At 66.8% G+C, this 57,671-nt stretch carries 37 protein-coding genes and 1 tRNA gene (1 of these 38 running past the window's edge); 21 read left to right on the top strand and 17 right to left on the bottom strand.

Features of this window, described 5'->3' with window-relative positions; translation table 11 throughout:
• Positions 1-14,108, bottom strand: partial view of a right-handed parallel beta-helix repeat-containing protein gene (locus tag HNP52_RS08095; RefSeq protein WP_184165276.1) — the 5' portion only. Its footprint begins 2,740 nt before the window's first position; only the first 14,108 of its 16,848 coding nucleotides appear in the window; its start codon is at positions 14,106-14,108; the stop codon falls past the left edge of the window.
• A 239-nt stretch (positions 14,109-14,347) separates the two neighbouring features.
• On the opposite strand from HNP52_RS08095, the gene HNP52_RS08090 reads away from it, so the two are divergent.
• From HNP52_RS08090 to HNP52_RS08075, 4 genes are read left to right on the top strand one after another with little or no spacing between them, the layout of a single operon-like run.
• Positions 14,348-14,866 (top strand): phage tail protein, encoded by a 519-nt coding sequence (locus tag HNP52_RS08090; RefSeq protein WP_184165273.1) that lies wholly within the window; start codon positions 14,348-14,350, stop codon positions 14,864-14,866.
• 10 nt (positions 14,867-14,876) lie between these two features.
• Positions 14,877-15,395, top strand: a complete 519-nt coding sequence (locus HNP52_RS08085; RefSeq protein WP_184165270.1) for a phage tail protein — start codon at positions 14,877-14,879, stop codon at positions 15,393-15,395.
• Positions 15,396-15,407: 12 nt separating this feature from the next.
• Positions 15,408-15,935 (top strand): phage tail protein, encoded by a 528-nt coding sequence (locus tag HNP52_RS08080; protein ID WP_184165267.1) that lies wholly within the window; start codon positions 15,408-15,410, stop codon positions 15,933-15,935.
• 16 nt (positions 15,936-15,951) lie between these two features.
• On the top strand, positions 15,952-16,467 hold the full coding sequence (locus tag HNP52_RS08075; RefSeq protein ID WP_184165264.1) for a GNAT family N-acetyltransferase: 516 nt from the start codon (positions 15,952-15,954) through the stop codon (positions 16,465-16,467).
• Here HNP52_RS08075 and HNP52_RS08070 read toward each other — a convergent pair.
• Positions 16,464-16,778, bottom strand: a complete 315-nt coding sequence (locus HNP52_RS08070) for a DUF6916 family protein (RefSeq protein WP_184165262.1) — start codon at positions 16,776-16,778, stop codon at positions 16,464-16,466. The two genes, HNP52_RS08075 and HNP52_RS08070, sit on opposite strands and share 4 nt — an antisense overlap.
• A gap of 238 nt (positions 16,779-17,016) precedes the next feature.
• Here HNP52_RS08070 and HNP52_RS08065 point away from each other — a divergent pair, with 238 nt between their 5' ends.
• Positions 17,017-17,427, top strand: a complete 411-nt coding sequence (locus HNP52_RS08065) for a DUF6916 family protein (protein ID WP_184165259.1) — start codon at positions 17,017-17,019, stop codon at positions 17,425-17,427.
• A 106-nt stretch (positions 17,428-17,533) separates the two neighbouring features.
• Here the strand turns inward: HNP52_RS08065 and HNP52_RS08060 are convergent, their stop codons facing one another.
• The 5 genes from HNP52_RS08060 to HNP52_RS08040 form a co-directional block, all read right to left on the bottom strand.
• The gene (locus tag HNP52_RS08060) at positions 17,534-18,115 is read right to left on the bottom strand and encodes an outer membrane protein (protein ID WP_184165256.1); all 582 of its coding nucleotides are present in this window, start codon (positions 18,113-18,115) and stop codon (positions 17,534-17,536) included.
• 299 nt (positions 18,116-18,414) lie between these two features.
• Positions 18,415-18,918, bottom strand: a complete 504-nt coding sequence (locus tag HNP52_RS08055) for an OsmC family protein (protein ID WP_184165253.1) — start codon at positions 18,916-18,918, stop codon at positions 18,415-18,417.
• A gap of 54 nt (positions 18,919-18,972) precedes the next feature.
• Positions 18,973-19,713, bottom strand: coding sequence for a 2OG-Fe dioxygenase family protein (locus tag HNP52_RS08050; protein ID WP_184165250.1), 741 nt, complete (start codon positions 19,711-19,713; stop codon positions 18,973-18,975).
• 137 nt (positions 19,714-19,850) lie between these two features.
• On the bottom strand, positions 19,851-21,506 hold the full coding sequence (locus tag HNP52_RS08045) for a DUF885 family protein (RefSeq protein WP_184165247.1): 1,656 nt from the start codon (positions 21,504-21,506) through the stop codon (positions 19,851-19,853).
• A 121-nt stretch (positions 21,507-21,627) separates the two neighbouring features.
• Positions 21,628-22,797, bottom strand: coding sequence for a pyridoxal phosphate-dependent aminotransferase (locus HNP52_RS08040; protein ID WP_184165245.1), 1,170 nt, complete (start codon positions 22,795-22,797; stop codon positions 21,628-21,630).
• A gap of 141 nt (positions 22,798-22,938) precedes the next feature.
• Between HNP52_RS08040 and HNP52_RS08035 the strand changes: the two genes are divergently transcribed.
• Genes HNP52_RS08035 through HNP52_RS08000 form a run of 8 tightly spaced genes read left to right on the top strand, consistent with a single transcriptional unit; the run spans position 22,939 to position 30,468 of the window.
• Positions 22,939-25,242 carry a bifunctional salicylyl-CoA 5-hydroxylase/oxidoreductase gene (locus HNP52_RS08035; RefSeq protein WP_184165242.1) on the top strand — a complete coding sequence of 768 codons (2,304 nt, stop codon included), beginning with the start codon at positions 22,939-22,941 and terminating at the stop codon, positions 25,240-25,242.
• Positions 25,242-26,009 (top strand): SDR family NAD(P)-dependent oxidoreductase, encoded by a 768-nt coding sequence (locus tag HNP52_RS08030; RefSeq protein ID WP_260396014.1) that lies wholly within the window; start codon positions 25,242-25,244, stop codon positions 26,007-26,009. Before HNP52_RS08035 ends, HNP52_RS08030 begins: the two co-directional genes overlap by 1 nt.
• Positions 26,006-26,497: a MarR family transcriptional regulator gene (locus HNP52_RS08025; RefSeq protein WP_311768424.1), complete on the top strand. Its 492-nt coding sequence runs from the start codon at positions 26,006-26,008 to the stop codon at positions 26,495-26,497. Before HNP52_RS08030 ends, HNP52_RS08025 begins: the two co-directional genes overlap by 4 nt.
• Positions 26,494-27,309 carry an enoyl-CoA hydratase family protein gene (locus tag HNP52_RS08020; RefSeq protein WP_184165240.1) on the top strand — a complete coding sequence of 272 codons (816 nt, stop codon included), beginning with the start codon at positions 26,494-26,496 and terminating at the stop codon, positions 27,307-27,309. The genes HNP52_RS08025 and HNP52_RS08020 overlap by 4 nt, the downstream gene beginning before the upstream one ends.
• On the top strand, positions 27,309-28,475 hold the full coding sequence (locus HNP52_RS08015) for an acyl-CoA dehydrogenase family protein (RefSeq protein WP_184165238.1): 1,167 nt from the start codon (positions 27,309-27,311) through the stop codon (positions 28,473-28,475). The genes HNP52_RS08020 and HNP52_RS08015 overlap by 1 nt, the downstream gene beginning before the upstream one ends.
• Complete coding sequence (locus HNP52_RS08010) at positions 28,475-28,879, top strand: thioesterase family protein (RefSeq protein ID WP_184165236.1); 405 nt, start codon at positions 28,475-28,477, stop codon at positions 28,877-28,879. Before HNP52_RS08015 ends, HNP52_RS08010 begins: the two co-directional genes overlap by 1 nt.
• Entirely contained in the window at positions 28,876-29,280 is a 405-nt protein-coding gene (locus HNP52_RS08005) for a RidA family protein (protein WP_184165233.1), read from the top strand. The genes HNP52_RS08010 and HNP52_RS08005 overlap by 4 nt, the downstream gene beginning before the upstream one ends.
• 12 nt (positions 29,281-29,292) lie before the next feature.
• The gene (locus tag HNP52_RS08000) at positions 29,293-30,468 is read left to right on the top strand and encodes an acyl-CoA dehydrogenase (protein WP_184165230.1); all 1,176 of its coding nucleotides are present in this window, start codon (positions 29,293-29,295) and stop codon (positions 30,466-30,468) included.
• A 232-nt stretch (positions 30,469-30,700) separates the two neighbouring features.
• Here the strand turns inward: HNP52_RS08000 and HNP52_RS07995 are convergent, their stop codons facing one another.
• Entirely contained in the window at positions 30,701-32,029 is a 1,329-nt protein-coding gene (locus HNP52_RS07995; protein WP_221416216.1) for a Xaa-Pro peptidase family protein, read from the bottom strand.
• Between the two features lie 348 nt (positions 32,030-32,377).
• Between HNP52_RS07995 and HNP52_RS07990 the strand changes: the two genes are divergently transcribed.
• On the top strand, positions 32,378-32,851 hold the full coding sequence (locus tag HNP52_RS07990; protein WP_184165226.1) for a MarR family winged helix-turn-helix transcriptional regulator: 474 nt from the start codon (positions 32,378-32,380) through the stop codon (positions 32,849-32,851).
• A 259-nt stretch (positions 32,852-33,110) separates the two neighbouring features.
• Here HNP52_RS07990 and HNP52_RS07985 read toward each other — a convergent pair whose 3' ends face one another.
• Complete coding sequence (locus HNP52_RS07985; protein WP_184165223.1) at positions 33,111-34,511, bottom strand: amidohydrolase family protein; 1,401 nt, start codon at positions 34,509-34,511, stop codon at positions 33,111-33,113.
• Between the two features lie 127 nt (positions 34,512-34,638).
• Here HNP52_RS07985 and HNP52_RS07980 point away from each other — a divergent pair, with 127 nt between their 5' ends.
• The 4 genes from HNP52_RS07980 to HNP52_RS07965 all read left to right on the top strand — a co-directional run bounded on the left by HNP52_RS07980 (position 34,639) and on the right by HNP52_RS07965 (position 40,870).
• Positions 34,639-36,468 carry a tetratricopeptide repeat protein gene (locus tag HNP52_RS07980; protein WP_184165220.1) on the top strand — a complete coding sequence of 610 codons (1,830 nt, stop codon included), beginning with the start codon at positions 34,639-34,641 and terminating at the stop codon, positions 36,466-36,468.
• A gap of 61 nt (positions 36,469-36,529) precedes the next feature.
• A complete protein-coding gene (locus HNP52_RS07975) occupies positions 36,530-37,309 on the top strand; it encodes a cyclase family protein (RefSeq protein WP_184165218.1) in 780 nt (259 codons plus the stop codon).
• Between the two features lie 4 nt (positions 37,310-37,313).
• Positions 37,314-39,437, top strand: a complete 2,124-nt coding sequence (locus tag HNP52_RS07970) for an indolepyruvate ferredoxin oxidoreductase subunit alpha (RefSeq protein ID WP_184165217.1) — start codon at positions 37,314-37,316, stop codon at positions 39,435-39,437.
• Positions 39,437-40,870: an indolepyruvate oxidoreductase subunit beta family protein gene (locus HNP52_RS07965; protein ID WP_184165215.1), complete on the top strand. Its 1,434-nt coding sequence runs from the start codon at positions 39,437-39,439 to the stop codon at positions 40,868-40,870. The genes HNP52_RS07970 and HNP52_RS07965 overlap by 1 nt, the downstream gene beginning before the upstream one ends.
• Before the next feature lie 209 nt (positions 40,871-41,079).
• Here HNP52_RS07965 and HNP52_RS07960 read toward each other — a convergent pair whose 3' ends face one another.
• The 7 genes from HNP52_RS07960 to HNP52_RS07930 all read right to left on the bottom strand — a co-directional run bounded on the left by HNP52_RS07960 (position 41,080) and on the right by HNP52_RS07930 (position 52,695).
• The gene (locus tag HNP52_RS07960; protein WP_184165213.1) at positions 41,080-42,801 is read right to left on the bottom strand and encodes a DUF885 family protein; all 1,722 of its coding nucleotides are present in this window, start codon (positions 42,799-42,801) and stop codon (positions 41,080-41,082) included.
• A 188-nt stretch (positions 42,802-42,989) separates the two neighbouring features.
• Positions 42,990-44,291 carry an FAD-binding oxidoreductase gene (locus HNP52_RS07955; protein ID WP_184165211.1) on the bottom strand — a complete coding sequence of 434 codons (1,302 nt, stop codon included), beginning with the start codon at positions 44,289-44,291 and terminating at the stop codon, positions 42,990-42,992.
• A gap of 167 nt (positions 44,292-44,458) precedes the next feature.
• Positions 44,459-45,358 (bottom strand): bile acid:sodium symporter family protein, encoded by a 900-nt coding sequence (locus HNP52_RS07950; RefSeq protein ID WP_184165209.1) that lies wholly within the window; start codon positions 45,356-45,358, stop codon positions 44,459-44,461.
• A gap of 13 nt (positions 45,359-45,371) precedes the next feature.
• Positions 45,372-45,851 (bottom strand): DUF3830 family protein, encoded by a 480-nt coding sequence (locus HNP52_RS07945; protein ID WP_184165207.1) that lies wholly within the window; start codon positions 45,849-45,851, stop codon positions 45,372-45,374.
• Between the two features lie 14 nt (positions 45,852-45,865).
• The gene (locus HNP52_RS07940) at positions 45,866-47,539 is read right to left on the bottom strand and encodes a DUF885 family protein (RefSeq protein ID WP_184165205.1); all 1,674 of its coding nucleotides are present in this window, start codon (positions 47,537-47,539) and stop codon (positions 45,866-45,868) included.
• Position 47,540: 1 nt separating this feature from the next.
• Positions 47,541-49,757, bottom strand: a complete 2,217-nt coding sequence (locus tag HNP52_RS07935; RefSeq protein ID WP_184165203.1) for a prolyl oligopeptidase family serine peptidase — start codon at positions 49,755-49,757, stop codon at positions 47,541-47,543.
• Positions 49,758-49,848: 91 nt separating this feature from the next.
• Positions 49,849-52,695 (bottom strand): TonB-dependent siderophore receptor, encoded by a 2,847-nt coding sequence (locus HNP52_RS07930; RefSeq protein WP_184165199.1) that lies wholly within the window; start codon positions 52,693-52,695, stop codon positions 49,849-49,851.
• Between the two features lie 476 nt (positions 52,696-53,171).
• On the opposite strand from HNP52_RS07930, the gene HNP52_RS07925 reads away from it, so the two are divergent.
• From HNP52_RS07925 to HNP52_RS07915, 3 genes are all read left to right on the top strand, one after another.
• On the top strand, positions 53,172-54,866 hold the full coding sequence (locus tag HNP52_RS07925; protein ID WP_184165197.1) for a DUF885 family protein: 1,695 nt from the start codon (positions 53,172-53,174) through the stop codon (positions 54,864-54,866).
• 259 nt (positions 54,867-55,125) lie between these two features.
• Positions 55,126-56,688, top strand: a complete 1,563-nt coding sequence (locus HNP52_RS07920) for a benzoate-CoA ligase family protein (protein WP_184165194.1) — start codon at positions 55,126-55,128, stop codon at positions 56,686-56,688.
• On the top strand, positions 56,685-57,461 hold the full coding sequence (locus HNP52_RS07915) for a creatininase family protein (RefSeq protein ID WP_221416214.1): 777 nt from the start codon (positions 56,685-56,687) through the stop codon (positions 57,459-57,461). Before HNP52_RS07920 ends, HNP52_RS07915 begins: the two co-directional genes overlap by 4 nt.
• Positions 57,462-57,578: 117 nt before the next feature.
• Here the strand turns inward: HNP52_RS07915 and HNP52_RS07910 are convergent.
• Positions 57,579-57,655 (bottom strand) — tRNA-Met (locus HNP52_RS07910).
• Between the last annotated feature and the right edge of the window lie 16 nt (positions 57,656-57,671).

Raw genomic sequence — 57,671 nt, 5'->3', positions numbered from 1 at the left:
GCCGAAGCGTTGCTGATGTCGAAGATCGTACCCGAGCCGGTTGTGATCGTGCTGTTCGGTCCGGTCGCGTTGATCGTGCCACCGCCCGAGATCGTGAAGGCGGTGCCGCTGGTGGTGGTGATGCCCAGCGTCGAGCCGACCGAGCTGAACGCGATGGTGCTGCCCGCATTCGCGCTCAGCGTGACGGCGTTGTTGGCCTGGGTCGACAGCGTGGTGGTGCCGTTGAAGTTGACCGTTCCGCCATTGCTGTTGGTCAAGCTCAGGCCCAGCGCGTTGGCACCGCTCGAGGTGATCGCGCTGGTACCGCCGAACGTCACCGTGCCGGCATCGTGATTGTCGATGCGGACGGCATAGCCGTTGCTGTCGCTTACGCTGCCCGCATAGGTCAGGTTGCTGTTGCTGTCGGTGAGGACGAAGGCGTCGCCCGCTGCGGCATGGGTGATCGACGTACCCGCGCCGAAGCCATAGGTGCCATCCGAACCGTTGACGATGTCGATGCCGGCATCTCCGCCGTTCAGCGTCGTCGTGCCGGTGAAGTTGTAGGTGCCATCGGCGTTGTTGAACTGCAGGCCGGTACCGTTGGTGGCGCTCAGCGTGCCGGTCTGGAAGGTCAGCGTCCCGGCCGAATGGTTGAGGACGTTGACCAGCGCTGCGTTGTTCGCCTGGGTGATGTTGCCGCTATAGGTGACGGCGGCGGTGCTGCCCGAGACGTTGAACGCCGTGCCCGTCGGGCTGGTGATCGACGTACCGGTGCTGAAGTTGAAGGTGCCTCCCGAACCGTTGAGCACGTCGATACCGGCATCGCCACCGTTCAGCGTCGTCGTGCCGTTGAAGTTGTAGGTCGCGTCGGCATTGTCGAACTGCAGGCCGGTGCCGTTGGTGGCGCCCAGCGTGCCGGTCTGGAAGGTGACCGTACCGCCCGAATGGTTGAGGAACGAGACCAGCGCGGCGTTATTCGCCTGGGTGATGCTGCCGCTATAGGTGATCGCGGCGGTGCTGCCCGAGACGTTGAACGCAGTGCCCGTCGGGCTGGTGATCGTAGTGTTCGTGCCGAAGCTGAAGGTGCCGCCCGAGCCGTTTAGGATGTCGATGCCGGCATCGCCGCCGGCCAGCGTCGTGGTGCCGGTGAAGTTGTAGGTGCCGTCGGCATTGTCGAACTGCAGGCCGTTGCCGTTCGAAGCGGTGATCGTGCCGGCATAGGCCAGCGTGCCGGTGACATGGCCGCCGTTGACGCCGAGCGCCGCGCCGGCGCCTGCCTGGCTGATCGAGCTGGTGGAGTCGAAGTTGAACGACCCCGTGCCGCCGGCGATGGTCAGGCCCGCACCGTTGGTGACACCGATATCGACGTTGGTGGCGTTGATCGTGCCGCCCGAGGCACTGAACAGGATACCTGCCGAAGCGCTGTTGATGTTCACGTTGGTGAGCGTCGTCGTGCCGGTGGTGTTGACCAGCGTCATCGACGTGCCCGTGGCGCCATTGCTGGTGACGTTGGTGATCACCGTGCCAGCGGCGTTGAAGAACAGATCCGACGGGTTGTTCGCGAAGACGACATTGTCGACCGTCGTGTTCGTCGACGGGGTGATCTCGATGCCGCGCGTCACGAAGTTGCGGATCGTCATATAGTCGATCAGCGTGTTCGTCGCACCCGCGCCATTGTCCTTGATGCCGCGGTTCGCGGTCGACAGGCCGTCGAGGATGAAGCCGGACAGGTGGTTGTTCGACGCACCCAGCGTGATCACGTTGCTGCCCGCCGCACTGGTGAGCGTCGCCGCGCCATTGCCCGTCGGGTCCGCGATGTTGAACGAGGTGCCGCCCGACAGCAGGATCGTCGAAGGCACCGTGAGCGTGATGTTGATCGGCGCGCTGCCGGTGCCGGCACCACCACCCACGCCGTCGCCGAAGCCGCGAACCTGGACGTCGGATGCCAGCACCAGCGAGTCATTGCCGTTCGAACCGGCCGCGCTGATCGCGCTGCCATTGTTGATCAGGACGATCATGTCCTGCGCCGCCGCGGCCAGCTCGGCCGCTGCCAGCGTCATCGGGTTGGTACCGTCCGCACCGCTGCCATTGCCGCCGCCGGTCGCGCCGTCCGCATCGACGAAGTAGATCTTGTTGAGACCGAAGCCCGCACCCGGGCTGCCCGAGAAGGACACGTCGCGGAAGTCGTAGGTGCCGACGGTCGGCGCGTTGGTGGCGTCGATCGCCGTGGTCGCGGAGATGGTCGAGCCGGTATCGGTGCCAGATTCACCGTCACCATAGGTGAACAGCGCGTTGGTCGAGGCGTTGAGGTAGATGCCGGTGCCGACGCCGGCGATCGAGCTCGAAGCGCCCGACTGGCCGCCCAGCAGGATGCTGGCGCCGCCAAGCGTATTGCGCAGGTCGACACCGATGCTGGTGCCCGCGCCGCCCGAATTGGTGACGTCGAAGTCGCCGATGACGATCGGCGCGGAGAGCGTGGCGCCGTTGAGGTCGAATGCGACCGCGCTGTTGCTGTTCAGGCCGATGTCGAGATCGGTGATCGTCAGGCCGGCACCCAGGATGCCGGTGACGTCGATGCCGCGCGAGGTGATGCCCTGCAGGTTGACCGTACCAAGGCTCAGCGCCGGTGCCGACGTGCCGACACCGTTGAGCAGGATGCCGACCGTCGCGCCATTGGCGGTCACGCTGTCGAAGGTGAAGCCGTTGGCGCCGATGGTCACGTTCTGCAGGCTGAGCGCCGTACCGGTGCCGGTGGTGCTGATCGAGTTGCCGACGCCGCGCACGATGATCGTGCCGCCCGAGCCGGCGCTGAAGCCCGTACCGGTGCTGACGATGTCGAGGCCGTTTCCGCCCGCGCCCATGTTGAAGTCGATCGTGCCGCCGCTGTTCCCGGCCAGCGTGACGCCGGTGCCGGTGGCGTTCAGCGCCAGCGTCTGGCCGGTGAAGGTGATCAGGCCCGAATTGACGTTGGTGACCGAGATGCCACTCACGGTCGACGCCATGTTGCCGCTGAAGGTGACGGTGCCGGTCTCGTGATCGACGACCTGGACGAGGTTGGTGCCGTCAAGTGCCGAGCCGATGGTGACATCGCCCGTGCCGCCGGTGAGCGAGACCGCATAATTGGCCGCGCCGGTGGCGGTGATCGTGCCGGTGCCCAGCGTGACCGGGCCGGTCGAGCCGGCGATGACCACGGTGCTGCCGTTCGCGCCCGAAAGGTCCATCGTGCCGAAGGTCACCGCCGAACCGCTGTTGAGCAGCTCGATGGCGTTGCTGCCGGCAGTACCGATCGTGGTCGCGCCGAAGGTGATCGCGGCGGTGCCGGTGGCCACCTTGATGCCGTCATTGGCCGCACCGCTGGTACCGCCGATATTGACCGTGCCACCATTGAAGGCCGCGCCGGTGAGATTGCTCAGCAGGATGCCGTTATTGGCGACCGTGCCGGTGGCGGTGAGCGCATCGAAGGTGATGCCGCCCGAGCCGCTGGTCACGCCGGTCAGGCCGAGGATCTGGCCGGTGGCGGTGGTGATCGTGTTGCCCGTGCCTTGGACAGCAACCGTGCCGGCGGTCGCGCTGAGGCCGGTGCCGCTGGTGGTGGTGATACCGAGCCCGCCGCCGAGCAGCGACAGCGTGCCGCTGCCGGCCATGCTGAACGCGGTGTTGGTGCCCGTGCTGAAGGTCTTGCTCGCGTTGAGGAAGCTGACATTGCCGGTGCTGGCCGCGTCGACGACCACGCCCGCGCCGCCGGTATGGCTGACCGAACCGGACATGGTGTAGATACCGCCGGCATTGGTGAAGCTGAACGCGGTACCCGACGTGGCCGAGGTGATCGCACCGGCGAGGTTCGCCAGCATGCTGCTGCTGAACACGGACAGCGCCGAGCCGGCGGTCGCATTGATCGTGCCGCCATAGTTCAGCGTGACGCCGGAGCTGGCAGCGATACCGATCGCGGCGGTGGTCGAGCTGGTGGTGCCGCCGATCGAAGCAGCGCCACCGCTAGCGATGGTCGCGACATTGACCGTGCCGCTGGTGACGCCGTTGAGGCGGATGCCGGTCGAGGCACCGTCGATCGTCAGCGACGAGCCCGCCACATTGGCGATGTTGACGGTACCCACCGCGCCCGAAAGGTTGAAGCCGACACCGGTGGTGTCGAGATCGAGTGTGCCGGTGAAGTTGACGCCACCGGTGCCGCTCAGGCCGGACAGCGACACGGCGTTACCGATGCCATCAATGTCCAGGCCGCCGATGTTGAGCGCGCCGGTGAGCGTCACGCCGGTCGCGCTGACCGCAATGCCCGCCGTCGGTGCGGCGGTGATCTGGGCGAAATTCAGCCCCCCCGAACCGATCGTGCCGCCGCTCAGCGACAGAGCCGAGGCATCGCCGGTGTAGATGCCGTTGAAGGCGCCCGTTACGCTGAGCGTCCCGCCACCACTGGTCGTGAGGCCCGCGCCCGTCGCGGTGTAGATCCCCAGGCTGCCGGTGAATTCCACCGTCGCGCCGCTGTTGTTGGTCAGCGAGACGCCCGCACCGGTCGTGAGCGCGCTGTCGAGGATGGTCCCGCCCTGGAAATGGACGTCCAGCGGATCGGCCTGCGCGGTGTTGTTGCGGATAGCGATCGAGGTGTTGATCGCCCCGTTGATGCCGACCGAACCGGTAACCGTGAAGTCGCCCTCCACCTGGTCGAGCAGGATGCCATAGGCGCCGCCAGTCGAGCGAACCGAGCCGAGCACCATGTGAATCGTCAGCGGATCGAGGTTGATCGCGGTGCCGTTGGTGGTGTCGATCGCCCCGCCGGTGGTGCCGAGGAGGAAGTCGTTCGCCTTGGAATTGGCAACGGTCAGGCCGGTGCCGGCATTGTTGGCGATGTTGAGATCGGTGAAGTTCAGCGTGCCGGTGACGTTGGTCAGGCTGAGGCCATCGCCGGTGATGCGCGAAGCCGTGGTGCCGAGCGTCAAGGCGCCGGCGGACACGGCCTGGAGGCCGGCGGCAACCGTGTTGGAATCGAAGGTCAGGTCGTTGAAGATGAACCCGCCGGTCTCCGTCGTGTGCAAGACATTGAGATTGGCCAGCTCGGTAACCGTGAAGGTACCGGTGCCGCTGCCGTCGAGGTTCAGGATGTTGCCGCCGTTCGCGGCAAGCGTGAGGTTGCTCAGCGCCAGCGTGACGTTCGCGGTGTTGTCGTAGATGCGCAGCGCTCCCGCCGCGCCACCCGAGATGCTGCTGTTGCGGATGACGATGGGCGCCGCGGCACCGTTGCCGAGCACGCCCGCGCCAGTGCCCGAATTGGTGATGACGACGCCGTCGATCGTGTTGCCGCCACCCAGCGTGACGGTGGCGTTGGCGCCGCTCGCGGTGAGCGTGGGGGCGCCGGAGCCGGCGAAGGGATTCGAGATCAGGCCGGCCTGGACGTCGAACAGGAGCACATTGCCCGGTGCGCCGCCGTCAACCATGAAGCTGTCGGTGTCGCGGAAGCCGAGCAGCGACTGGCCGCCCGCGAGATCGAGCGAACCGCCTGCCCCCGCCGTGGCGTCGAGCGTATCGCTGCCCCCGGTCGGATCGTTGAGCAGCACGATATAGGTCGCGCCCGACGCCTCCGCACCCGCCAGCGAGCCCGGGTCGGTCAAGGTACCGATGCCGGTCGCGCCCTCGAGCACGAAATAGGCCGAGACGGACAGATTCGTGGTGTCGCCGGTCAGCTTGACGTCGGCGAAATTGTAGGTGCCGGTGCCGCCGTTGAGGCCGGCAATGACGAGCGGGGTGACCGCGGTGATCGCCGAAGCCGCGCCATTGGCGTCGGTGTTCGAGCCGTCGCCGTAGCGGAAGGTGCCGGTGATCGCCGCATTGGTGAGATCGACGCCGATGTTCACGCCGGTGATCGTGCTGCTGCCGCTGATGATGACGTTGCTGGCAGTCGTGCTGCCGGTCATGTCGATGCCGCGGGTGCCGGTGTTCGAGGCACCGGTGATGTCGAGCGTGGCGAAGGTGACGTTGCCGGTCGCGCCGGTCAGGTTCACCGCCGTGGTGTTCGCCGCGAGGCCGGTGATGTCGACATTGCCGAAGGTGAAGGTGCCGGCCGAGCCGCCCAGGATCGCCAGGCGCGCACCGCCGGAGAGGATCAGGTCGCCGAAGCTGTAGGTGCCGTCCGCATCGAAGAAGGAGATGCCGGTGCCGCCGGTGATGTTGAACGTCGCGCCAGTGAAGTCGATCGTCCCGCCGGAATGCGTCCCGATGTCGACTGCGGCAAGGGCGGCAAGCGACTGGCTGATCTGGCCCGAATAGGTGAGGTTGGCGGTCGAATTGCTGACGAACAGCCCCGCCCCCGCCGCGTTGGTGACGCTGGTGCCCGACCCGAAGGTGAAGGTACCCGCCGAGCCGTTGGTGATGCCGATCTGTGCGCCGCCGGTCAGCGTTGCGCTGCCGAAGGTATACGTGCCGTCGGCATTGTCGAACAGGATGCCGTCGCCGCCGCTGACATTGAGCGTGGCGCCGCTGAAGTTCAGCGTGCCGGTCGCATGTGCCGCAACGTTCAGCGCCGCGCCCACCGACTGGTTGACCGTGCCGAGATAGGTCACGCCCGCCGTCGAGCTGGCGACGTTGATCGCCGCGCCGCTCGGGTTGGTGATCGTGGTGCCCGCACCGAAGGTGAAGGTGCCGGCCGAGCCGCCCAGGATGTCGATGCCCGCATCGCCACCGTTCAGCGTGGTCGTGCCGTTGAAGGCATAGGTGCCGTCGGCATTGCTGAAGTTCAGCCCAGTGCCGTTGGTAGCACTGAGATTGCTGGTGCCGGTGAAGGTCACGGTACCCGCGGCATGGCCGCTCACGTCGAGCAGGGCAGACGCACCCGTGACGCTGACGCTGCCGGCATAGGTGAAGTTAAGCGGGCCGGTGGTGGTGCCGATCGTGATCGCCGCGCCAGTCGTGCCGCTGATGCTCGAAGCTGCACCGAAGGCGAAGCTGCCGGTCGTCGTTCCGCCGATGGATATGCCGTTGCCAGCGCCGGTGATGGTAAGGTTGGCCACGTCAAGCGCGCGGCCGCCGATGCCTGCGCCGGTCACATTGAGCGCGGTGATGCCATTGCCGGTGCCCGCATGCGTCACGCCGTCCAGCACCAGATCGATGCTCGTGTCGGTCAGCGAGAGCGCTGCGCCGTTGAGCGTATCGATCGTGCCGGCCGCACTGGTCAGCGTCAGGCCGGTGCCCGTGGCAAGAATGCCGGCGCCGCTCTGATTGTAGATCGCCAGATCGGTAAAGTTGAGTGCGCCCAGCGCGTTCGAGAGATTGACGGCATTGCCGGTGAGCCGCTGGCTGGCGCTTCCCAGGAACAGCGATGCGTCGACGGTCTGATAGCCCGCCGTGGCGAGATCCGCGTCGAACGTCGCGCCGTACAGGTAGGCACCCTGCGACCCGACACCCTGGGTGATCGTGATGTTCGTGAGCTGGGTAACGGTCATGCTGCCGCCGCCCAGGGCGTACAACGCCAGCGGAATCGAATTGCCGGTGGTGGTCAGCACGAGGTTGCTCAGCGCCGCGCTGGCAGCACTGACGCCGCTGGCCAGCTCGATCGCGCTGTCACCACCGGAGATGATGCTGTTGCGGATCGTGACGTTCGCCGCGCCGGTACCATAGATGCCGGTGCCCGCGCCGGTGATCCGCACCCCGTCGATCAGATTGTTGCCGGTGACGCGCACCGTATCGGCGCCGCCACCCTGGGTGGTGGTCAACGTCGGCGCGCCCGATCCCGCGAAGGGATTGGTCACAACGCCCTGGGCAATATTGTAGAGGACGACGTTCGCCGGCGCCCCACCCGGCAGCGAGATCGTGTCGCCGTTGAGGAAGCCGAGCAGCTGCTGGTTGGCGCTGAGGACGACGGTGCCCGTATACGCACCCTTGGTCACGCCTAGCGCGTCGATGGTGTCGTTGCCGCCCGTCGGGTTGTTGAGCAGGATGATGACGTCGCGGTTCGCGTCCAACGCACCCTGCAGGCTGCCCGGGTTGTTGCGCGAGCCGTCGCCGGTACCATTCTCCACAACCCAATAGACCGTAGCCGAGGTCGAGAGCGTGCTGGTGTCGCCCGTCAGGTTCACATCGGCGAAATTATAGGTGCCGATCGCCGCGTTCAGGCCGGTGATCGCGATCGGCACGCCGGTGCTGCTAAGGCTGATCGTCGAGCCCGCGCCGTTCGCGTCGGTGTTCGAGCCGTCGCCGAAGCGGAAGGTGCCGGTGATCGCAGCGTTGGTCAGGTTGACGCCGGTGCCGACGCCGGTGATCGCGCTGCTATCGGTGACGAGCAGGTTGCTGGCGAAGGTCGCGCCGGTCAGATCGATGCCGATCGATGCGGAGTCACCGGTGCCCGCGATGTCGAGCGTGGTGAAGCGGACATCGCCCAGAACATTGCGCGCGTCGAGGCCGGTGCCCGCGCCCAAGCCGGTGATATCGACATTGGCGAACTCGATCGTGCCGCTGCTGCCCGCACCGAGCAGGATGCCGGTACCGGTCGGGTTGGCGATCGTCGCGGTGTTCATGAAGATCACCTGACCGTCGATGTCGGTCAGTTCGATGCCCGTGGCGCTGTTGGCGATCGTGCCGCCGAGCGTCGCGAACCCGCCCGTCAGGCCATTGATGCGCAGGCCCGCACCGTTCGCGCCGGTGATGTTGAAGTTGGCGAGCAGGACGATGCCGGCATTGCCGAGGATCTCGATGCCGTCGCCTGCGGTGCTGGTCGTGGTGACCGAGCCCAGGCTGATCTGCGCGCTGTTGCCGCTCAGCGAGACGCCCGCCCCCCCGGCGGTGGTGCCGCCGATGTTGATGCTCGTGAAGCCCAGGTTGCCGGTGCCGCCGATATTGGCGAGCGAGACGCCCGAACCATCCGAATTCTGCACCGTGACGGTGCCGAAGCTGAGGTTGCTGCCCAGCGTGACGGTATCGATCGCCAGGGCGCGCGCATCGCCGGTCGCGGCAAGGTTCAGCCCGGAGCCGCCCAGCGTCAGCGATCCGCCGCCGACACCGGACAAGTTGAGCACCGCCGCGCCCGTCGTGGAGGTCGAGGAAAGCGTCAGGTTGCTCAGCGTTGCCGAGGCGGCAACACCACCCGAAAGCAGGCTGATCGCACCACCGTTGCCAGCGATGATCGAGTTGGTGATCGAGACATTGGACACGCCGATGCCCGACACGCCGATGCCCGAGCCGCCGATGCGCAGGCCATCAAGCGCCGAGCCGCTGGACAGCGTGACCGTCGCGCCCGCGCCCGTGTTGGTCAGCAGCGCGGCGCCCGAACCCAGATAGGGATTGGTGACGATGCCCGGCGTGATGCCGTAGAGGAACAAATTGGCCGGCGTGCCGCCGCCCACCGCCTGGGTGTCGCCGTTGAGGAAGCCGACCAGGTGCTGGTTGGCGCCAAGCGTCAGCGTGCCTAGGGCGGCGACATCGAGCACGTCCTGCCCGCCCGTCGGGTTGTTGAGCAGCACGATATAGTTCGCGCCCGAAGCCGCGGCCGCCGCCAGGCTGCCCGGATCGGTCTTGGTGCCCGCGCCGGTGGCGTCCTTCTCGACGAAGAAGACGGTGACCGGATTGATCGCCAGGTTGGTGATGTCACCGACCAGATTGACGTCGGAGAAATTGTAGCTGCCGACGGTCTGGTTGAGGCCGCCAATCGCGATCGGCGTGATCGCGTTGATCGTCGAAGCGGCGCCGTCCGCGTCGGTGTTCGAGCCGTCGCCATAGCGGAAGCTGCCGGTGATCGCGGCATTGGTGAGATCCACGCCGGTGCCGACGCCAGTGATCGTGCTGCTGTTGCTGACCGTCAGGCTGCCGGCGAAGGTCGCACCGGTCAGGTCGATGCCGCGCGTACCGGTGGTGGAAACGCCGGTGATATCGAGCGTGGCGAAGGTTACGGTGCCGCCGCTGCTGCGCGCATCGACGCCGGTCTGGTTCGCGCCCAGCCCGGTGATGTCGGTATCGCCGAAGCTGATCGTACCGGTGCTGCCCGCACCCAGCTCGATGCCCGTGCTGTTCGCGATCGTGGTGGCGCCGAAGTTCAGCGTGCCGCCCACGCCGTTGACGAGGATGCCGACGCCGGTGCTGTTCGCGATGCTCGTCGCGCCGACCGTCAGGCTGCCCGAAAGGTTGGAGACTTCAATGCCGTCGGCGGCACCGCTGATCGACGCGCTGCCGATGGTGGCGTTGCCGGTCGTGTTCGAGACACGGATGCCCGAGCCGCCCGCATTGTTCGAGGTCACCGCGCCCACGGTGACGTTGCCGCTGTTGCCGGTGAGGCGCAGGCCGTCCGAGCCGGTGTTCGATACGGTGACTGCACCGAGCGTGACATTGCCGGTGTTGCCCGACACGACGACGCCGACGCCGGCGGTGTTCGTCGCGGTCACCGCGCCGACGGTCACCGTCGCCGAGTTGTTCGCCACGCCCAGGCCGACACCCGCCGTGGCGCCGCCCACAGCGACGTTGCCGATGTTCACCGTACCGCCGGCGACCTGCGTCACCTGCACCGCGGCGATGCCGCCCGCCGCGCCGGTGCTCACCGAGCCGATGCTGAGCGTGCCGACCGTCACGTCATTGGCGACCAGGCCCTGCGCCGTGCCCGTGCCGACGATATTGATGCCGGTACCCGACACGTTGAGCGTCCCCGCCCCCGCGCCGCTCAGGTTCAGCACCGTGCCGCCGCTTGCCGACAGGTTGAGATTGGTGAGCGTGGCCGAAGCCGCGGTGCCGCCGTCGATCAGGCTGATCGCGCCGCCATTGCCCGAAACGGTCGAATTGCGGATGATGACGTTGGACACGCCCGAACCGACGATGCCCACGCCGAGCGCGTCATTATGGATGATCACGCCGTCGACGCGGCTGTCATTCGCCAGGTTGAGCGTCGAGGTGCCGGTGGTGCTCGTCAGGATCGCCGCGCCCGAGCCGGCATAGGTGTTGACGATGCCCGTCGGCCCGAGGTTCGAGACGATCAGGTTCGCCGGCACGGTCGCGCCGGTCACCGCGAAGAAATCAGTGTTGAGGAAGCTGACAATCGACTGGCCGGCCGTCAGGTTCAGCGCGCCGCCGACCAGGACCGAGGTGTCGATGACGTCCTGCCCGCCATTCGGGTTGTTGAGCAGCACGATATACTGCGCGCCCGAGGCTGCTGCCCCCGAGATGCTGCCCGGATCGCTCGCCGTGCCCGCGCCGGTCGCGCCGGCAAGGACGTAATAGGCAGTGAAGCTGCCGCCGGTGATGTTGTTGGTGTTGCCGTCGAGCTGGACGTCGGCGAAATTATAGGTGCCTTGCGTCGCGTTCATGCCCGCGACGACGATCACCGTGTTGGCGGTGATCCGGCTTTCCAGGCCGTCGGCCGCATTGGCGTCGCCGAAGCGGAAGCTGCCGGTGATGTTCGCGTTGGTCAGGTTCACGCCGATGTCGACGCCCTGGATCACGCTCGGATTGCTGATGGTGATCGCGCCCGTATTGGTCGCGCCGGTCAGGTCGATACCGGTCGAGCCGGCGGCGCCGGTACCGGTGATGTCGAGCGTGCCGAAGGTGACGTTGCCCTGCGTGCCGGTCAGGTTGAGGCCGGTGGCGGCGCCGAGGCCGGTGATGTCGACATCGCCGAAGGTCACCCCGCCCGGCACATTGCCGATGACGATGCCGGTACCCGCCGGGCTGGCGATGGTGAGCAGGCCCGAGAAGGTCGTGCTGCCCGCCAGGTTGTTGAGCGACAGCGCCGGCGAGGTCGAGCCGGTGATGGTGGTCGCGCCGGCGAAGGTCACGCTGGAGCCGGCGAGCGAGCCGTTGATCGTGATCGGCCCGGCGCCGCTGATCGCGCCGGTGAAGCGGATCGCGCCGCCGACGTTGAACAGCGAGACGAGCGGGCCTGCGCCCGCATCGGTGATGGTCGCACCGAAGTTGAGCCCGATCGTGCCGCCGCTGCCGGCCACGCCGGACTGGCCGACCTGCACCGAGGCGCCGCCGCTATTGGTGATCGCGCCGCCGCCGATCGTCACCAGGCCGGTCGAGCCGCCGGTGATGTAGAGGCCCTGCTGGCCGCTGTTGGTGATGGTCAGCGTGCCGATGGTCAGCGCGTTGCCGCCGGTGCCCGAGCCCTGGACGTTGCTCAGGATGATGCCCGCGCCCGCCGCGCCGATCGAGCGCACGGACGAGAAGGTCAGGTCGATGAACAGCGGGTCGAGGTTGAGCGCGGTGCCGGCGGTGGTGTCGACCGTGCCCGCGGCGTTGCTGAGCGTGAAGGTGCCGGACTTGGTGTTGGCGACCGTCAGGCCGGTGCCGCCGTTGTTGGCGATGTTGAGGCTGGTGAAGCTGAGCGCGCCATCGACTTCGGTCAGCGTGACGCCGGCGCCGCCGACGCGCGCGGTGGTGGTGCCCACCTGCATGGCACCGGCATTGACTGCCTGGACGCCCGCCGCGGTGCTGGAATCGAACGTGACATAGCGCGCCGCGAAGCCGCCGGTCTCGCCATTGCCGCCGGCGATGTTGATGCCGGAGAGCCCGGCCACGGTGACGGTACCCGCACCCGAGCCGTCGATGTCGAGCACCGTGCCGCCGGTCGCCGATAGGGTCAGGCTCGACAGGGTGGTGGTCAGGTTGCCGCCGGCATCGTTGATGTCGATCGCGCCCGCGCCGCCGCCGATGGTCGAGTTGCGCAGGGTGACGTTGCTGCCGCCGTTGACGACGACGCCCGCGCCGGCACCGCCCCGGATGGTGATGCCGTCGATCACCACCGCGCCGGTGGTGTTGTTGAGCGTGAGGCCGGCCGCGCCGGTATTCTCGATGGTCACGCGCTCGAGTGCGAAGCCGCCGACTCCGTTCGCGAGGATGCCCGAGCCGCTGCCGCGGACGGTGACGTCGCGCACCACCGAGCCCTGGCCGAGCGTCACCGCCGCGCCGCCGGCGTTGCTGCCGACGATCACGCCGTTGGTGCCGCCGAAGTTGAAGGCGCTGACCGAACCGTCCGAATGGCGCACGCTGACGCTGCTGGCGCCGCCGACGAGATACTGGTTGGTCGCGAGCGTGACGCCGGTGCTGGCGATGTTGCCGGCATTGCCGAGCGCGACGACGATGCCGTTCGCGCCCGCCCGCGTAACCGCGTCGCTCAGCGTTGTGGTGGCGGTGCTGGTGCCCGCTGCACCGGCCGTGCCCGAGCCGCTGGTGAAATAGACGCCGCCGAACGCCACGCCGGTGCGCGCATCGACTGCGAAGCTGGTGCTGGTGAGATCGGTGTAACGCGTGCCCGACGGCGTCACATAATCGCGACGCAGCCGTTCGCCCATCTGGCGATCGAGGCCGCTGTTACCGGCGCTGCGATCGCGCGAACCGCGCCCGAGCGGGATCGACAGCCGCACGGTACCGCGCGCCTGGGTGCCCCAGCGATTGTCGTTCTGCAGCTCCGCGCCCAGCGAGAAGCGCCCGCCGGTGCCCAGCGGATCCTCGATGCCGAGCTCGAGCCCGCCGCGGACGCCGCGATAGGCCTTGCTCGCCGCGTCGGCGCGATAGTCGAAACCGGCGCCGGACGCGCGCACGCTGAGCCGCTTGCCGAGCGGCAGCGTCGCGCCGATCTCGGCATTGGCGCCGGCAAGCGGCACTTCCTCGAGACGCCAGCCGCTCTTGCGCTCGATCAGCCGGTTGTTCTCGATCGAGAGCACGCCGGCCGGGCTGGCATTGGGATCGACATAGCCGATCGTGCGGCGACGATTGACCGGCAGGCGATAATTGACATGCAGGTCGAACACCGAGGTGAAGCCCTCGAGCCCGAACGACACCGCGGTCTGGTCACGCGAAGTGATGTCGGTCTTGTAGAAGTCGACGCCGGCATTGACGCCGATCGCCACATCCTCGCCGATCTTGCCGCGTCCGCCGATCGTTATCGATCCGTTGCGGTCATAGCGCTCGTCGGTGCCAATACGCCCGGCGACGAACAGCAGGTTCGAGTCGTTCTGCGCAACCGGCGTGAAAAGCTCGAAGGAGACCTGGCTGCTGCCGTCGGCCGCGCGGGCATCGACTTCCGCCCGCGGCTGCCAATTCGGGGTCTTGTCCTGCGCCTGCGCTTGCACGCCAGGTGCCCAGGCCAGCGCTACACCACTAAGGCAAGTGGACAGCAGCAGGCGGCCACGGTTCAGCTTCTGCACGGACAATCTCCCCCGATCGGCGTGCAAACCCTGACATCGGCGTTCGTGCCAATGACTCGACGAATGGATTGTGACGCCTGGTTAACGGCTACCATTCCAGGCTTCAGGTCTCAAGCTATCTAATACGTAGTGTTCCGGAAGACATCGCGTCATTGCGGGGCAGTGCCGCACCAAGCCCTATGGTCAGGCTCTTTCGTTTCGGTTAGGTCTTGATCCGGGATGTTCGGGGGAGACTAGCGTTGGCAGAGCCATTTATGTCGGAAATCCGGCTGATGTCGTTCAGCTTTGCACCCAAGAACTGGGCGCTTTGCAACGGCCAGTTCTTGCCGATCAATCAGAATCAGGCGCTGTTCTCGCTGCTAGGCACAACCTATGGCGGCAATGGCCAGACGACCTTCGCCCTGCCGGACCTGCGCGGGCGCGTGCCGATCCATGTCGGCAACGGCCATTTCCTGGGTGATCGCGCCGGCGAGGAAGCGCACACGCTGAGCATCAGCGAGATTCCGACCCATGTGCACTTTCTCCAGGCGTCGAATGCCAACGGCAACGCGGTGAACCCAAATTTCGGCGGCACCGGCTATGTGCTCTCGGCCGAGCCGGGCAACGCCTATGCGACGGGCTTCACGCCAAGTGCGGTCGCGCTGAACGCCGGCACCGTCGCCAATAACGGCGGCAGCCAGGCGCATCAGAACATGCAGCCGTTCCTGACGCTCAGCTACTGCATCGCCCTTTCGGGCATCTTCCCGTCCCCGAACTGAGGAAAGCTCCATGGCACAGCCTTATGTCGGCGAGCTCCGCATCTTCGCCGGAAACTTCGCTCCCGCAGGATGGATGTTCTGTGAAGGACAGCTCTTGCCGATCTCCGAGAACGAGACGCTGTTCAACCTGATCGGCACCACCTATGGCGGCGACGGGCAGAGCACCTTCGCCCTGCCCGATCTGCGCGGACGCCTGGCGATCCATCAGGGCACCGGCAGCAGCGGCACCAGCTACTTGCTCGCCGAGACCGGCGGCGCCGAGGAAGTGACCCTGTCGATCAACCAGATTCCCGCGCACAGCCATCCCATGCTGGGCGCATCCGGCAACGGAACGCAGGCCAATCCGAAGAACAACGTTCTCGCCAGCTCCACGCTGGTGAAACTCTACTCGGGCGAGGCCGCGGACACGGCGATGTCCGCCTCCTCGATCACATCGATCGGCAGCAGTCAGCCGCACACCAATTTCCAGCCCTATCTCTGCCTGAACTACATCATCTCGCTGTTCGGCATCTTCCCGAGCCAGAACTGAGAGGAACGCACCATGGCCGATCCCTTTGTCGCCGAGATCCGTATCTTCCCGTTCAACTTCGCGCCCAGGGGCTGGGCGTGGTGCGACGGGCAGCTGCTGCCGCTCTCGCAGAACACCGCGCTCTTCTCGCTGCTGGGCACCACCTATGGCGGCAACGGCAAGAGCACCTTCGCGCTGCCCGACATGCAGGGCCGCGCGCCGATGCATCCCGGACAGGGTCCCGGTCTCTCCTTGCACGATCTGGGCGAGACCAGCGGCTCGGAAACGGTGACGCTGCTCGAATCCGAGATCCCGAACCACTCGCATACCCTGCGCGCCTCGGTAGAGGATGCGACCCAGGGGACGCTTGCGAACGGCGTTTCGCTTTCCACCAGCAACGGTGGCTCGCTCTACCAGACCACGACCAACACCAACCTGGTCACGATGTCACCCCAGGCGCTTTCGGCAGCCGGTGGCAGCGCGCCGCACAACAACATGCAGCCCTATCTGACCTTCTATTTCTGCATCGCGATGCAGGGCGTGTTCCCGCCGCGCTCCTGACCGTACGCACGCGATCATGCCCCCGCCCCTCCGCGCCGCCGCGCGTTTCGATCTGTCGTATCGGCCGTTCGTGGAGGGCGATTTCGGTTTTGTCGAAGCGCTCTATTTCTCCACGCGGGAAGAAGAGCTGGCGCTGAGCGACTGGCCGGCGGAACAGAAGCGCGCGTTCCTGACCCAGCAGCACAGCGCCCAGCACCATCACTACGTCACCTATTATCCGAACGCCGAGCGGCTGATCCTCGAGCGGGATGGTGCGGCGATCGGCCGGCTCTATGTCGATGCGTGGACACACGAGCTACGCATCGTCGACATTTCGCTGATGCCCGCGGCGCGCGGCCACGGCCTGGGCGAAGCGATATTGCGCGACCTGATCGAATGGGCCGCCGGCCAGGGCAAGGGCGTCTCGATCCATGTCGAGAAATTCAATCCCGCGCGGCGCCTCTATCAGCGGCTCGGCTTCGTCGTCACCGAGGACAAGGGCATTTACGAGCTGATGGAACTCGGCACGCCGCGTGCCGCCGTACCGGCCTAGAAGAAGACTGCCTCGTACCGGATGCCGCCCGCCGGATCGAACCCGATCGGCACAATGAAGATGTCGTGCATCGCATCCCCGACCGGGAAGGCGTAGATTGCCTGGGGGAGCCGCGGTTCGGACGGTCCGAGGAACTCCAGACGGAAACCGCCCTCTTCGCGCGCCGCCTGGGGCAATTCCTGCACCTTCGCGAGTGCGAGCTGCTGCGCGCCGACTTCCGTTTCGATGACGAAAGCCTCGCCGATCCGGTCCGCGAAATCGGCCAGCGTGAGCGGCGCGGAGGTCCCCGGCGAAGCGGCATCGAACGTCATGTCGTCAATCCTCCCAAGCCGCATGCGCGCGACATTTCCTGCTATAGGCAGGCCATGCCGGTCTGGCCAATCCCGCGTTGGGCCGGTGCCCCATAATTCACGGGTGCAGTATCCGCACCGAAATGGTAGGAAGGCCGCTCGGGGGAAAGGTCCGTGCAGAGCGTCGCACTCGGGCCTGGCCGCAAGAAAAGCGGAAACAATGACTTACAGCTCGCGTCGAAGCTTCGTGGTTGGGGGTGTGATTGCAGCCGGGGCCGGAGTCGCCGGATGCAGCGGTGGCGGTGGCAGTTCCAGCACTGGCAGCGTCGTCACGCCTGTCGCCGAGGCAACGCCCAGCGGGCCGGTGCTGACCGCATCCGAGATGAGCGACTGGCAGAAGCTGCTCGGTTCCTCCTTCGTGATCACTACTAGCAGCGGCAAGGTTACCGCCACGCTCGCCAGCCTGGAGCAGATCGTGGATGCCTCGCGTCCCGCCAATCTGGCACGGCACCTGGGCTTCTTCGCGACCTTCCAGATGGCGCTCGGCCAGGTACCCGCCGGCCAGAAGACCTACCAGCTGTCGCACGCGACCAAGGGCAGTTTCGATCTGTTCCTTGGCATGCCCGGACAGAGCAATGGCCAGGGCGTCATCACCGCCCTGCTCAACTAGCCCAGAGAAACTATCGGCTTGGCCGCATGGGCGATGGCCCACCAGCGGAGAAAAAGGGCGCGCCCGATTGCGGACGCGCCCTTTTTCCTGCCTCGATACTGGCGGGTCAGAAACGGAAGCCGACGCCCCCCAGGACCTGATTGCGCGAGAAGCCGCCGGAATAATTTGAGTAGCGATACTCGCTGGTCAGGAAGAACTGCCGGGTAACATCATATTCGACGCCGGCGCCGAGGCGGAAGCCCGAGCGATCATCATGGCTTTCGATGGCGGTCGCGGCACCCGCGTTGGTGCTGGTGAGACGATCGCCGAAACGGGCATTGGTGTAGCCCGCCTTGCCATAGACCAGCACCCGTGGCGCCGCGACATAGCCGATGCGGCCGCCTACATAGAAATCGCGGTCGCCACGCTCGCACAGCCGGCCACTGGCCTGGGTGAAGCACGACTTCTGGGTGGTGCCGGTCACTTCGGCTTCGGGTGCCAGGCGCAGGTCACCCACCGCCACGTCATAGCCGGCGGTGCCGCCATAGACGAAACCCGAACCATCCTCGCCGCGGTGATCGACGCGGTCCCAGCCACCGGTGACGGCAACGCGGGCGCCGGTGAACGGAGCGCTGTCCTGCGCCATTGCGGGCGCCGCGACTGCGACGGATGCCAGCACAATGGCGGGAGCGATGAACTTCTTGAACATATGAGCCTCCTTTTCAATCCGATCAGCCGGTGATCGATGGAGGCGAGCTAGGGACGAAATCCCGGGAGCATCAGGCTACAAAAGTATTAGATACCCTTAGTAACACTCGGATTATCCGAAGGTATTATCCAGAAAGAGAGCCAAGTGCCGCAGCTCGGCGAGCCGAACATGGGCAGATGCATATCATCGTATAATGGCGGGAGCACATGATCCGGGCGAAGCTCTCCCTCGCCCTCCCCCGGGCATCCTCTCCTGAACTTGCGGGCGGTTCCATTGGAACCGCCCTTCCTTTGCGCCGGTCATTCAGTGAAGTCGAACGATCCCCGGCCAACCGCAATCAGCGCCTCCATGTCCGCCATATGGGCGATCGCAGGCGCCGCCTCGGGCAGCGCCTCGGCGGTGCGCACCCGCGCGCCTTCGGTGAGCGTGCGGTGCACGGGGCAGCGGTCGGCGATCTCCAGCAGCCGGCCACGCTGCTCCGGCGTGATCTCGCCTTCGAACTTGATCCGACGAGAGAAGACGTCCGGCGGGTTCTGCCCTTCCTCGCGGCGATGCCCGACCGCCGTGCAATGCACGCGCACCGGCCAGCCCTTGCGATCGGCGTAGAGCTGAAGCGTCATCGTCGTGCAGGCAGCAAGCGCGGCGGCGAGCAGCTGGTAGGGCGTGGGGCCGGTGCCAAGGCCGCCAACCTCGACCGGTTCGTCCGCCGTGAAATGCGCGCCACCGGCCGATATTTCCAGCTGGAACCGCCCGGCCCCGCTCTTGGTGGCGACAGCCTCGTCGAGCGTCTCGTTCGTCTGCATCCACTTCACCTCGTTGTTGCGGCCCGGCAGCGGGATCCCTTCCGACAGGCGTGGCTAATCCTGGCGCCGGGCCCGGCGCCAGGTAACCACCAGCACGTCCCGGCAAGCGGAAAGGGCCGGGTCCAGCGCGTGGATCGCGGTAACGCCGTGCCGGATCCGGCGATCATCAAGCAATACTGCCTCGCCCGGGGTAACCAGCGTAAAGCTGTCCCGCCGGCCCGCCTCGTCGATGATATGGGTGGTGCCGGCCTCGACATTGCGCCGGTCGACCAGCATGACGAGCACCCAGTCCACCCCGTCGCGGTGCATGCCCTCGGGCGTCGGCTGCCCCGCCTCTCCGCCCAGCGCCTCGATCCGGAACTGGTGGAATTCGCCGTCCCAGCGCTGTTCAGGATCGCCATCAAGCGCCGAGAATAGCGGCGTGCACAGGGCAAACAGGTTGCGCGTGATCGGAAGCTCGACCAGCGCATCGGTCGCAGGCGCGAACCAGCGCTGGGTGTCGCCGTTCAGCGGGTTATAGTCGATGCTCTGGAAATGCGGCTGGTGCGGCTTGCGCACCGCCCGCGCGCCCTGGAAGGTGAACGCAGCATAGCGCCGACGACGATAGCGGCCGCCGTCCGCCATATACTCGTCCTGGGCGAGATCGTCCCAACTCGCCGCGAAGCGCGCGAATTCCGCCGGGTCGGCGGCATGCGCCATCGCGCGGAAATCCGCGGCATCGACATGCACATAGCCCTTGTCGGCAAGCTGCTGCGCCAGCCCGGCGCCTGGTCCCGCAATTGCGCTGAAATCCATGCCTCGTCCCGTTCGTGCGGCTTCCATGCGCCCATGCCCGGCGCACCGCAAGCCAGACTTCGGTCACAGGGATCGCCCCACCCGACCAGCGCCGCGAAAATGCCGCCCGGGCCGCATGCCGTCAGCACATTCGCTGGTCATCGCAAGGCGCGGACCTCATCGTCCTTGCCCGTCATTTCCCAGCGGATCAGCGAGATCGGGATCGAACCGGCAGCACGGAAGCGATCATGGAACGACTTGATGTCGAACCTGTCGCCTTCCTGCATCGCGACATCGGCGAGCAGCTTCTCCAGCTCGACCTTGCCCATATAATAGCCGATGCCATAGCCGGGCTGGCGCAAATAGAGTTCGATATCGAACTGGGCGACCGCGTCCCCCGGAGCCATCCATTTGGGGGTGCGCGAGACCAGCGAGGCGTTGGCCTGCTGCCAGGTCCATTCGTTCGCCTGCATCTTCAACTCGGGCAGGATGCGCGCGGCACGCTTGGCGCCGAGGATATAGTCGATCTCGCGCGCCTTGGGGCGATCCTCGAGCATGCCCGACTGGATCAGGAACTCCTCGAGGTAGAAGGCCCAGCCTTCGTTGCGCAGGCCGTTGACGAAGAACAGCCGAGACTGGCCGCGCACCGGCCGCGTGTCGCGCGCCGCCTGCAGCGCGTCAAAGGCATGGCCCGGCAGGTTGTGCGCGCGCAGCGGACGGCCGTCGCGGAACTCGGCCTGGAAGAAGAAGTGGAGATGCTGCGGCGGATCGAACAGGCCCGGCTTGGACGGATCCTTTTCAAAGGGGAACTGGTACGGCCCCTCCTCCGGGTCATGCTTCACATAGTCCGGGATCGTCACCCACTGGCCATCGCGCAGGAACCTGAGCAGGTCCTCGTCCTCTTGCCTGCGCTTGGAGTCGAACTCGGCGCGGGTCTTGACCGGCTCGGGCATCGGGATCGCCCGGTTGCGATGTTCCTCGATCTTCAGGAACGCGAGCTGCCGCTGATATTCGCGCTCGCCGATCACCCGGATTTCGTCGGGCGTATAGGGCAGCAGCAGCACATGCTTGAGATACCAGGCATAGTTCTCAGCGCCGACACCGCCATAAGCGGGCAGCCCGGCCTCGATGCCCTCGAGCCAGGCCTTGAACTCGGCCGCCGCGGCCTGGGCGCGCTTCGCCGGCGCGACGAGCGAAGGCTGGAGCTTCGCCGCCTGGGCGGCCAGCTCGCCATAGACGTTCACCTCGACCTGCTTCTGGACGATCGCCAGCCTTGCGAGATCGCCCCGCGCATCGGTGAGGTTTGCGCGCGCCTGGCGCAGGGCTTCCGGCACCGCGTCGAGCTTCGCCGCCAACACCTCGGCCTTGTCCCTGGCGATCGGCAGTTTCGGAATGGCTATGGCGCCGTGCATCTTCGGACCGAAGCCGAGATTGGTGGTGCTGTAGAAGGCGGGGTCGCGCTTCCAGGGCTGCATCACCCGGTGCTGGAACTCGAGCCCGCGCATCTCGACGAGCACGACCATGTAATCGACGCGCTGCGGGACCGGCCATTTGCTGTCGTCGATCGCTGCCAGCCGCGCCTCGAAGCGCTGCAACTCGGCATAGTGGCGGGCCATCGTCGCGGGCGAATAGTCGGGCACCCCCTTGACCATCGGCGGCGGCACGAAGGCGCGGAATTCGTTGTAGAGCGCGACCAGCGCGCCATAGCCCTGTGCAGCGGGGGTTTCCGCCTGGGCATGTGCGGGCGGCGCGATAGGGATCGGAAGCGCCGGCAAGGCCAGTAAGACGGCGGCAAGACCCAGACGCTTCTTCATCCTATTTTCTCCCCGAATTGAAACCTGTCGTCACCCCGGTCTCGAGCCGGGGGCCCGCTCTTTCTCGCGACCGGAGGCAGCGGGACCCCGGCTCAAGGCCGGGATGACGAGGAAATGCGCCTCATAGCGTGTTGAAGAACCGCCCCAGCCGCTCCATCGCCTCGGCCACCCGCGCCTCGGACTCCGATCCGAAGCAGACGCGCAGATGCCCTTCCCCGCCCGGCCCGTAGAAGCTGCCGGACTCGACCACGACATGCGCTTCCTTGAGGATCGCCATGGCGAGGTCCTGAGAGGAGCGGCCGGTGCCGCTGATGTCCGGAAAGGCATAGATCGTGCCCTCGGGCTCGGCGCAGGTGACGCCGGGCATCTGATTCAGCGCCTGGACGACGATGTCGCGCTTGCGGCGATCGGCCTCGACCATCGCCAGCATCGCATCCTGCGGTCCCTCGACCGCTGCACGCGCGCCCTCCTGGATGAAGACGTTCACATGGGTCACGTCGGTCATCGTGATGCGCATGATCGCGGGCATCAGCTTCGCATCAGCGGTCAGATACCCGATCCGCCAGCCGTCCATCGAATAGGCCTTGGTGAAGGCGAAGCAGGTGATCGTCCGCTCGCGCATGCCGGGCAGGCTGGCGATGCTGACATGCTCCGCCTTGCCATAGGTGATGTACTCGTAAACCTCGTCGGACAGCACCAGCAGGTCATGCTCGATCGCCAGATCGGCGACATGCTGCAGCTCCTCGCGGCTATAGACCCGGCCCGTCGGGTTGGCCGGATTGACCAGTACGATCATCCGCGTGCGATCGGTGATCTTCGCTTCGATCTTCTCTTTCGAGATCGCGAAATTGTCCGCCTTGTCGAGCCCGGCGATCACCACCTTGCCGCCCGCCAGCTCTGTCTTGCCGATATGCTGGGGATAATAGGGATCGAGCAGGATCACTTCGTCGCCCGGATCGATCGCGGCCATGAAGGCGGCGAAGGAAGCATGGGTGAGCCCGTTGCACACCAGTACCTCGTCGACGCCGTAGTCGAGCTTGTTGAACTCGGTGAGCTTCTTCACCAGCGCCTGGCGGAAGGAGAGCGTGCCGCGGAAATCGCCATAATGGACGATGCCGGCATCGAGCGCCGCCTTGGCGGCCTCCTTGATGTGCAGCGGCGTATCCGCGTGCGGCCGGCCGAACTCGAGATGGATCAGATCCACCCCCGCCGCATCCAGCTTGGACGCTTCGTCATACATGCCGAAGCTCTTCTTCGATCCGCCCGTAAGGCGCTGTGCCGGCCACTTCATTCTCGACCCCTTCGCGACTCTGATAACCGTGAATAATTGCGTGATATATGATATTTCAAGCTTGAAATTTCATACTTGAAGCATTTAGCCTGGCGGCGTTAGATTGAGACGGACTGGAGTCGCGGCGATGGAGTTTGCTCGATGAAGATCGCATGCGTGGGCGGCGGGCCGGCGGGGCTCTATTTCGCCATCTCGATGAAGGTGCGCGACAGCGACCACGAGGTGCATGTGTTCGAGCGCAACCGGGCCGACGACACGTTCGGCTGGGGCGTGGTCTTCTCCGACCAGACGGTCGAGAACCTGATGGCCAACGATCCCGTCAGCGGCGATACGATCCGTGGCGAGTTCGCGCATTGGGACGATATCGACGTCCATATCCATGGCGAGTGCATCCGGTCCTCGGGGCACGGCTTCATCGGTATTGGCCGCAAGCGGCTGCTGTCGATCCTGCAGGAGCGCGCCCGCGATCTCGGCGTGCAGCTCCATTTCGAGCATGAGGCGAGCGACGACCTGGCAGATTGGGCGGACTATGACCTGGTCATCGTCGCCGACGGCGCCAACAGCCGTATCCGCGACCGCTATGCCGAGCATTTCGACATCGACATCCAGCCGCGCCGCAACAAATATATCTGGCTCGGTACCCACAAGGTGTTCGACGCCTTCACCTTCGCCTTCGAGCAGCTGCCGGAAGGGTGGGTGTGGGCGCATGCCTATCGCTTCGACGACAGCCTCTCGACCTTCATCGTCGAGATGGCGCCGGAGACCTGGCAGGGGCTCGGCCTCGACCAGGCGGGCCAGGACGACGCAATCGCGTTCAGCGAGCGCGTGTTCGGCAAATATCTGGACGGCAATGCGCTGATGTCCAACGCCGGCCATCTGCGCGGATCGGCGGCCTGGCTCAACTTCCGCCGGATCGTCACCGGGCGCTGGTCGTACGACAAGCTGATCCTGCTCGGCGACGCGGCGCATACTGCGCATTTCTCGATCGGATCGGGCACCAAGCTGGCGCTGGAGGACGCGATCAAGCTGGCCGAGGTGCTCAACCGCCCCGGGCTCGGCCGCGAACAGGCGCTCGCCGAATACCAGGCCGAACGCAGCGTCGAGGTGCTCAAGCTGCAGAACAGCGCGCGCAACTCGACCGAATGGTTCGAGACGCTCGACCGCTACCTGCCCTTCGCGCCGATCCAGTTCGCCTATTCGCTGCTCACCCGCTCGCAGCGTGTGAGCCACGAGAATTTGCGAATGCGCGATCCCGAATGGCTGGAAGGCGTCGAGCGCTGGTTCCAGGCGCAGGCGCCGGGCGGCAAGGGCGACAAGCCGGTGCCGCCGATGTTCGCCCCGTACAGGCTGCGCGAGATGGTGCTGGACAACCGCGTCGTCGTCTCGCCGATGGCGATGTACTCGGCGGTGGACGGCACGCCGACCGACTTCCACCTCGTCCATTACGGCACGCGTGCGCAGGGCGGCGCCGGGCTGGTCTATACCGAGATGACCTGTGTCTCGCCCGAGGGACGGATCACGCCGGGCTGTCCGGGCATGTACGCGCCCGAACATGTCGCTGCGTGGCGGCGGGTCACCGATTTCGTCCATGCGAACAGCGGCGCGAAGATCTGCCTCCAGCTCGGCCATTCGGGCGCCAAGGGCTCGACGAAGATCGGCTGGGAAGGCATGGACCAGCCGCTCGACAGCGGAAACTGGCCGCTGATCGCCGCCTCCGACGTGGCGTGGAGTGCGGGCAACGCGACGCCCCGGCCGATGACCCGCGCCGACATGGATAGGGTGCGCGACCAGTTCGTCGCCGCGGCGCGGATGGCGGTGGACGCCGGCTTCGACATGATCGAGCTGCACGCCGCGCACGGATATCTGCTCTCGAGCTTCATCACCCCGCTCCAGAACACCCGCACCGACGACTATGGCGGCAGTCTGGAGAACCGCCTGCGCTATCCGCTCGAGATATTCGCGGCGATGCGCGCCGCCTGGCCTGCCGAGCGACCGATGTCGGTGCGCATCTCGGCAACCGACTGGATGGGCGACCAGGGCGTCACGCCCGAGGAAGCGGTGGAGATCGCCCGCGCTTTCAGCGAAGCGGGCGCAGACCTGATCGACGTATCCGCCGGCCAGACCTGGGCCGAGTGCAAGCCGGTCTATGGCCGCATGTTCCAGACGCCCTTTGCCGACAAGATCCGCAACGAGGCGCGCGTCTCGACCATGGCGGTGGGCAATATCTTCGAGACCGACCACGCCAATTCGATCCTCGCCGCCGGCCGCGCCGACTTGGTCGCGATCGGACGGCCGCACATGGTCGATCCGATGTGGACGCTGCGCGCCGCCGCCCAGCACGGCTATCGCGGGGTGCGCGTGCCGCCCCAATATCTCGGTGGGATGAGCCAGCTCGCCCGCAACCTGCAACGCGCCGCCGAGACCGACGCGGCCCTCCGGAGCTGATGGCGATGCGCCTCAAGGATATCCATGCGGTCGTTACCGGCGGCGGATCGGGGATCGGTGCGGCGATAGCCCGCGCGCTGGCCGAAGAAGGTGCCCGACTGACATTGCTCGGGCGTAGGCTCGATGCACTGGAAGCGGTCGCCGCGACCATACCCGGCGCGATCACCGTGCCCGCCGACGTGACCGACCGCGCCTCGATCGACGCCGCGTTCGATGCCGCCCGGGCGGCGCACGGCCCGATCGGCATCCTGGTCAACAATGCCGGCATCGCCCCGAGCGCGCCCTTCGCAAGGGTTACGGCAGAGGCCTGGCGCACGACGATGGCGACCAATCTCGATGCGCTGTTCGATTGCTGCCAGGCCGCCCTGCCCGACCTGCTCGCGGCGCCGGCCGGGCGGATCGTCACCGTGGCCTCCACCGCCGGCCTCAAGGGCTATGGCTATACCGCGCCCTATGTCGCCTCCAAGCATGGTGCGATCGGGCTGATGCGCGCGCTCGCCGCCGAATTCGCCGCGACGCCGCTCACCGCCAACGCCCTCTGCCCCGGCTTCACCGATACCGACATCGTGGCGAAGGCGGTCGAGACGATCACCAGCCGCACCGGCCGCAGCGAAGCCGAGGCGCTGGCCGAGTTGACCAAGCATAATCCCCAGAAGCGGCTCATCACGCCCGAGGAAGTGGCGGCGGCGGCGGTGTGGCTGTGCCTGCCGGCCAGTGCGTCGGTGACCGGCCAGGCGATCCCGATCGCCGGTGGAGAAGTGATGTGAGCCGCGCCGCCTCGCTGCGCGAGAAGCATGACGGCGCGCTCGACGATCGCGGCAGCGTGCGGCTGTGGTTGCGGCTGCTGACCTGCACCACGGTGATCGAGAAGCGCCTCAAGCGCCGCTTTGCCGACCAATATGGCGTCACCCTGCCCCGCTTCGACGTGATGGCCGCGCTCGACCGGCATCCCGAGGGGATGACGATGGGCCAGCTTTCGCAGGCGTTGCTCGTCTCGAACGGCAATGTCACCGGCGTCGTCCAGGTGCTGGTGCGCGATCGCTATGTGAGCCTGGCGCCCTCGCCTACCGACGGCCGCTCTTCGGTCGCGCGGCTCACCCAGCTCGGGCGCGAATGCTTCGCGGGCCTGGCCGAGGCGCATCACGAATGGATCGAAGCGATGCTGGCCGGGCTGGACCGCGAGGAACGCGGCCAGCTTCACCAGCTTCTGGGCGTGCTCAAGGACTCGCTCGCCGCCGAAGGAGGAGAGGAATGACCATGGATCCGACCAGCTTCGCACCGGAGCATTTCGGCTGGGCCTTCAGCGAGGGGGTGGCGACCGTTACGCTCAACCGGCCCGAACGGAAGAACCCGCTGACCTTCGAAAGCTATGCCGAGCTGCGCGATACCTTCCGCGACCTCGTCTACACGCCGCAGGTCAAGGCCGTGGTCGTCACCGGCGCGGGGGGCAATTTCTCCTCTGGCGGCGACGTGCACGAGATCATCGGGCCGCTGACCGAGATGGCGATGCCCGAGCTGCTCGCTTTCACCCGGATGACCGGCGATCTGGTCAAGGCGATGCGTGCCTGCCCGCAGCCGATCGTCGCGGCGATCGACGGAATCTGCGTCGGTGCCGGGGCGATCATGGCGATGGCATCGGACCTGCGCCTCGCCACGCCGGCGGCGAAGACCGCCTTCCTGTTCACCCGGGTTGGCCTCGCCGGCTGCGACATGGGCGCCTGCGCGATCCTGCCGCGGATCATCGGCCAGGGCCGCGCCTCCGACCTGCTCTACACCGGCCGGATGATGTCCGCCGACGAAGGCGAGCGCTGGGGCTTCCACAACCGGCTGGTACCAGCCGAGAGCCTGCTCGACGAAGCGCTGGCGCTGGCCCGCAGCATCGCCGCCGGCCCGACCTTCGCGCACGGCATCACCAAGACCCAGTTGAACGTGGAATGGGCGGTAAGCGTCGAAACTGCGATCGAAATGGAAGCGCAAGCCCAGGCAATCTGCATGGCAACAAAGGACTTCCGTCGCGCCTTCGAAGCGTTCGCGGATAAGCGTACTCCGGCGTTCGAGGGCGACTGATGGCCGACCGCAGCTTCCTCGATTGGCCCTTCCTCGACGACGGGCATCGCAAGCTGGCCGATGCGCTGGAGACCTGGTGCACCGCCAACCTCTCCGATCACCACGGCGCGGACGTCGACGCCGAATGCCGCCGGCTGGTCCGTGCGCTCGGCGACGGCGGCTGGCTGCGCTACTGCGTGCCGGCTGCCTGGGGCGGCGTGCACGACACGCTCGACATCCGCTCGCTGGCGCTGATCCGCGAGACGCTGGCGCGGCATTCGGGGCTGGCCGACTTCGCCTTTGCCATGCAGGGGCTGGGTTCGGGCACGATCTCGCTGTTCGGCACCGAGGCGCAGAAGGCCGTCTATCTCCCCGCCGTGGCGCGGGGCGAGAAGATCGCCGCCTTCGCGCTGACCGAGCCGGGCTCGGGCTCCGACGTCGCCTCGATGGAGACGCTGGCCGAACGCGCCGCCGACGGCTGGCGGGTCAACGGCGCCAAGACCTATATCTCGAATGGCGGCATCGCGGACTACTACGTCCTCTTCGCCCGCACCGGCGAGGCGCCGGGGGCCAAGGGCATTTCCGCCTTTGTCGTCGATGCGGATACGGCCGGCCTGCGCGTCACCGAGCGGATCGAAGTGATCGCGCCGCACCCGCTCGCCACGCTCGAATTCACCGATATGGCGCTGCCCGCCGACGCACTGCTCGGTGAAGCCGGGCGCGGCTTCGCGGCGGCGATGGCGACGCTCGACATCTTCCGCACCACCGTGGGCGCGGCGGCGCTGGGCTTTGCCCGGCGCGCGCTCGACGAGGCGACGGCGCGGGCCCGCAGCCGCAAGCTGGGCGACGGCACGCTGGCCGACAATCCGGTGACCCAGTCGAAGCTCGCCGAGATGGTGCTCGACATCGATACCGCCGCACTGCTGATCTACCGCGCCGGCTGGCTGCGCGACGTGCAGGGGCAGCGCAACACCCGCGAGGCGGCGCTGGCCAAGCTCCACGCCACCGACAGCGCCCAGCAGGTGATCGACAAGGCGGTGCAGATCTTCGGCGGCCTGGGCGTCACCGTCGGCGCGCCGGTGGAGGCGCTGTACCGGGAGGTACGGGCACTGCGCATCTATGAGGGCGCATCCGAGGTGCAGAAGATCGTCATCGCCCGCCAGCACCTCGCCCAGAGCGCGGGCTGATGTTCCGCGTCTCCTACCCCCTGCGCTTCGCGCACTGCGACCCGGCGGGGATCGCCTTCTACCCGCGCTGCCTCGAGCTGTGCGACGCCGCGGTGGAAGACTGGACACCGGCGGTGCTCGGCGACGACCGGCAGGCGATGCACATGGGCCGCGGACTCGGCCTGCCTACCGTCAGCCTCGCCTCCACCTTCACCGCGCCGAGCAAGCTGGGCGACCGGCTCGATTTCGCGGTGCAGCTCACCCGGGTCGGCAACAGCTCGATCGACCTCGAGATCGAGGTTACCTGCGAGGGCGCGCCGCGCTTCAGCGTCCGCCTGACCCAGGTGCTGATCGCGCTTGCCGGCGGCAAGTCCCAGCCCTGGCCTCCCGAATATCGCCAACGCCTTGAAACGGAATGCCAATGACCGCCCATCAGAGCCTGCTCCCTCCCGGCTGGAAGCGCCCGCGCGGCTATGCCAACGGCATCGCAGCCAATGGCCGGATGGTGTTCACCGCCGGCGTGGTCGGCTGGGACGAGGAGGAGCGCTTCGTCGCCTCCGATCTCGCCGGGCAGTTCCGCCAGGTACTGGTCAACACGCTGGCGATCCTCGCCGAGGGTGGCGCCGGCCCGGAGCATATCGTCCGGATGACCTGGTACGTCACCAGCCGCGACGAGTATCTCGCCCAGATCGCCGAGATCGGCGCCGCCTATCGCGAGCTGATCGGCCGCAACTATCCGGCGATGGCCGTGGTCCAGGTCGCCGCGCTGGTCGAAGCCCAAGCCAAGGTCGAGATCGAGACGATCGCGGTCGTCCCCACCGCCTGAGGAAAGCCTGACATGCAGAAATTCGACTGGGCCGATCCCCTGCTGCTCGATGCGCAGCTGGAGGATGAGGAGCGGATGATCCGCGACACCGCGCGCGACTATGCCCAGGCACGGCTCGCGCCGCGAGCAATCGAGGCGTTCGACCGGGAAGTCACCGATCCGGCCATCTTCCGCGAGATGGGCGAACTCGGGCTGCTCGGGCCGACCATCCCCGAAGCCTATGGCGGCGTCGGCGCATCCTATGTCGCCTATGGCCTGATCGCCCGCGAGGTCGAGCGGGTGGACTCGGGCTACCGCTCGATGATGAGCGTGCAGTCGAGCCTGGTCATGTACCCGATCCATGCCTTCGGCTCCGAGGAACAGCGGCTGCGCTACCTGCCCAGGCTGGCCAGCGGCGAGTGGATCGGCTGCTTCGGCCTGACCGAACCCGATGCCGGCTCCGACCCCGGCGGCATGCGGACGCGCGCCACCAGGATCGACGGCGGCTACCGGCTGAACGGCGCCAAGACCTGGATCTCCAACGCCCCGATCGCCGACGTCTTCGTCGTCTGGGCGAAGTCCGACGCGCACGGCGGGGCGATCCGCGGCTTCGTGCTCGACAAGGGGCTCAAGGGCCTGTCCGCGCCCAAGATCGAGGGCAAGCTGAGCCTGCGCGCCTCGATCACCGGGATGATCCAGCTCGACGATGTCGAGGTGCCCGAGGACGCGCTGCTGCCCGGGGTCGAGGGGCTCAAGGGCCCCTTCTCCTGCCTCAACCGCGCCCGCTACGGGATCAGCTGGGGCGCGCTGGGCGCCGCCGAGTTCTGCTTCCACGCTGCCCGGCAATATGGGCTGGACCGCCACCAGTTCGGTCGCCCGCTCGCCGCGACCCAGCTTTTCCAGAAGAAGCTGGCCGACATGGAGACCGAGATCACGCTCGGCCTGCAGGCCTCGCTGCGCGTCGGGCGGCTGATCGACGCCGGCCAGTTCGCGCCGGAGATGATCTCGATCGTAAAGCGCAACAATGTCGGCAAGGCGCTCGACATCGCCCGGGCCGCGCGGGACATGCATGGCGGCAACGGCATCTCGGGCGAGTTCCAGGTGATGCGCCACGCGATGAACCTGGAAACGGTCAACACCTATGAAGGCACGCACGACGTGCATGCGCTGATCCTCGGCCGTGCTATCACCGGGATCGCCGCCTTCTGATCTTGCCCGGCCCGCTTCCTACAGCGGGCCGGCGGCCGACTCGCCAAAGTACACGAAGTACAGGGCAAGAGCGGGTTTTTCGGCACCTCAAGTTGACATAGTTCCCGCAAGCGCGCCGGATCTCGCAACATCCTTGCGCGTGGATGATCCTATCTTTCCAACAAGACAAAGAGCGGCCGGCCCCTGAGGTCCGGCCGCCCGAGCCGAGCAGGTGAAATCCTACATTGCAAGCCTACTTCACCAGCAGGATGCGGCTGTTGGGCGGATAGGCCCATTCGAAGCCGCGATCGGTGACCACGCCATTGTCCTCAAGCGGGATCTTGATCTTGCGCGGGCCCCATTCGGGCACCTGCGTATAGAGGAACAGCTCGATCGACAGGAAGTTGGTCGGCCGCAGCTGATAGGTCATGCGCAGCGGGTTGAAGTCGGCGATCGACGGACCCGAGCCATGGCCCCAATCGCCCACCGAATGGCTGCCGATCACCACGTCGGAGACCTTCATGTCCTTGCTCGGATCATCATAGCGGCCGAGCACCAGCCCCGGCGTTTCCGCCACGCGCTTGTTGACCGCCGCCAGCGCATCGCCCGCGGTGACGCCGGGGCGGATGACGTCGAGGATCATCCGGCGGATGTCCTGCGCCTTGTCATAGGCACGCTGCACCCCGGCCGGCGCCGCGTTCTCGCCAGGCTTGAGCACATAGGCCATGCGCTTCATGTCGGTATAGTAGAACAGGTAATTCACGCCCCAGTCGACCGTGATCAGGTCCCCCGGCTGGATGACATGATCGCCCGAGACCGGCCCGCGCTCGCCGGGGCCGAGGATGTAGATGCTCGGCAAGCCGAAGCTGCTGCCCAGTCCCTCCTTGTGGAGTTGCTCCATCATCCACCAGGCGACATCACCGGTGGTGGTGTGGCCAGGCACGATCACCTCGTTGGAAAGCGCGCGCTCCAGGATGGTGCGCGAATACTCCCCGGCTTTGGTGAAGGCGGCGATCTCATTGACGGAGTGACGGGCGCGGAAATCGGAAACCAGCTTCTCGGCCGGGACCAGCCGCCCGACCAGCACCGGGCCGAGCGTCTCGACCAGCTTTGCATGCAGCGAATGGCTGAGCCCGTCCGCAGTGCCGATCTCGGAGGCGACATTGATGCCGATCCGCTTCGGATCGCGCGCCTCGACGAACTTGCGCAGCTCGGCGGGCGATACCTTCAGATCATAGATCGGGCATTGATCGAACCCTGCCCCGCCGATCCCCATCGCCGTGCGCTCGATCCGGCCGCTGCCGGTGCGATCGGCGAAGACATAATAGCCGATATCCCCGACATAGCCGCCGCCGAGCAGCGCGGCATTGGGATCGTCATGCCCCTCACGCGAGGCGACGATCCACATGTCGATCCGGTTCTCGCGCATCACCTCGGGCAGGATCAGGTCGAGCTTGTCCTTGCGGATCTGGCACATCTGGTCCCAGCGGCGCTTTGCTTCCTGGCCCTGCGCGGGCAGCGCGGCGAGCAGCGGCAGGATCGCGAGCGGCAGGGCCAGCCGGCGCAAAGGCTTGAACGACAAGGTGGTTCTCCCATGATTTCCTCTTGAGGAACGTGACAGGACCGCAACGGAAATGGAACAATAATCACGCGATTATCGTTGATATTTTGCCGATCGATCGGCATGGGGCGCTCCGAAAAGGATCAGGATCGAATCCCGCCACCGTCCTGCCTGCAAGGCCGGGCGGGCAAGCCGCTACCGGCCCGTTCGGGCGGGAATGCATATTGATAGGTGCAAATGCATATGTTTTCGACTAACCCGTCTGCATGCACCGTCCGGCCCGGCGCAACGTCTTGATCCTGCGGAAAGATTGAGGGAAACATGGCCACGAGTGCGCTGAAGAGAACCACAAGAGCGGCAGAGGACCTGATGGACAATCGCACCGTCTACGACCCGAGCAGTCCCAATTTTCGCCTGGAAAACTCGCCATTCTACCTGATGGCGCACGCCGACTTCAAATATCACGAGGACATGGACATCGTGCTGCACAAGCATGGCGTGTCCAAGCCGATCTACCGGGTGATGACCGTGCTGCGCGAGCGCCAGCCGGCCAGCATCGGCGCGATTGCCGAGGCGGCGCTGACCAAGCGCTCGACGATCAGCCGGATCATCGACCGGATGGTCGAGCAGGGCCTCGTCACCACCGAACCGAACCCCGAGGACAACCGCATCACCGAAGTGACGCTGACCCCGGCAGGCCAGCAGACGCTGCGCAAGCTGACGCCAATCGTCGGCCGCCAGTTCACCCGCGCGATGGACGGGGTGAGCGACCGCGACATCGCCCATCTGCTCCGCACGCTGCAGAAGATCAGTGCGAATTTGAGCAAGCTGCCGATCGAGTGAGAAGAAGCCCGGCTCGAGCGAGCCGGGTTCGGGACCTTCCGTCCCGCACCACCTGAATTCCGTCATCCCCGCGAAGGCGGGGATCCAGAGCCGCGGGCAAGAAGCGTGCGGCTGGCCGAGCAAGGCTCCGGCGGCCATCCGCTCAATTGCTTCTATATCCCGAACTACCCTGGATCCCCGCCTTCGCGGGGATGACGGGACTGATGCGCGGGATGACGATCTAGTGTGCGCCGATGACGGGATAGTAACGTGCCTCGGGCTACCGAGCCCTGCCCTCCACCACCAACTTGCCGTCCGCGATGACATAGCGGACGTCACGGAGATTCTTCAGCGAATCGAGCGGGTTGGCACCGACGATCAGGATATCGGCGATCTTGCCGGGCTCGATCGTGCCGAGCTTGTCGCCCATGCGCAGGATCTTCGCGCCGACGCTGGTGGCCGAAGCCAGGACATCGGCATTGGTCATCCCCGCCTGGTGGAGATAATCGAGCTCGCGGAAATAGGCGTCCGGATAGCGCCATTCATTCTCGAACGGGATATCGGTGCCCACCCCGATCGGCACGCCGGCGCGATACGCTTCGTTCACCCGCTTGAGGTGATCCTGCTGGTTGATCACGAAGCGGCGCGAATGGGTGTAGTAGAAGCCGCCGCTCGGGATGCCTGCGGTCGGGTATCCGCCCTCCAGCAGATTGTCGAAGGCGCCGATCGTCGGGACGAAGGCCGTGCCGTGCTTCTTCATCAGCGGCACGGCCTTGTCGCTGAGCAGCAGCGGATGCTCGAGTGTGTCGACGCCCGCCTCGATCGCCCAGTCGGTATATTGGCCATAGCTGTCGATCGCGACCGGGACGCCGAGCGAATGGGCTTCCTCGATCGCGGCGGCGAGCTCTTCCTTGTCGGCGGGCGCGCTGATCTTGATCCAGTCGGACAGGCGGCGGACCTGCTCGCGCACGGCCTTGCGCCATTCCCAGGGGCCGTCGACGCCGTGCGGGTCGCCGCCGAGATTGGGCTTTTCACGCCCGGTGGCGGTGGAGGTGACTTCGTCGCCATGCCCGCCGGTGCTGGCGATCAGCTTGCCGCTCCATAGCACGCGGGGGCCGCGGATCATGCCGCGATCGACCGCTTCCTTGATGCGCAGCGCCACGTCATCCATCGTGCCGACGTCGCGCGCGGCGGTGATGCCGGCGGTGACCATCTGATCGGCCAGGATCGTGCCGCGGATCGCGGCGGCAGCCGGACTGTCCGAATAGCGCCCCATGTCGGTGCCGCGCTGCTGGGTGAAGTGGATGTGCAGGTCGATCAGGCCGGGCAGGATCCACAGGCCGCTGGCATCGATCGTGCGCGCCGCATTGGCGGGCACCGGCGTGCCGGCCGGTCCGGCAGCGACGATCCGGTCACCCTGCAGCACGACCACGGCATTGGCGATCGGTGCGCCGCCCCGCCCGTCGAGCAACGTACCGCCGGTGAGCACGACGACCGGCTCCTTGCTGCGATCGATCGGCGGGATCGGCACGCGGCGGACATCGTCGCTGGTCTCGGGGATCGGGCGCTGCTGGGCATGCGCGACATGCGGGGCGATCGCCCCGATCAGGAAGGCGGCGGAGAGCGCCGCTCCCTGCAGCAAATGCTTGCGCGTGACCCGCAGCGTCCCCGTCTCAACCATGGCGCGACCCCTATTATTCCCAATTACACATGATTTAAAGCGTGATTCTCTTGACGAGGCAAGGGTCATTTGCAAGCTTGCTCCTCAGCGGCCCCGCTTGGGAGGGGCCGTGCGGGGAATCGCGCGGATGAAGCAGACAAGGCTGGAAGGAGGCCCGGCATCGCCGGCAGGGCAGCACGGCCTTGGCGCGGGCGCGCTGGGCGAAGCGCTGCAGCATGCGATGGGATTGGCACGCGGCGGGCAGCCGGAGCCGGCCGAGACGATCCTGCTGCGCGTGCTCGACCTTGCCCCCGAGAACCCCGACGCGCTCCAGCTGCTCGGGATGATCGCTCGGCAGGCCGGGAGAAATGCCGATGCCGCTGCGCTGCTCCGCCGTTCGCTCGCCGCCAATCCGGCCCAGCCGCACGTGCACAACAATCTCGGCAACTGCCTGCTCGACCTGGCCGATCCGGCGGGCGCGGCCCTCGCCTATCGCGAGGCGCTGCGGCTTGCACCGGGCTATGACGAAGCGCGGGTGAACCTGGCGATCGCGCTGCTCGGATCGGACGACGCGGCAGGTGCCTGCGACACGCTCGCCCCGCTGCTCCGCCGCGATCCGCGCAACGCCCGTGCCTGGGCGACGCTCGGCCAGGCACGGCGCGCGGCGGGCGAGCTCGACCATGCGATCACTGCCTTCCGCACCGCGCTGGCGCTGCGGCCAGACCATGTGCCGACGCTGCACAATCTGGGCGTCGCGCTGCGGCTTGCCGGCTGGCGGGACGAGGCACTGGTCCTGCTCGCCCGCGCGGCGGAGCGCGACCCGGCCAGCCCGGAGATCGCCTATGCTCTCGGCCATTGCCTGCAGGATATCGGGCGGATCGATGCGGCGATCGTCGCCTATGAGCGCGCGATCACGTTGCGCCCGACCGACCGTGCTGCACATGAATCGCTCAACGGATTGCTCTGGCGGCAGGGGCGCGGCGATGCCTGGTTGGCCAGCTATCGACTAGCATTAGCAATGTATCCGGACGACGAGGGACTGCTCTGCGACCTTGCCGATCGCCTGTTGCTGGCCGGGGATGCGGCTGGTGCCGCGGCATTGCTCGACCCCCATGCCGATCGGGGCGGGCCGGAACTGCAGCATCAGCTGGGCCGGGCACGCTGGTCGCTCGGAGAAGCCGACACCGCGCTGGCGCAGTTCGACACGGCCGGCGATTTCGCACCGGCGATTCGCGAGGCGGCGCGGGCCTGCATCATCCTCGATCGCCCGGCCGAGGCCTTGGAGCGGCTCGAGCCGCTGCTCGCCGCCGATCGCTTCGATCAGCAGGGGCTGGCGCTGCAGGGGCTGGGCTGGCGCTTCACCGGCGACCCGCGCGAGACATGGCTCAACGATGATGAGCGGCTGGTCTCGGCCAGCCTGCTGCCCCAGCCGGACGCCGGCTTCAACGCGCGGCTCGATGCCGCGCTCACTGCCTGGCACCGCGACCGGCAGCACCCGCTCGACCAGACGCTGCGCGGCGGCACCCAGACCAGCGACGACCTGTTCGCCCTGCCCGATCCGATGATCGCCACAGTGCGGGGGATGATCGAGACGCGGGTGCGTGCGTGGATCGCCGGCCTGCCCCGCGATGCCGATCATCCCTTCCTCAGCCGCAACACCGGCCGCTTCGCCTTTTCCGGCTCCTGGTCGGTGCGGCTGCGCAGTTCGGGGTTCCATGAGAACCATATCCATCCCGAGGGCTGGATCAGCGCCTGTTACTATGTCGCCCTGCCCGATGCGGTGACCCGCCATCGCCAGGGCTGGCTGAAGTTCGGGGAGACCGGGCTGCGGCTCGGGGAACGCGAACGGATCACCCGGATGATCCGGCCCGAGCCGGGGCTGCTCGTGCTGTTCCCCTCCTATTTCTACCACGGGACGGTGCCGTTCGAGGATGCCGGCCACCGCACCACCATCGCCTTCGACATCGTGCCGGCATGACCCGGCACGCACGCAACAGTGCCGGCATGACCGCGCACACCCACCAAAGGGAGGACAGACCATGACCAGCCAGACGCTCGAGATCTTCGCGGCGGGCATCGCATCGGGCGAGATCCGCACGATCGACCTGACCCAGACGCTGTCGCCCGACACGCCCACGCTCGTCCTGCCGCCCGAGTTCGGCCAGTGCGCCGGGTTCAGCCAGGAGGAAATCTCGCGCTACGACGAGCGCGGCGTCGCCTGGTACTGGAACAACTTCACCGTCAGCGAGCATACCGGCACGCATTTCGATGCGCCGATCCACTGGATCACCGGCAAGGACCTGCCCAACAACGCGGTCGATACCGTGCCGCCGGCCGACTTCATCGCCACTGCCGTGGTGATCGACATCTCGGCCAGGTCGGCGGAGAATCCGGACTATCTGCTCACCGTCGCGGATATCGAGGCATGGGAAGCCGAGCATGGCCGCATCCCGCCGCGCAGCTGGATTATGCTGCGCACCGACTGGTCGAAGCGCGATGTCGATGCCTATACCAATCGCCGCGAGGACGGCGCGCATACGCCCGGGCCCTCGGCCGAGGCGGTGCAGTTCCTGATCGACGCGCGCGACGCGCATGGCCTGGGCGTCGAGACGATCGGCACCGATGCAGGCCAGGCGCATCTGCTCAGCCCAGCCTATCCGGCGCACACGCTGTTCCATGCGGCGGGGCGCTATGGGCTCCAGTGCCTGGAGAATCTCGACCTGCTGCCGCCGACCGGCGCGGTGATCCTGGCCACCCCGCTCAAGATCAAGGGCGGATCGGGCAGTCCGCTGCGCGTGCTGGCGCTGGTCGCGGGCTGAGCGCATGGCCGAGCGTTCGTTCAAGGCGGAAGTCGAGCAACTGCGGCTGGGAGACGGCGAGACCTTCCACGGCGAGGGCATCCTCGCCGTCACCAAGGCACTGCTCCAGGCCGGGGTGGCCTATGTCGGCGGCTATCAGGGATCGCCGATCAGCCATCTGATGGACGTGTTCGCCGATGCGAACGAGCTGATGGGCGAGCTCGGCGTCCATTTCGAGAGCTCGGCGAGCGAGGCGACGGCGGCGGCGATGCTGGCGGCTTCGGTGAACTATCCGCTGCGCGGCGCGGTGGCGTGGAAATCGGTAGTGGGGACCAATGTCGCCTCGGACGCGCTGTCCAACGTCGCTTCGGGCGGGGTTACCGGCGGGGCGCTGGTGATCCTGGGCGAGGATTATGGCGAAGGCTCCTCGATCATGCAGGAGCGTACCCATGCCTTCGCGATGAAATCGCAGATGTGGCTGCTCGATCCGCGGCCGAGCCTGCCGGTGATCGTCGACATGGTCGAGAAGGGCTTCGAGCTGTCCGAAGCCTCGAACACTCCGGTGATGCTCGAGCTGCGGGTGCGGGCCTGCCATGTGACGGGGAGCTTCGTCGCGAAGGACAACCAGCGCCCGAAGCTCACCGTGGCCGAGGCCGCCGAGGCGCCGGTGCGCGATACCGACAGGATCGTGCTGCCGCCGGCCAATTTCCTGCATGAGGTGGAGAAGATCGAGCAGCGCTGGCCCGCCGCGATCCGTTTCGCGCAGGAACGCAGGCTCAACGAGCATTTCGGTCCCGAAAGCGACGAGATCGGCATCATCGTGCAGGGCGGGCTGTTCAACTCGCTCAACCGCGCGCTGGAGCTGCTCGACCTTTCCGACGCCTACGGCAACACCGCGATCCCGGTCTATGTGCTCAACGTCACCTATCCGCTGATCCCCGACGAGGTGCGCGACTTCTGCGCCGGCAAGCGCGCGGTGCTGGTGGTCGAGGAAGGCCAGCCCGAGTTCATCGAGCATGAGCTGAACACTTTGGTGCGCCGCGCCGGGCTCGATACAAGGATCATCGGCAAGGACGTGCTCCCGCGCGCCGGCGAATATGGCGGCGCGGTGATCCGTGACGGTGTGGCGAAGTTCCTGCGCGAGCATGCCCCCGAACGCGCGCCGGCGGAGGTGGACAATCCCGCCCCTGCCCTGCCGCCCAGCGCGGTGCCGCAACGGCCGGCGGGCTTCTGCACCGGCTGTCCCGAGCGGCCGATCTTCTCGGCGATGAAGCTGGTGCAGAAGGAGATGGGCGCCTTCCACGTCTCCGCCGATATCGGCTGCCACCTCTTCTCGATCCTGCCCCCCTTCCATATCGGCAACACCACAATGGGATACGGCCTGGGCACCGCCGGCGCCTCCGCGTTCAAGCCGCGCGACAAGCGAGCGATCGCGATCATGGGCGATGGCGGCTTCTGGCATAACGGGCTGACCTCGGGGATCGGCAACGCGGTCTTCAACCAGGACGACAACCTGACGATCATCGTCGACAATGGCTATTCGGCCGCCACGGGAGGCCAGGACATCCTCTCCTCGCGCGCCAAGCCGCCGAACCGCAAGACCAACAATCCGATCGAGAAGGCGGTGCGCGGGGTCGGCATCGGCTGGGCGCGGACGATGACGCGGACCTATGACGTGGCCGGGATGCGCGATGCAATCCGCGAGGCACTGACGAGCAAGGAAAAGGGCCCCAAGGTCCTCGTCGCCCAGTCCGAATGCCAGCTCAACCGCCAGCGCCGGGTGAAGCCGCAACTTGCCAAGGCGATGAAGGCCGGGCAGCGGGTGGTGCGCGAGCGCTTCGGGGTCGATCCCGATACCTGCACCGGCGACCATAGCTGCATCCGCTTGTCCGGCTGCCCTTCGCTGACGATCAGGCCCAATCCCGATCCGTTGCGGCAGGATCCCGTCGCCCATGTCGAGAACAGCTGTGTCGGCTGCGGCGTGTGCGGCGAGGTGAGCCACGCCGCGGTGCTCTGCCCCTCCTTCTACAAGGCCCATGTCATCGCCAATCCAGACCGCCGCGACCGCCTCCGCCAGCGCCTGCGCGGCTGGCTCATCGGCGCGCTGCAGAAGCGTGGGGCCCAAGCTATTGCCGCGAGGGCCTTCTGATGCCCGATCGCAAGCGGATCACCATTGCGGTGCTGGGTCTTGGTGGCCAGGGCGGCGGCGTGCTGGCCGACTGGATCGTCCAGTTGGGCGAGCGGAACGGCTATGTCGCGCAGGGGACTTCGGTGCCCGGCGTCGCCCAGCGGACGGGCGCAACCATCTATTATATCGAGATGATTCCGGCGGGCACGGCCGCGCCGGTGCTGGCGTTGACGCCGGTGCCGGGGGATGTCGATGTCGTGGTCGCCTCCGAGCTGATGGAGGCCGGGCGCGCGATCCTGCGCGGGTTCGTGACGAAGCGGACCGAACTGATCGGCTCCACCCACCGCGTCTATGCGATATCCGAGAAGTCGGCGATGGGCGATGGCCGGGCGAGCGCGGAGCGGATTCTGGCCGCCGCCGGAGAGCGCTCGAAGCGCTTCATCGGGTTCGACATGGAAGCGGTAGCCGAGCGCACCGGCAGCGTGATCAGCTCGGTGCTGTTCGGGGCGCTGGCGGGGAGCGGCGCCCTGCCCTTCCCACGCTCGGCTTTCGAGGAGGCGATCCGGGCCGGGGGCAAGGCGGTGGAAGCGAATTTGCGGGGCTTTGCCGCCGGGTTCGATGCCGCGCAGGGCAACGGTGCCGACGCAAAGGCCGAGGAATCGCAGGCAGTTGTGCCGACCACCGCGGCCGGGCGTGCGCTGGCCGCGCGGATCGAGGCGGACTTGCCGCATCCGGCGCAGTTCTTCGCGCTGGAAGGCGTACGGCGGCTGATGGACTATCAGGACGCGGCCTATGCCGGCCTCTATCTCGACCGGCTCGACAGCCTGGGCGGCAATCCGGCGCTGCTGACCGAGGCGGCGCGGCACCTGGCGCTGTGGATGTCGTACGAGGACACGATCCGGGTGGCCGACCTGAAGGTGCGGGCCAGCCGCTTCGCTCGGGTACGCGGCGAGGTGAAGGCGAAGGATGACCAGATCGTCCGGCTGACCGAGTATATGCACCCGCGGCTGGAGGAAGTCTGCGAGACGCTGCCGGCCGGTATCGGACGGCGCATCCTGGCGAGCGAGGGCTGGTCGCGGCGGCTCAAGCCCTTGTTCACCAAGGGAAGACATGTCGAGACCACCAGCCTGCGCTGGTTCCTCATGCTGTCGATGCTGGCCGGCTGGCGGCGCTGGCGGCGGGGCACCCTGCGCTTCCAGATCGAGCAAGCGCGGATCGAGGAATGGCTGACTTTGGTGCGCACCAGCGACGCCGATGTCGCGATCGAGCTGGTGCGCTGCCAGCGGCTGATCAAGGGCTATGGCGAGACGTTCGAGCGGGGCTTGGGGAACTATCGGCGGATCGTCGATCGGTATCGGGCTGGAGGACTGGATGCGGCGGGCATCCGGCAGCTGCGCGAGGCGGCGCTGGCGGATGAGGATGGGGTGGCGCTGGGCGAGGCTCTGGCTTCTTAGGTTGGCTATCCTCAGTTCGGCATTCAGTCGAACGCTTCCTTACTCCCCTCCCTGCAAGGGAGGGGTCGGGGGTGGGTTGCGACCCCGGCGAAGGCCGGGGGAGCCCAACGAGCCGTTGGCCTTGAACAGAAAAGACCGGGCATCGAGCCCGATCTTTTCTAACCCACCCCTAACCCCTCCCTTGCAGGGAGGGAGGGGAATTTCGGCGGCTATTTCTGCTTGGCGATCCAGTCGTTTACCACCGCCTCCAGCAGCGTCATCGGCAGCTGGCCCTGGGCCAGGATCAGGTCGTGGAAGGCGCGGATGTCGAAGCGGTCGCCCAGGGCCTTTTCGGCGCGGTGGCGCAACTCCAGGATCTTGAGCTCGCCGACCTTGTACGCCACCGCCCCGCCCGGCGCGCCGATATAGCGGGCGAGCTCGGTGTCGATGTTGATGTCGGCCAGCGCGGTATTCTCGGTGAAGCAGGCGCGGGCCTGTTCCCAGCTCCAGCCCATCACATGGATTCCGGTGTCCACCACCATCCGGCAGGCGCGCCACATCTCGTTGGAAAGGCTGCCGAACTTCTCATAGGGATCGCGGTACACCCCCATCTCGTGCCCCAGCCGCTCGGCATAGAGCGCCCAGCCCTCGCGGAAGGCGAGCAGGTCGCGCTGGCGGCGGAAGCTCGGCCATTCGGGGTGTTCCTGGGCGATCGCGGCATGGGTGTGATGGCCCGGCGCCGCCTCGTGCAGGGTGAGCGCGGGCACCTCGTAGAGGGGGCGCTGGTCGAGGTGCGAGGTGTTGACGATGAAGCGGCCGGGAAAGCCCCTGGAGAAGTCACCGCCGCCGGAGCGGGCGGTGGTGTAGCCCTCCTCCAGGTCCAAGGGCACGGGTTCGACGGTGAAGGGCTGGCGCGGCAGGGTGCCGAACCATTTGGGGAGGACACCGTCGATGCGCTTGGCGGCGGCACTGTACTTCTCGATCAGCTGCTCGCGACTGGTCGCATAGAAACGCGGATCGGTGCGAAGGTGATGCAACCAGGCCGAAAAGCCGCCCTGGAAGCCGGATTCGGCGATGACCCGGTCCATCTCGCCCCGGATGCGCTTTACCTCCGAGAGGCCGAGGGCATGGACCTGTTCGGCGGTGAGGTCCGTGGTCGTGTAGTAGCGCAGAAGATAGCTGTAATAGTCCCTTCCGCCGCGGATGTTCGCAATGCCGAGCCCCTTGCGGGCATGCGCGCGGTAGCGGCCGTCGATATAGGCCAGCATTGCGCGCTGCGCCGGGCGGATCTCGCGCTCCAGCACAGTGCGCGCTTCGGCGACCAGTGCGTCTCTTCCGTCCAGAGGCGCAAGCAGCGGATCCTCGGCGACCGGCCGCTCGACCTGCTTGCGGAGCACCGAAACGGCGACGTCGACCACCCGCACCGGCTGGGTCCAGCCCGTGGCGATGCCGCGTTCGAGATTGGCGCGCTGCTGCGCGAAATAGCCGGGCACCCCGCGCAGCCGGGCGATCCAGGCCCGGCCATCGGCCTCACTGCGCACTTCGACGCCTCGAGCGGTATAGTAGGGCGTGTTGTAAAAGCCCTCATGCGCGACGAACGCGAAGCGGCGCTCGTCGAAATCAATGCCCTGCACGCGCCAGGCGATGATCTGGCGGAGGAAATCCCGGTTCCTTCCATCCTCCGAAGCGCGCACATCCCCCGGCAGCGCGGCGAGCGCCTTATCGATCGCCAGCAGCTCCGCCTTGCGCGCGGCCATGGCGGCGGGCGTCTCGTCCGGCCAACCCTCGGGCGAATGCGAGGGATCGGAGCGCCCCGCCTCCATCGGGAAGCGCTCGGTGAACGCCTCGTACCGGGCGATCAGCGCATCGAGATCGGGAGAACCGGGCGACGCCGCCCCGAGCAGCAGCGCGCCGCCGAGCGGCAGGAGCAACAGACGCAGGGTGCGGATCATGTGCATTCTCCCTTGAGGGCCGGCCGGTTCTCGACACCAATCCTCCCCCGGAGGGGGAGGGGGACCAGCCGCAGGCTGGTGGAGGGGGCTTGCCACGAGCGGGATCGCTTGTGGCGTTCCCTCTCCACCACCGCCTTCGGCGGCGATCCCCCTCTCCCTCCGGGAGAGGATTTGAAGGGCGACACGCCCTAGTTCGACATCCGGGCCATCGACATCAGCAGCTTGGGCAGCAAGGTCGCGCCGGCGTGGAGCCGGATCGGGTGCGGCGTGCGCGGCACGACCGAGAGCTGCTCGCGGCTGTTGGTGGCGATCGCGGTGGCGACTTCGATGCCGAGCTGGGTGTTGATGCCGATGCCGCGGCCATTGTCGGCCTGGATCGCCAGCGCGCCGTCGCCGAGGTCATAGAGCTCGGGCAGGAAGGACGAGTTCACCTGAGCGAGGCCGTGCCAGATATAGTCGATCCGCGGATCGGGCATCGCGGCGAAATGCTGCTTCAGCCGGCGCTCCGCCTCGCGCAGATGCGCCTTGCCGCCGGTGACGAGGAACGACATCGGGAAGGCCGAGATCAGATGGCCCTGCGCATCGAGCCGCGCGGTGAAGAGATAGGGCACCTTGTCGGTGAAGGCGCCGCCTTCGGGCAGGATCGTCTCGCGCTGGCTGGCGCTGAGCGGCGCGGTGGCGAACTGGATGACGTTGAGCGGTAGCACGGTGCGCTTGAGCGCGGGGTGGAGCGCGGCATTGCCGCCATTGGCCGCCAGCACGACGCGCCGGGCCGAGACCGCGCCGCCGGGCGTGCGGGCGATCCAGCGGCCGCCTTCGAAGGCCAGCGCCTCGACCGGGCTCTGCGCGAACAGGCGCGCGCCCTGGCCGAGCGCGGCACGGGCGATGCCGCGGACATAGCCGAGCGGATTGATGCTGCCGCCCTCGCCGAAGCGCAGCGCGCCGCAATAGCGCTCGACGCCGAAGCGATGCCGGGCATCGCGCGCCTCGACGAAGCTGACGTCATAGCCGCGCGACTGCCATTGATTGGCGTAGCTGCGCTGGTTCTGGGCGAGGTGCTCGGTATGGGCGGGCGTGTAGAAACCGTCCTGCCGGGCATCGCAGTCGATACCGTGGCGGGCGATCAGGTCGAACACCGCGCGGGCCGAGCCGCCGATCATCCGGGTAAGCCGCTCGCCGCGCAGCCGGCCGAGCACCGGGCCGATCGTCTCGGGCGTGTGGCGGATATAGTCGGGGGCGATCAGGCCCCCGCTCCAGCCGGTCGCCTGGTCGCCGGGCTGGCCAGCTTCGAGCAGCACCGTGTCGACGCCTGCCTCGGCCAGATGGAGCGCCGTCGTCATGCCGGCGATGCCGCCGCCGATGACCAGCACCTCCGCCTCGACCTCGGTTGCCAGCGGCGCGAGATCGGGGCCCGGCGCCGCGGTGGCGACCCAGACCGGCGCCAGCGACGGCCCATCGCCTTCGCGACGGGAAATGGGCTGATGCTCCATCACCACGCCTTTCCAGGGGCGAAGCCGGGGGCCGGCGCGAAGGGCAAAAGCTCCCCCGCGACGTCCGTGATACGGGACGTTTGCATGTAATCCTGAACTCTCTGTTCGCTCCGGCAAGGGAGCGGTGTCTCTCTGCCCCGCAAAGGGGCGGTGTCTGTTGATCTCGGTCAGGCGATGGCGGGCGCGGCCCTCCCCACCCGCTCGGTGCGGCGGGCGATGGCGACGAAGGCGAGCACGAAGCAGAGCGCGACTGGCGTGTTCATGATCATCGGCAGCGACATCTGGTTGTTGCCGACGATGCTGACCGCGATGAAGATCGCGGTGCCTTCCTGGCGCATCAGATGCTCGATCCCGATCGCGATATTCTCGCGCCGGGTGAAACCGGCGAAGCGCACGATCGTCATCACCACGCAGACCATGATCAGGTTGAGCGCGACGGTGATCCAGAACAGCGCGCCGAGATTCTCGCGGAGCACCGGCACCTGATCGAACAGGATCAGGCCGAAGGCGCTGAACAGCACGACCATCGCGATGTTCTTGAGGTATTTCTTGAAGGCGATCGCGAAGGCCGGGCGCAGCGCGCGCAGGGTGAAGCCGGCGGCGGCGGGCAGCACGGTGATCGAGAAGATGTCCCAGAAGAAGGACGCCAGCGGCACCTTCACATCCGCCTCCAGCCCCATGAAATGGGCGAGCGCGAAATGCGCATAGAAGGGCACGGCGAAGATGTAGATCATGCTGAGCAGCAGCGTCATCGACATCGACAGCGCCAGGTCGCCCTTCGCCATGTCGGTGAACAGGTTGGAGAGCATGCCGCCCGGCGTGGTGGCGAGCAGCACGAAGCCGACTGCCAGCGCCGGCGTGGGCGCCACGGTGAGCGCGAGGGTGAGCCCGATCGCGGGCGGGACGATCAGCATCGAGCAGACGCCGAAGATCAGCGCGCGCTTGTTGCGGAACACCTGGCGGAAATCCTCGGCGGTGAGCGACAGGCCCATCGAGGCCATGATCGCGATCAGCGAGCCGGGAAGCACCCAGTGGCCCAGGAAGGACATCAGATCGGCATAGGTCATATCCCGCTCCCCCTCAGGCCGGTTCGACAGTGATGGTGCAGGCGCCGCCCCGGCGGATCGTGCGGCAATCGGCCACGGCCTTTTCCAGATCCTCGTCGAGGATGCGGGCGCAGACATTGGCCTGGATCCAGCCGAACGGCATCAGCAGCCGGCCACCGGCACCGTAGAAGATGCCGATGTCGTAGAAGGGCCCTGGCGGCAGGCCCTGGGTGCTGCCGGGAGCAAGGTACGCGAGCACAATGTCGCCGGCGCCGGGATAGGAAGTCGCGTTCTCGGCCGGGATCGGCGGCTGGGCCATGCCTTCGGGCAGCGATGCCGAGGGCATCGGGATCGAGATTTCCGGGCCGGTCCAGATCGCGTGCAGTGCCTCGAATGAAGCGCGGCGCGTGGCGAGATCGCGGAGGAAATCGCAGGATTGTGGCGCCGCCTGGGGCAGCAGCCGGCAGCGCGCCGACAGCCCCGATTTCGGCTCCGTGAACTTTACCAGATCCATCGAAAGCATGCCCCTTACTTGCCCGTCGCCATCGACAGATATTCTTCCCGTTGCAGCGCGATCGGCACATTGCCGTTGGTCCAGAGATAATCGTGGAAGCGCTTGAGATCGAAGGACTTGCCTTCGCGTATCCGGGCTTCCGCGAGGAACTCGGTCGTCTGCATCTTGCCGATCTGGTAGCTGATCGCCTGGCCCGGCGCGGCGGCGAAGAAGGTCGCTTCCTCGTGCGCGGTGGCCGGGTCCATCGGGACCGTCTTTTCCAGATAGTCGGCGGCCTGGGCGATGGTGAATTCACCTAGCGCCAGCTTCACGTCCACTTCGACCCGAAGGGCACGCAATCTCGCAAAATTGTAGATGATCTCGCGCGTCTTGGGCGCATCGGCCCAGAAGCCGGCCTGGAGCATCATCTCCTCGGCATAGAAGCCGGTGCCTTCATTGGCGCCGCTGTCATAATAGCGGCGGCGCAGCGGATCGGGGTTCCGCCAGCTCAGGCTGAGCTGGAAGAAATGGCCGGGCACGCCTTCATGGACGATGATCGGCCGCGGATCGCGCGCGATCGAGAGGTTGAAATAGCCGAGCTTGGGCGAAGGATCGGGGAGATAGACGGTCGCGTCCTGCCCGGTCCGGTCGATGCTGGTGAAATCGAAGGTGCGCCCCAGCCAGCCGATCGGTGCGAGATAGGCGGGGAAAGGCTGGGCCTTGTAATGCCCCACCCAATCCGGAACCGTCAGCAGCTTCTTGTCGGTGAGGAATTGGCGGACCTTGAGCTCGTCGGCATCGAGCTGCGCCGTGACCGCGCCAATCGAGGCGCCGATCGGCAGCTCGGGGAGCCCGGCATTGCGGTTGCGCTCAAGCGTTTCGAACAGCACCGAGCGCGCCCATTCCTGGCGGCCCATCGCGACGAGCTGCTCGGGCGAATAGGGATAGATGCCGACATTGCCGAGGAAATAGAGATAGGATTCGCGGCCCACCGCGGTCTGCTCGGGCAGGCCGGCGCGCTTCGATTTCAGGAACTCGGCATAGCCGGCGAAGGCGGTGATCGCCTTTTCGACGGCGGCGCTGAGGCGCTTCTTCTGGCCGGCATCGGCATAGGGAGCGAGGCCGGCGGCCATGCCGCGCAGGCTCTCCGGCACTTCGGCGATCTGGCTGAGCGCGACATCGACGAACGGCCCGCGCATGTCGTCCAGGTTGGCGCGGCCGGCGGCGAGGATCGCGGGCGCGTTGCCGAGCAGGTGGATCACTTCGTCCAGCCGAGCATGCGAGACCGGCGGCTTGGGCAGCAGCAGCTCGAACACCGGGTTGAGCGCCTGTGCGGTGTAGAAATGCGGCTGGCGGCGCCAGGCGGCGACATGGTCCATTTCCCAGTGGACGCGGGCCAGCGCCGAGCCGACCAGCCGGTAGTCGACCTTCTCGCTGATGCTTTGCGGGGCGCTCTCCAGCGCCTTCCAGCGCGCCTCGAACGCGGCGAGCTGCTTGCGCTGGGCTGCGATAGCGGCGGGCGACCAGTCGGGCAGCCAGCCGGCGGGGCGGACGATGCGCGGGATATCGTCGCTGCTCGCGGGTTGGGTGGTGCCGCGCCATGCCCAGAAATCGGCGCCGAGCTGCTGGACGGCCGGCTGGGCAGCCGCCGCTTGTGCCACCAGCAGGGTGGCGCCTCCGATCAGAACCGCGATGCCCCGACGCAGCATGTTATTTCCGGTTCTTCACGTTGCGATCGAAGAACTCGACCATCTTCTTGAACGAGAAGCGGGTCTGCGGGATGTTCTCGGCGTCCCAGGGATGGTTGGCGCCCGGCAGCGTCACCAGCTCGAACATCTGCTCGCGCTGGATCATCTGCTCGGCCAGCGCCATCGTGTCCGAATAGAGCACGACGGAATCGCGGGTGCCGTGGATGATCATCAGCGGGTCCTTGATCCCCTTGGCCTGGTAGAGCGCCGACTGCGCTTCGTAGCGCCTGGGCATGTCGGGTCCCTCGGGCGGGCCCATGATCCACATCTGCGCCGGGAAGGCATGCCAGACATTGGTGGCGGGCGCGCCGGCGATGCCCGCGGCATAGAGGCCGGGCTTCTTCGACAGCGACATGATCGTCATGAGGCCGCCATAGCTCGAGCCCCAGATGCCGATGCGCCTGGGATCGGCATAGCCCTGGGCGATCAGATAGCGGACGCCGCTCTCGAGATCGTTGATATCGGTCTCGCCATAGCTTTCGTACTGCGTCTGGTTGTGGTCGCGGCCCTGGCCCCAGGAGCCGCGGATGTTGACGGTCAGGACGATATAGCCCTGCGCGACGAAATACTGGTCGAGCCCCCAGGTCGGGTGGGCACGGCGGCCGCCCCACTGGTTGTGGACCGCGTCCGAATAGACCGAGCCGACGATGACCGGGTATTTCTTGGCGGGATCGAAATTGGCGGGGACACTCACGCGACCCAGCAGGTTCATCCCGTCGACATGGCTGGGGAACTGAACGTAACGCGTCTTCGCCCAGGTCTGGCCGTAGAACTCCGGCTGGGGCGATTTGGTGACCTGCGCCGCCTTGCCGGGCTTGGCGGTATCGATGACGAACAGCTCGGGCGGCAGGTCGTCATTGCTGTACCAGTCGGCGATGCGGCTGAAATCGGGGGAATAGACCGGCTCGTGCGTGCCGCCGGCGGGGCCGCTCATCTGCTCGATCTTTCCGCCCGCTACGGGAACGCGGTAGAGCTGGCGATCCTGCAGGGCGGACTTGTTGGCGGTGAAATAGAGCTGCTTGTTCTTGTCGTCGACTTCGAACGACGCGATTTCCCATTTGCCGCTGGTGATCTGGCGCGGGGCCTCGCCGGCCTTTTTCTGGTGATAGAGCTGGAGCCAGCCGTCGCGATCGGTGAGGATGATCAGGCCGTCATCGCCCGGGGCCCAGGCGACTTCCCAGTCGGGGCGGAGATGCTTCGCTTCACGCAGCTGGTAGAAGGTCTCGCGCGCGCCGGTGGCGGCGTCGTAGAGATAGATGGTGTGTTCCTTGGCCTCCATGTCGGCGCTGCTGACGAACAGCTTCTTGCCGTCATGCGACAGGCCATAGCCCCAGACATCGTGCTTGGCATCGGGGCGCTCGAACAGGCGGGGCTGGCCGCCGGCGAGGCTGACGAGACCCACGGTCGTCTTGCTGGTCTCTTCGCCCGGGAAGGCGCGGATCACGCGGTTGTTCTGGAGCTTGCCCTTGGCGTCGTAATAGATGTCGCGCTCGGGCATGGCGCGGTCGTCGGCCTGCTGGAAGGCGATCGCCTTGCCGCTGTCGGCCCATTTGAAGTCCTCGATATAGAGCTTGGGGTCGTCGCTGCCCGCAAGGCGGGTGGCGGTGGCGCCCTCCCCCGCCTTGGTGTCGCGGACCCAGAGCTGGCCGCCGCCCGCGACGGGCGTGCCGGTGGGTGCGGCGGCAATGAAGGCGAGCTTGCTGCCGTCGGGCGAGACGGTGAGCTTGCGGATGCCGCGCTTGTCGGCCTCGGCCTTGACGACCGTGCCGTCGGCCTCGCGGATGTGGAGCTGGCCGCCCAGCGTGAAGGCGATGCGGCCGTTGGCGAGGAACACCGCCTGGGCGATGCCCCTGGCCTCGGCTTCGGGCTTGGAGTCCTTGCCGAGGAAGGTCAGGCGGGTCTTCTGGCCGGTCTTCGGCGACCAGGACCAGATGTCGCGGAACGAATAGCCTTCGTCGTTCCACAGGAAGAGGACCGCGCTGCTGTCCGCCGCCCAGCTGTATCCCAGCGGCTCGAGACCGACGAGGCTCTTGTAGCGATAGAGCTCGTCGAGCGAGAAGCTGGTGCCCGCCACCGCCTGGGACTGTTGCTGCTGGGCCGATGCGGAAGGCGCCGCATTCAGCGATGCGATCGCCAGGGCCACCGACATCGCATGGACGGAAACGCGGAACTTCATCATCTTCCCGACACCTTCACTCATATTCGTCACGCCGGCCCGAAGGCCGGTTGCCGGCGACGACGGCCCGCCCGCCGCCGCCGGACTAGGGGCCTCAGAACCGCTTGCGGAAACCGACCGTGAAGCGGCGGCCGATCGCGTCATAGGTATCCCGCTCGTAGAGCTGGAACGGCGGGTTGTGATCGCCGAGATTGTCGATCGTGCCATAGATGCTGAGCGACTTGTCGATGTCGTAGGACGCGCTCAGATCGAAATAGCTGATCTGGCCGGTCTCCGGCACCGCGAGCAGCGGCATCGCCGCGCCCGAAGCCTTGGCCGCCGCGATGCGCCCGTCCTTCACCGAGCCGATGAACCGGTGGCGCAGCGAGACCTGGAAGGCATCGGTCACGTCCCAGGTCAGGCGCTGGGTGAAGCGCCACTTGGGGTTGGCGTTGCCGCAGCTGCCGCCGCCGATATAGCCCGCGCAATCGACCGCCGCGACGATCGGGCTGCTCTGGACCACGCTCTTGATGAGGTAGCTGCCGGCCAGATAATAGCTGAGGCTGCCGAACGAGCCGGTGTCGTACTTGTAGTCGAGCCGGAAATCGACGCCCGACGTCTCCATCGAGGCGATGTTCGCGTTGAGCAGCGGCACGTCATAGAGCTGGCCGTCCGACGAGCGGTGGTTGAGCGGCTGGCAGAAGACGTTGCTCATCGACAGGTTGGCGCGGCAGGCAGTGATGACCGACTGGAGGCCGCCGCCGAACGCCGCGATCGCGCCGTCGATCTTGATGTTGTAATAGTCGACGGTGAGCTGGAGGTTCGGCACGAAGTCCGGACGGAAGACCGCACCGAGCGACCAGGTGTCCGAGGTTTCCTCCTGCAGGTTCGGATTGCCGCCGGTGATCGCGCGGATCTGGACATTCTCCTGCTGGAACACGTCGATCACGCTCGACGGCACGCCCAGCGAACTGACGCAGAAGGTCCGCTCGGCCGCAGTGCGGTTGGCACCGGTGGCGTTGCAGAAGTCGGTCGCCTGCGGCGCGGTGTTGGTGGCACCCGAATAGAGCTCGACAACGTTCGGCGCACGCACCGCGCGCTGATAGAGGCCGCGGATCTTGAGGCCCTTGACCGGCGAATACTCGCCGCCGGCCTTCCACGAGGTCACGCCGCCTGCGGTCGAATAGTCCGAATAGCGGATGCCGCCCTCGAACGAGAGCATGTGGACCAGCGGCATGTCGGCCAGGATCGGCACGACGAGCTCGCCATAGACTTCCTTGACGTCGAAGCTGCCGCCGGTCGCCTGGATGCCCGCCGAGCGCGAGAGCGCCTTGCCCTGGATGTAGAGCTGGTCGGGCGTGAAGGTGGAGCTTTCCTTGCGATATTCGGCACCAACCGAGATGCCGACATTGCCCGCCGGCAGCTTGAACAGCGTGCCGGTGATGCTGGCGCCGGCCTGCTTCTGATCGAGGACGGTGATGTTGGTGAGGTTGGTGTAGATGTAATCGATCATCGGCTTGGTCATCGACATCAACCCGAACGGGTTGATCGTGACGCAGCGCGTGTCGGTGGTGAGGCAATCATAGGGATTGCTGGGGTTGGTCAGGAACGCGTTGGCGAAATTGTCGATCAGGACGCCGCCGCCCTGGACTTCGGTGATCCGGACATGGCCCTGGTTGTAGAAGGCTTCCCAGTTCAGCTTGTCGGTGAGCGCGCCGCGCAGCCCGACGACATAGCGCGAGAATTCGCGGGTCTGGTCATCGGTACGCGAGCCGAAATCGAGCAGGCGGCGATTGATGTTGAGCGAGACCAGATTGTCGCCATCGGCATCGAGATTGGTGCGCAGGAACTCGCGCAGCGAGGACGAGAGATAGGGATTGCGCAGGTCGAACTGGAAGTTCGGCAGGAAGCCCGAGCTGCTCATCGGCACCGCGCCCAGCGTCGAGTTGATCTCGCTGCGGACGTAATTGCCTTCCCAGAAGGCAGTGATGTTGTCGGTCACGTCATAGTGACCGGTCAGCGCGCCCGACCAGCGCTTCATCGGCATCTGGAGGTTGGTGTAGGGGCGATCGTTGAAACCGTCGCTGGTCTTGTAGGCGCGCCAGCCTTCGGGCGCGAAGAAGATGCCGGCGGTGCCGATCGTGTTGCCGTACGGATCGACCTTGCCGACCAGCGCCGGGGTGAAGATCGTACCCTGCGGCGTGACGCCGTTGCCGCCGGGGACGAGCACGCCCTTCCCGCCCTGCACCGCATCGACCAGGTAGAGCGAGGCATGCGCGCGGGCCGAGCCCTTGACGATGCCGCGGTCATAATAGCTGCCGTTGAACACGATGTTGCCGCGGCCATCGTCGAAATTGCCGCCGACGGTGAAGTCGATGTTGTAGCGATCGGCATCGCCGCGATCGGTGAGGCCGTACTGGCCGCTGACCTCGAGGCCTTCGAAATTCGTCTTGGTGACGAAGTTGACCACGCCGGCCATCGCGTCCGAGCCGTACACGGCGGAGGCGCCGCCGGTGACGACTTCGATCCGCTCGATCATCGAGGGCGGGATCATGTTGATGTCGACGACGCCGTCCTGGCTGGCGCCGACGATGCGGCGGCCATTCTGCAGCACCAGGGTGCGCGCGGCGCCGAGGTTACGCAGGTTGACCGTGGCCGAGCCGTTGCCGGCGTTCGACTGGGCACCCGAGCCGGCGACCGCCTGGGGCAGCGCGTTGAGCAGCTGCTCGGTCTCGGCAGTGGCGGTCTGCTTGATTTCCTCGCTGCCGATGACGTTGACCGGGCTGTTCGAGTCGACGTCCGGACGCGGAATGCGCGAACCGGTGACGACGATCGCCTCGCTCGTTTCACCTTCCGGCTCGGCGGTCTGCGCGAACGCCGTGCCCATCATCATCATCGTGGCGAGCAGCGCGGAACCGCCCCGCAATCCCGCCCGCATCACCGCTACCCGCTTACTGCCCATGATCGTGTCTCCCCGAATGGATATGCCCGCCTGCCTCGTTACGTCCGGACGTCGTTGGCCGCGTCCATTTCTGTGAACAAGTGCGTGATTTTGAGCATATCGATTGATTGGGGTCAATTCGGGGTAGCGAAAAAATGTGAAAAGTGTCGCTTTCCGGTAACAAAGATGCCGTGAAGCCCGCGATTGCGCACGGTTTTTTCCCGGCATCCAACCGGCTCGATCCGGCCCGACCGCACCGATCGAACCGCCAGGAAAGCAGCGAATATGGAAGAGGAATCCGCAGTTTTCTGCCGATTCGCACCACTTCGGACCGGTCGACTGCACCCCACATGCCTCGGAGATAACACCGATTCGGTGCCTCTTGACCAGTGCGCATTCGCCGAGCATCGTATTACAAATCACGTGTTTTTCGTTTTATATGAACGGAGCGCGGCCGAACGGGCGCCGCGCGGCGAACCATCGCGAGGGAGGCTGACATGCGCGCAAGGACATTGGGGATCGCTCTGCTCCTGGCCGGGAGCGCCTTGCCGGCGGGGCTCGGCATCGCCCCGGCGATCGCGCAGCAGGCAGCGCCGCAGCCCAACGGCCCGCCCCGGGGCAAGGGCAGCCATGCCGATCTCGTCGCGCTGTTCACGGCCTTCGATGCGTGGAGCAAGCCCAGGGCGGTGAACGGCGTGGTCGACTACAGCCCCGCCGCGGTGGAGAAGCGCCGCGCCGAGCTCCGCGACTTCCAGGCCAGGCTGCCCGATTTCGCGGTGGCGAGCTGGGACCGGCATCAGCAGGTCGATTATCTCGCGGTGCGCGCGCAGATGGACCTGCAGGATTTCAGCCTGAACATCCTCAAGCCCTGGGCACGCGATCCGGGCATGTATGTCGATGAGCTGCAGCGGCTGGCCTATACCGAGCTGCCGCTCAAGGGCGAGGCGCTGGCGAGTTTCCAGGCGCGGCTGAAGGCGATCCCGGCCTATCTGGCGCAGGCGAAGGTCAATCTCGACTCGGTTGCCGCCGACTATGCCGATCTCGCGCTGCACAGCCTGTCGCATGGCGACGGCGTGGGGCACGGCATGCCCTATCGCGCGGTCGAGCCCGAGGGGCTGATCGGCTGGTTCGCCGATCTGCACGGCCGGGCGCAGAAGCAGCAGCCCGCGCTGCTCGGCGACATCAAGGCGGCCGAGGCCGCGATCAAGGGGTTCCGCGACTGGCTGGCGGCCGGGCGCCCGGCGATGACCGCGCATGCCGGGGTCGGCAAGCCGGCCTATGACTGGTTCCTCACCAATGTCCGGCTGATGCCCTACACCTCCGACGAGGTGGTGACCTTGGCCGAGCGCGAGCTCACCCGCTTCTGGGCCGACTACACCACGGAACGGCACCGCAACCGCAAGCTGCCCGAGCTGGAACTGCCCAAATCGGGCGCGGAATATGAGGCGCAGCTCGCGGGCACCGACGCCAAGATCCGCAAGTGGCTGAAGGATGAGGAGATCGTCACGATCCCCGACTATATCCCGGGCACCTATCAGGAAGTGGGCTTCAACGCGCCGTGGATCGTGCGGCCGACAGGGCCGATGTTCTGGGAGCAGATCCAGTTCCGCGACGCTTCCCCCGATCATCTCCACGCCACCTTCCCCGGCCACCGCTTCGACGGGATGACCGGCAAGCGGGTTACCGGTCCGATCCGCAGCAAGGTGAGCGACAGCGGGCGCACCGAGGGCTGGGGCTTCTACCTGGAGGAGAGCGCGCTGCAGCTCGGCCTGTTCGACGACCGGCCGCGCACCCGCGAGCTGATCTACATCTTCGGCCTGTTCCGCGCGGCGCGGACGATCGGCGACGTGAAGATGCAGCGCAACGAGATGACCGTGCCGCAGACCATGGCCTTCTGGAAGGAATGGACGCCGTATCTCGACGACAATGTCGCGCGCACCGATGCCGGCATCTATATCCGCCGCCCGCCGGGCTATGGCATGACCTATACGATCGGGGCGATGCAGCTGCAGAAGCTGCTGGTCGATCGCCGCCGCCAGCTCGGCGACAAATTCTCGCTGCGCGACTATCACGATTATCTGATGAACACCGGGCGGCTGCCGGTGTCACTGCTGCGCTACGACCTGACCGGCTATGACGACGAGGTACGCGGCTTCTGGCGGCACGTGCCGCTGTCGGCGGTGATGCGGTAGGACAAATCACCGTCATCCCCGCGAAGGCGGGGATCCAGGGTAGCTCGGGACAAATCGTGCAATCGAGCGCTCGCTAACCGGGGACGCCACCGCGGTCCCCTGCGCGCTCTGCTCGTGACTCTGGATCCCCGCCTTCGCGGGGATGACGGAGAAAGAGGCGGCGCGGGATGATCTTGAATTGTTGCCGTAAGCCCGCCAGCCAACTGGTATCACCCGTTACCGGATTGACGAAAGCCGCCGGCTCTCCAATCATCCGGGCATGACGGAACCCCTCCCCGCCTTCCCCGATTCCTTCAACATGGCGGACTATTTCGTGTTCGCGAATGTGGAGGCCGGGCGCGGGGGGAAGACCGCCCTGCTCTTCGAAGACCGGGCGATCAGCTATGCCGAGGTGGCGGCCAACGTGACGCGGGTGGCCGAGCGGCTGCTCGCCGGCGGGCTGCTGCCCGAGCAGCGGGTGCTGCTGTGCATGCGCGACTGCCCGGAATTCGTCTATGCCTGGTTCGGCGCGATCAAGGCGGGCGCGGTGGTCACCCAGATCAACCCGATGCTGCCGGCGAGCGACTATGCTTACTATCTCGGCTATGTGAAGCCGCAGTTCGCGTTCATCGACGAGACCAGCATGGCGGCGTTCGAGGCGGCACGGGAGGGCGCGCGGCATTGCCAGGATCCGGGATCGGTCATCCTGGTCGGCGAGGCGCCCGGGCTGCCGGGGTTCGACCGCTGGATCGCCGCGACCGAGCCCCCTGCCCCGCCGCCCTGGCCGACGCGCAAGGATGATCCCGCCGTGTGGCTGTTCACCAGCGGCACCACCGGGCAGAGCAAGGGCGCGGTCCATTGCCATTTCCACTTCGCGTACAACACCGAAGTCTATGCGAAGCGCTTCATCGGCATGGCGGAGAGCGACATCACTTTGTCCGGCCCGCGGCTCTATTTCGGCTATGCGACGGGCACCAATTTGATGTTCCCCTTCGCGGTGGGCGCGACCGCGATCCTGGCGCGCGAGCAGCCGACGCCGGAGAACCTGTTCGCGCTGGTCGCGCGGCATCGACCGACCGTGCTCACCAATGTGCCGACGCTGATCAACAAGATGCTCGAGGCCGAGGCGCAGGCGCCCGACCTGTCGAGCATCCGGATGATGTGGAGCGCCGGCGAGGCGCTGCCGCGCGAGCTGCACGCGCGCTGGAACGCGCGCTTCGGCGTGCCGATCATCGACGGGATCGGCAGCGCGGAGAGCTTCCACATCTATATCAGCAACCGGCCCGGCGACATCCGGCCGGGGAGCCTGGGCAAGCTGGTGCCCGGCTATGAGGCGGACCTGCTCGACGAGGCCAGCATGCCGATCGCCGGCGGCGAGATCGGCGTGCTGCGCATCCGCGGGGATAGCGCCGCGCTCTATTATCACGGCGACTATGCCAAATCGAAGCGCCACCTGGGCGGCGGCGCGATCGTCAGCGGCGACCTGTTCCGCCGCGATGCCGAGGGATATTGGTATTATGAGGGCCGCGGCGACGACATGATCAAGAGCGGCGGCATCTATGTCAGCCCGCTCGAGGTCGAGGGGTGCCTGAGCGAGCATCCCGCTGTGCTCGAATGCTGCGTGTTCGGCCGGGCCGATGCCAACGGGCTGGAGAAGCCGGTGGTGGTGATCGTGCCGCGCGAGGCCGCCGGGGAAGCGCTGGGTGCCGAAGTGCTGGAATTCGCCCGCGGCCGGCTGGCGCGCTACAAGGTGCCGCACCAGGTCTATCTGTCCGAAGTGCCGCTGCCGCGGAACGATCGCGACAAGATCGATCGCAAGAAGCTGCGGGAGATCTATCGATGATGCTCGGCGATCTGCCCTGGACGCAGGTGCAGGCGGCGCTGGCGAGCGGCCGGCCGGTGGTGGCGATCCTGCCGCTCGGCGCGGTCGAGGCGCATGGGCCGCATCTGCCGCTGTGCACCGACGTGATCATTTCCGAAGGCATGGCCCGGCGCGCGGCGGCGCTGCTCGAAGCGCAGGGCATGCACGGCTTCGTGCTGCCCGCCCTTGCCTATGCCCCGGCGCATTATGCCGAGGAGTTCGCCGGCACGATCTCGATCGGCGAGGCGACCGCGCGGGCGATCATCCTCGACATCGCCGCCAGCCTGAAGGCGCAGGGCTTTGCCTGCCTGGCGCTGGCGAACAGCCATTTCGATCCGGCCAATGTCGCGATGCTGCGAAGCCTGGTCCCCGCGGTGGAAGCGCTCGGGCTACCCCTTGCCTTTCCGGATTTCACCCGGCGGGCGCTCGCGGCCGAGCTGACGGCGGAATTCGTGTCCGGTGCCTGCCATGCCGGCCAGTTCGAAACCAGCCTCGTGCTCGCCGACCGGCCCGACCTGGTCGATGCGGCGACCTGCCGGAACCTTCGCCACAACCCGTCCAGCCTGGTCACCGCCTTCGCGGCGGGCGCAAGGACCTTCACCGAGGCAGGCGGCCCCGAGGCCTATTTCGGCCATCCCGCGCACGCCACCGCGGAGGAAGGCGAACGGACATCCGCGATCATGGCGGAAGCGCTGGTTCGCGCGATCGGCGCCGCGGGTGTGCCGGGCATGGCGGATCGAAGCGCGCGCGGCTGAAAATCGCCCGAATTCGGGCCTGGAAGAAGCCGGGAAATCCGCTCCGGGCCGCTGAGAGCAGATAAAACAAAACCCCGCCAAGTCGCTGGACTTGCGGGGTTTTTGTTATTGGCACGTTGGTTGCGGGAGCAGGATTTGAACCTGCGACCTTCAGGTTATGAGCCTGACGAGCTACCGGGCTGCTCCATCCCGCGCCAAACGGGTGGACGA

Source organism: Sphingomonas kyeonggiensis, assembly GCF_014204495.1.
GTDB lineage: Bacteria > Pseudomonadota > Alphaproteobacteria > Sphingomonadales > Sphingomonadaceae > Sphingomonas > Sphingomonas kyeonggiensis_A.
This window is presented reverse-complemented; position numbering and strand designations above follow the sequence as displayed.

Bases quoted from the DNA above. Each gene is read 5' to 3' on its own strand.
- HNP52_RS08085 (WP_184165270.1), top strand. From the start codon at position 14,877: ATGGCACAGCCTTATGTCGGCGAGCTCCGCATCTTCGCCGGAAACTTC.
- HNP52_RS08080 (WP_184165267.1), top strand. From the start codon at position 15,408: ATGGCCGATCCCTTTGTCGCCGAGATCCGTATCTTCCCGTTCAACTTC.
- HNP52_RS08075 (WP_184165264.1), top strand. From the start codon at position 15,952: ATGCCCCCGCCCCTCCGCGCCGCCGCGCGTTTCGATCTGTCGTATCGG.
- HNP52_RS08070 (WP_184165262.1), bottom strand. From the start codon at position 16,778: ATGACGTTCGATGCCGCTTCGCCGGGGACCTCCGCGCCGCTCACGCTG.
- HNP52_RS08060 (WP_184165256.1), bottom strand. From the start codon at position 18,115: ATGTTCAAGAAGTTCATCGCTCCCGCCATTGTGCTGGCATCCGTCGCA.
- HNP52_RS08055 (WP_184165253.1), bottom strand. From the start codon at position 18,918: ATGCAGACGAACGAGACGCTCGACGAGGCTGTCGCCACCAAGAGCGGG.
- HNP52_RS08050 (WP_184165250.1), bottom strand. From the start codon at position 19,713: ATGGATTTCAGCGCAATTGCGGGACCAGGCGCCGGGCTGGCGCAGCAG.
- HNP52_RS08045 (WP_184165247.1), bottom strand. From the start codon at position 21,506: ATGAAGAAGCGTCTGGGTCTTGCCGCCGTCTTACTGGCCTTGCCGGCG.
- HNP52_RS08040 (WP_184165245.1), bottom strand. From the start codon at position 22,797: ATGAAGTGGCCGGCACAGCGCCTTACGGGCGGATCGAAGAAGAGCTTC.
- HNP52_RS08035 (WP_184165242.1), top strand. From the start codon at position 22,939: ATGAAGATCGCATGCGTGGGCGGCGGGCCGGCGGGGCTCTATTTCGCC.
- HNP52_RS08030 (WP_260396014.1), top strand. From the start codon at position 25,242: ATGGCGATGCGCCTCAAGGATATCCATGCGGTCGTTACCGGCGGCGGA.
- HNP52_RS08020 (WP_184165240.1), top strand. From the start codon at position 26,494: ATGACCATGGATCCGACCAGCTTCGCACCGGAGCATTTCGGCTGGGCC.
- HNP52_RS08015 (WP_184165238.1), top strand. From the start codon at position 27,309: ATGGCCGACCGCAGCTTCCTCGATTGGCCCTTCCTCGACGACGGGCAT.
- HNP52_RS08010 (WP_184165236.1), top strand. From the start codon at position 28,475: ATGTTCCGCGTCTCCTACCCCCTGCGCTTCGCGCACTGCGACCCGGCG.
- HNP52_RS08005 (WP_184165233.1), top strand. From the start codon at position 28,876: ATGACCGCCCATCAGAGCCTGCTCCCTCCCGGCTGGAAGCGCCCGCGC.
- HNP52_RS08000 (WP_184165230.1), top strand. From the start codon at position 29,293: ATGCAGAAATTCGACTGGGCCGATCCCCTGCTGCTCGATGCGCAGCTG.
- HNP52_RS07990 (WP_184165226.1), top strand. From the start codon at position 32,378: ATGGACAATCGCACCGTCTACGACCCGAGCAGTCCCAATTTTCGCCTG.
- HNP52_RS07985 (WP_184165223.1), bottom strand. From the start codon at position 34,511: ATGGTTGAGACGGGGACGCTGCGGGTCACGCGCAAGCATTTGCTGCAG.
- HNP52_RS07980 (WP_184165220.1), top strand. From the start codon at position 34,639: ATGAAGCAGACAAGGCTGGAAGGAGGCCCGGCATCGCCGGCAGGGCAG.
- HNP52_RS07975 (WP_184165218.1), top strand. From the start codon at position 36,530: ATGACCAGCCAGACGCTCGAGATCTTCGCGGCGGGCATCGCATCGGGC.
- HNP52_RS07970 (WP_184165217.1), top strand. From the start codon at position 37,314: ATGGCCGAGCGTTCGTTCAAGGCGGAAGTCGAGCAACTGCGGCTGGGA.
- HNP52_RS07965 (WP_184165215.1), top strand. From the start codon at position 39,437: ATGCCCGATCGCAAGCGGATCACCATTGCGGTGCTGGGTCTTGGTGGC.
- HNP52_RS07960 (WP_184165213.1), bottom strand. From the start codon at position 42,801: ATGATCCGCACCCTGCGTCTGTTGCTCCTGCCGCTCGGCGGCGCGCTG.
- HNP52_RS07955 (WP_184165211.1), bottom strand. From the start codon at position 44,291: ATGGAGCATCAGCCCATTTCCCGTCGCGAAGGCGATGGGCCGTCGCTG.
- HNP52_RS07950 (WP_184165209.1), bottom strand. From the start codon at position 45,358: ATGACCTATGCCGATCTGATGTCCTTCCTGGGCCACTGGGTGCTTCCC.
- HNP52_RS07945 (WP_184165207.1), bottom strand. From the start codon at position 45,851: ATGGATCTGGTAAAGTTCACGGAGCCGAAATCGGGGCTGTCGGCGCGC.
- HNP52_RS07940 (WP_184165205.1), bottom strand. From the start codon at position 47,539: ATGCTGCGTCGGGGCATCGCGGTTCTGATCGGAGGCGCCACCCTGCTG.
- HNP52_RS07935 (WP_184165203.1), bottom strand. From the start codon at position 49,757: ATGATGAAGTTCCGCGTTTCCGTCCATGCGATGTCGGTGGCCCTGGCG.
- HNP52_RS07930 (WP_184165199.1), bottom strand. From the start codon at position 52,695: ATGGGCAGTAAGCGGGTAGCGGTGATGCGGGCGGGATTGCGGGGCGGT.
- HNP52_RS07925 (WP_184165197.1), top strand. From the start codon at position 53,172: ATGCGCGCAAGGACATTGGGGATCGCTCTGCTCCTGGCCGGGAGCGCC.
- HNP52_RS07920 (WP_184165194.1), top strand. From the start codon at position 55,126: ATGACGGAACCCCTCCCCGCCTTCCCCGATTCCTTCAACATGGCGGAC.
- HNP52_RS07915 (WP_221416214.1), top strand. From the start codon at position 56,685: ATGATGCTCGGCGATCTGCCCTGGACGCAGGTGCAGGCGGCGCTGGCG.